Origin of the sequence: Paenarthrobacter sp. PAE-2, from assembly GCF_026013155.1 — a bacterium.
Lineage (GTDB): Bacteria > Actinomycetota > Actinomycetes > Actinomycetales > Micrococcaceae > Arthrobacter > Arthrobacter ureafaciens.
In genome coordinates, this window is the sequence record NZ_JAPDNV010000002.1 from 199,303 (window position 1) to 245,433 (window position 46,131).

A 46,131-nucleotide genomic window follows, 5' to 3' on the forward strand; every position below is an offset into this window, starting at 1 on the left:
TCACAGCAGCTTCCCCCGAACGCGGCGCGAAAGCCGGGACCATGGTGGCTGTCGCTTTCCAGGGTTTGGGCCGTTTGGCCGAGGCTGCTGCCATGGCCTCGGACTCCGCCAAAGTGGCCGCGGGCCACCCCGATCTGCTGGATGTCCAGATCCTCGCCCAGCGCGCACTCATCGCGGCGTTGGCCGAAAGCCGCCTGCTTGAGGACGCCTGGCGCGAATGCCTGCAGCTGGAAACCCTGCTGGCGGATGTTGACGAGGACACTGCGGGCAAGGGCTACTGGGTCATCGGTAACGTCGCATTCCTCGCGGACAGGGTTGCCGACGGCGGGCTGTACCACGACCTCGCGGCCGAACGACTGTCCCCCTCCAAGGATGTGGACCTGTGGGCGCGGTTCAACCGGGCCTCGGCGGAGATGAGGCTTCAGGCCAAGCTCCTGGACTCCGCAACGCTGCGCTGCATCGAACGGGCGGAGATGGCAACGGACATTGTGGGCGGCTCCGAGCGGGACCACTTGGAGATGTCCCTGGTCCGCGCCCGTTGGAACTACCTCAACCAGGACATGCCCGAAGCTTTGTCCATCCTCGAGCCGCTCTGTGCACAATCCTCCATCCTTGCCACCCAGACAGCCGCCGAAGCACACTTCCTCCTCGGCAGGACCCTGCTGGCACTGGGCAGGCTGGATGATGCCGAGGCCGTGTTCGACAAGTCCGCAAGCCTCTTCGACCAATCAGCCCTGCCCGAGCGCAGTTCGGCCGTGCATGACTACCTCCGCGATAATGTTGGCAGTGCTGCGAAAGAACGGGGCGGCGAACACAGGGGGTGAGCAGGTGCCGCAGGAGGACTCAATAGCCGGGAAGGACCCACGGCTGGGCAAGCTCCTGGACGGAATCGTCCGGCTCGCTGCCGGTGACCTTGACGCCCGGATGGAAGTCTCGGACGCCCGGGACGAGATCGACGCCGTCATCATGGGCACCAATCTCCTGGCCGAAGACCTGCAAATCGCCTACGCGGAAATGGAACAGCGCGTAGTCGCCCGAACGCGGCAGCTGCACGAGGCACACCGCGAAATGCAGCACATGGCCATGACGGATTCCCTCACCGGTCTCAGCAACCGTTCGGCGTTCACCACGGCCCTCACCGACGCCCAGGAGAAAGCCACCGTACAGGGGCAGCGCCCGGCCATCCTTCTGCTCGACATGAACGGCTTCAAAGGCATCAACGACTCCCTGGGCCACACCATCGGCGACAAAGTCCTCGAAACGGTGGCAGGGCGCATCACCGGCGCAGTGCGGGAAGAAGACATCGTCGCCCGCATGGGAGGGGACGAATTCGCCATCCTCCTGCACGACGTGACCCCGGCGGTTGCCGCATCGATCGGCAACCGGGTGCTCGCCGCCGTCGACGGCATCATGGAAATCGAGGGCCACTACGTGCGCTGCGGAGCGAGCATGGGCCTCCGCATGGCCGCGCCTGGACAGAGTGCCCAGGAACTGATGATGGAAGCGGACATCGCCATGTACGAGTCCAAAGCCGAGGGCCGCGGCCGGCTCAAGTCATTCCAACCAGCCATGCTGCATGCCCGGCAGCTCCGAAACCAGATGGTCAACGAGCTCAAGGAAGCCATCTCCGGCAATGAGCTGGTGCTGTTCTACCAGCCGATCATCCGGCTGGACACCCGCGAAATCGAGGGCGTGGAAGCCTTGGTCCGGTGGAACCATCCCTCGCGCGGCATGGTGATGCCGGACGAGTTCATTCCCATCGCCGAGGAAACGGGTCTCATCTCCGACCTGGGCGGCTGGGTGCTGCGCACCGCCGTCGAGCAGTTGCAGCGCTGGCGCAACGATCCCCTCACAGCGCACCACAACTTCAACATGCGCATCAATGTCTCCGCCGCGGACCTGCAGCGGCTCGAATTCGTGGAGGACGTCCGGGACGCGCTGTCCACAGCCAAGCTCGACCCCACATTGCTGGTCCTCGAGCTGACCGAAAGCGCCGTGATCCAAGGCAACGACCTCGACCGGTACACCCTCAGCAGTCTGGAACGGCTCGGCGTCGGCATGGAGATCGACGATTTCGGCACCGGCTACTCCTCCATCGACTATCTCCGCCGGCTGCCCGTCCACGCCGTCAAAGTGGACCGCTCGCTACTCTCGGCCCTCGGCAGCGATCCCGCCCAACCCGCGCTGCTGGCCGCCGTGCTGCAGCTCATCCGCGCTTGCGGGCTCGGCGCCGTGTGGGAGGGCATCGAGACCGAGGACCAGGCCCGGTACCTGCTCAGCATCGGCTGCACCAGCGGGCAGGGGTACTACTTCAGCAGGCCGCTCTCGGAGGAAGTACTCACCGAGCAGCTCAAGCACCACAAGACCTGGCCGGTGGCGGACTAGGAGTACGACGGCGGCCTGCCGGCTTGGTTGCCGGCCGCCGGCGTGGGGCTACTCGCCGTTGCGCCGGGCACGCCACTCGGAGTCGAGGATGGCGTAGATGTTCTCGGTGGCCCACTGCCCCTTGTAGTGCCAGATGTCCACGAGGGACGCCTCCAGCCGCATGCCGATACGCTTGCAGATCGCCGCCGAACCGTGGTTGAGGGCGTCCAGCTTGGCATCGACGCGATGGAAGGCGAGGAGTCCGAAGGCCAGGTCCAGCACGGCTTCCGCGGCCTCCGTGGCGATTCCCTGGCCCCTCGCATCAGGATGCAGGATCCAGCCAACCTCGGCCTGCCCCGGCCCTTCCAACCACTTCAGCACCACCTCGCCGAGCAGTCCCGGCTCATCCTGCCGCTCGATCGCCAGGCAGACCCAGTCGCCCTCCTGCTTGAATTCGAAGTTCGCGTAGCGCCCCAGCACCTCCATGGCTTTGGTCTTGCTCAGGGGCGGGCGCAAAAGGAACCGCGCGGTCTCGGGGAGGGACTGGTAGGCGTGGAAGCGTTCCAGGTCCTCGGCCTCGAAGCGCCGCAGGATGAGGCGTTTGGTGATGATCGGGAGCGCGATATCGGGCATGTCTTCGAGGCTACAGTGCTGGTCCGAAAGGATGTCCAGTTCAGGCCTTGGAGCTTTGTCCAGTCTTGACACGTGGCGCGATCTGGGATTACCTAATGAACATTCGGTAAATAAAGCTGGAGGCAATGACGCATGGTTGAAACAACCCTCTCCGGTGCTTCGCACCACATCCTGACGAACGACTATGCGTCCGAATGGATGGGCATCGAGGTCCTCAAGGTCGACGACGGACACGCCACCATCAGGATGAAGCTCCGCCAGGAAATGCTCAACGGCTTCGGCATGGCACACGGCGGAATGATCTTCGCCTTCGGTGACACCGCCTTCGCGCTGGCCTGCAACCCGGCCAGCCCGACGCCCGAGGAGGCCGCCACCATCACGGTTGCATCCGGCGTCGACATCAACTTCATCAAGCCGGCCTTCGAAGGCCAGGTGATCACCGCCGTCGCCAACCGCCGTGCCACAACGGGCCGCAGCGGCCTGTACGACATCCAGCTCTACGCGGCTGACGAGTCCTCCTCCCCCACCATCACCGAACCCGGCGAACTCATTGCAGAGTTCCGTGGCCGCAGCCGCACCATCTCCAAGAAGTAGGAAGCCATGACACAGAACACCGTCGCCGCAACAGCCACCCCGGAGGCAGCCGCTGTTCCCGGACTGGACCGCGAGGAAACCATCTCCCGCGACGAGCTCGAGGCCCTGCAGCTCAGCCGCCTCCAGCACACTGTCGCCTACGCCTACGACCGCGTGCCGCTGTACAAGCGCAAGTTCGACGAAGCCGGCGTCCACCCCAGCGATCTGCGCGAACTGGGCGACCTGGGCAAGTTCCCCTTCACCACCAAGGAAGACCTCCGCCTGGAGTACCCGTTCGGCATGTTCGCCGTCCCGCAGGACCAGGTTGCCCGCATCCACGCGAGCTCCGGCACCACCGGCCGCCCCACCGTGGTGGGCTACACCAAGAACGACCTCGCCAACTGGGCCACGCTGGTTGCCCGCTCGCTGCGCGCCTCGGGCGTGCGCCCCGGAATGAAGGTCCACAACGCCTACGGCTACGGCCTGTTCACGGGCGGCCTCGGCGCACACGCCGGCGCCGAAGCCCTCGGCTGCACCGTCATTCCCATGTCCGGCGGCCAGACCGAGCGCCAGATCCAGCTCATCCAGGACTTCGAGCCGGATGCCATCCTGGCCACGCCCACGTACTTGCTGACCATTGCCGACGCCATGGCCCAGCAGGGCATCGACCCCAAGTCGACGTCGCTCAGGTACGCCGTCCTCGGCGCCGAACCGTGGACCGAGGAGATGCGCCGCGAACTCGAAGTCACCATGGACATCAAAGCCTGCGACATCTACGGGCTCTCCGAGGTCATGGGCCCCGGCGTCGCCGGCGAAGCCGTGGAAACCCAGGACGGCTGCCACATCTGGGAAGACCACTTCCGCCCCGAAATCATCGACCCCTTCGACCACACACGAGTCCTGGGTGACGGCGAACCGGGCGAGCTCGTCTTCACGTCCCTGACCAAGGAAGCGCTGCCGATCATCCGGTACCGCACCAAGGACCTCACGCGCCTGCTCCCCGGCACGGCCCGTCCGGCCCACCGCCGCATGGGACGCATCACCGGCCGCAGCGACGACATGATCATCCTCCGCGGCGTGAACCTGTTCCCGTCCCAGATCGAGGAAATCGCTTTGAGGATCCCGGAGCTCAGCCCGCACTTCCAGCTGGAGCTCACGCGGCCCGAAGGCAAGCGCATGGACTCCCTGACGGTGCGGATCGAGCGCCGCGAGAACGTTCCGGTTGAAGCAGGCACGACGGCGGCACACGCCTTGCGCGAGCAGATCAAGATTCACGTCGGGTCATCGTGCGTAGTGGACGTCGTTGAGCCCGGCTCGCTTGAACGCTCCAACGGCAAGCTCCGCCGCATCTACGACCTTCGCCCCAAGGCCTAGTCTTCCCGGTGACGCCCCGTGTACTTCACGGGGCGTCTTCGGTTTGACAGGTCCGCCCACTGATCGTGAGAAAATGCCACCATGCCAACTGAGACAACCTCCAAGCGCGGACGGCCCGGTTACGACCAGCAGTCGGTGCTCCGCATCGCCGTCGACGTCTTCAACCGCCACGGGTACGACGCAACGTCCATGGGCATCCTGGCCGAAAACCTCGGAATCTCGAAGTCGGCCATCTACCACCACGTCCCGTCCAAGGGCGACCTCCTGAAGCTTGCCTTGGACCACGCCCTGGGCGGCTTGGAGGCCATCCTGGAGCAACCCGAGGCCATGACCGGCCCCGCCGACGCCCGCTTGGAATTCGTGCTGCGACAAACCATTGCAGTGCTCGTGGAACGGCTCCCCTTCGTCACGTTGCTCCTGCGCCTGCGCGGGAACACCGACATTGAGCGCGACGCCTTGGAACGCCGTCGTGCATTTGACCATAAGGTGGCTGCGCTCATCTCCGCTGCGCGCGAGGACGGCTCGCTGCGGCAGGACATCGATCCCCGCACGGTCACAAGGCTCCTGTTCGGCACCATCAACTCGATCGTGGAGTGGTACAAGCCCGGCGGCTCGCTGTCCCCGGAGAAGCTCGCGGACGACGTGATCACCATGGCATTCGACGGCCTCCACGCCGCCGCCTGACCCTCTCTCACCTCCCGCCGCGTTTAGGGCGTCCCTCTCTCACCTCCCGCCCCCTTCCCGGCGTCCCTCTATCACCTCCCGCCCCCTTCCCGGCCGGACGCGACAGAAATTCGTAAGGTCTCCGGAGCCGCTGCGAGCGTAGGATTTTCAGCGTAGGAGGTGGCCATCATGCAACTAGCCCTCAACACAGCCACAACTGTCCTGCCCGTCGATGACATGAGCCGCGCGCACGCTTTCTATGCGGAAAAGCTCGGCCTGCCACACCGTGGGAAAACCTGGGACGGAAACGATTTGTTCGGCAACGACGGCGGCGCGATGCTGCAGTTGCTGCCCATCACGGATGGCATGCACTCAAGCCATACCGCACTGAGTTTTGAGGTCCACGACATCGAGCGATTGGTCGCTGAAATGGAAGCCAGGGGCGTTTCATTCCAAGACTATGACGAGCCCGGCCTCAAGACGGAAAACCATATTTGCACTACTGAAGCCGAGAAATGCGCTTGGTTTATGGACACGGAGAACAACATCCTCTGCATCCACGAAACGCTCGGGCAGCAGGCCGAATACCAGCTATAAAGACTAACGACGAAACGCTCTCCTTTTTGGGAGAGCGTTTCGTCGTTCGCGGCGGGAAGTGATAGAGCAACCCCCCAAAACCCGCGGGAAGTGATAGAGCAACCCCCCAAAACCCGCGAGAAGTGATAGAGGGTTACTTCTCCACGAGGGTGAGGACGTCGTAGGTGGCTACGATGTCGTCGTTCTGGTTGGTCAGGACTGCGTCCCAGGCAACCTCGCCGTACTCGTCCGTTTCACGCGGCGTGATCTTCTTGGCGGTCAGGGTCACCCGGATGGAGTCGCCCGCGGCAACCGGCGTGATGAAGCGCAGGTTCTCCAGGCCGTAGTTGGCCAGGACGGGACCCGGAGCCGGCTCTACGAACAGACCCGCAGCCCAGCTAAGCAGCAGGTAGCCGTGAGCCACGATGCCCGGGAAGAACGGGTTGGCCTCGGCGGCTTCCTGGTTGGTGTGCGCGTAGAAAGTATCGCCGGTGGAGTTTGCGAAGGCCGTGATGTCCTCCAGCGTGACCTCGCGGAGGTCGGATCGAACAGCATCACCGATCCGCAGGGTGGACAAGTGCTTGCGGAAGGGGTGCTCACCTTCGGTTTCGATGGTGAAGTTCCGGTCGGCACCGGTGTGCCACTGGCCGGTGACGGCGGTGAGCATGTTCGGCGAACCCTGGATGGCCGTGCGCTGCATGTGGTGCAGCACGGAGCGGATGCCGCCCAGTTCTTCGCCGCCGCCTGCGCGGCCGGGGCCGCCGTGGACAAGGTGCGGAACGGGGGAACCGTGGCCGGTGGAAGAGCGTGCGTCTTCGCGGTTGAGCATGTGGACACGGCCGTGGTGGGCTGCGATTCCGGTAACCAATTCACGGGCCACAGCGGGATCGTTGGTGCACACGGAGGCCACCAGCGAGCCGGAACCGCGGGCAGCGAGGCGCACGGCGTCGGCGAGGTCGGTGTAGCCAAGTACGGAAGAAACGGGCCCGAAGGCTTCGAGGGAGTGAACTTCTTCGGCTTCCGCGTCAGCCCAGCTGAGGAGCACCGGAGCCATGAAGGCGCCGTCCTCCACTACGCCGACGGTGCCGCCGACGGAGGTGACCGACGGCGAATCGAGGCTTCCGTACGCAAGCTCACCGCCGGCGTCGAGCATGGACTGGACGGCCGCGCGAACATCGGCGAGCTGCTCCAGCGAAGCGAGGGCACCCATGGTGACGCCTTCGGCGCGCGGGTCACCGACCACAACACGTTCGTTGATGCGGGCGCCGATGGCTGCGGCGACCTCGGAGGTCAGCTCCTTGGGGACGAGCACGCGGCGGATGGCGGTGCACTTCTGGCCTGCCTTGACGGTCATCTCGGTGACGACGGCTTTGACGAAAGCGTCGAACTCGGGGGTGCCGGGGACGGCGTCGGGGCCGAGGATGGCCGCGTTCAGCGAGTCCGTCTCCGAGGTGAAGCGGACGCCGCCCTGCACCACGTTGGGGTGGGACTTCAGGGACTTGGCCGTTGCGGCGGAACCGGTGAAAGACACGAGGTCGCGGTAGTCGAGTTCGTCCAGGAGCGTGCGAGCCGAACCGGAGATCAGCTGGAGCGAACCTGCGGGAAGGATGCCGGATTCCACGATGGCCTTAACGGCAGCCGCGGCGACATAGCCCGTGGGCGTTGCCGGCTTGACGATGGTTGGCACGCCGGCAAGGAAGGACGGCGCAAACTTCTCCAGCATCCCCCAGACCGGGAAGTTGAAGGCATTGATCTGGACGGCAACGCCGGGAATGCGGGTGTAGATGTGCTCGCCGGCGAACGAACCGTCCTTGGACAGGACCTCCATGGGGCCGTCCACGATCACCTGCGAGTTAGGCAGTTCACGCCGACCCTTGGAGCCGAACGTGAAGAGCACGCCGATGCCGCCGTCGATGTCGATCATGTTGTCGATCTTGGTGGCGCCGGACTGCGAGGACTGGGCGTAGAGCTCTTCGCGGCGGCCGTTCAGGTACTGTGCGAGTTCCTTGAGCTTGAGGGCGCGCTGGTGGAACGTCAGCTTGCCGAGTTCCGCCTGGCCCGTGGTGCGTCCGTAATTCACGACGGCGGCAAGGTCCAGGCCGTCGGTGCTCACGTTGGCCAGGACTTCGCCGGTGCTGGCATCACGCACAGGCACGGTCTTGGCTTCGGGCGCCGGGGTCCACCACGCGTCCTGAACGTAGCTGGGGACGGTGGCAACGTCTGTGGTTTCCGGGGCGACTGCTGTAGTGGTCATCGTCGACGGGTCCTTCCGAGGCACATGAAAGCGGCACGGTCGAATGTCAGGGGACCAACATTACTGACCGGCCGTTCGGTAATATATACAGACTACATGAATGCCTCGGAGAGTACAGCGGGAATTTACGCCCATTGTGATAGAGGGTTGCCCGAAACCCGGCGGGATGTGAGAGAAGGATCAGGACCGGCTGCCCAGCTTCCGTGCCAACAGCAGCGGTTTCTTCAGGAACTCGCCCACGCTGGTCCGGGTAATGATCGTCTGATTCAGGGCATCCAGCCGCCCCAGGACCTGGTCCAGCTTGGCAGTGGTCTCATCGAGCCGCCTCTCCTGTGCCCGGATGAGTTCCTCTTGTTCGGCCAGCACGCGGGACAAATAGAGCACCGTCCCCATCCCGCCTTGGGCAACCTCGGTCCGCAGATGGTCGTCGCGGACCAGGGCATCGTAACGGGCATGCTCTGCGGCCTTGGCAAAAATGCTGTTGCCGTCATGCCCATCCGATTCCGGCCGCTGCGACCAAAAAGCCAACGGTTCCCCGTCGATGAATCCGACGCGCGAATGGCTCAGCACGCGCAGGTGGAATTCCCAGTCCCCCACCACGGGAAGATCCTCGTTGTAATACCCGACGGCGTCATGGAGACTCCTGCGGTACAGGAAGGAAATGGGTACCGCGCGGTTGATCCGGAGCATGTCCGCAAGGGTGATCTGCCGCAGGTCCGCCCAGAAAATCTCACGCCGGACAGGCTCGATCCTGCCGTCTGCAATCTCCTCGATGACAATTTCCGTCCGCACCATGACCCCCGCGTCCGATGCATGCGCCGGGTCATCCAGATACGCCACGGTGCGCTCCAGGAAGGTGGGCGCCCAGAAATCATCGTCATCGTGGATCACCACGAACTCGCCGGTGCCGGCCTTGATTCCCGCATTCGACGCCGCTTCCATCCCCACAGACTCAGCATGGTGAAGCGTGGTGATACGCGCCTGCTCAGCTTGCGACCGCTGGGAGGTGAGCTGTTCGACGGCGGCCGGGTCGCCGCCGTCGTTGACGATGACCAACTCGAAATCCTGGAAAGTCTGGGCAAAGATGTCGTCCAACGCGCGGGCCAGGAAGACCGGCCTGTTCTTGGTACGGGTCACGATGGTGATGCGGGCGGTCATGGCTCGTCCATTCAGTTGGGGATGGTGATCAATCCTGCATGCTAGCAGCGCGCCGGGGCCAGGGATGGAGCTTCGCAACAAGATCGGAAATTTCCTGCTCCGTTACGCCGTGCCCCGCCAGGTAGGCGCGCGCGTCCAGCTCGTCCAGGAACCGGCGCAGGGCATCCCTCCGCCGCTCCAACAGCTCTTCCAAATCCTGGTCCGGAAGGTAGGTATCATGGGCATGCGGCGCACCGTGGGTCCGGTGGCGTTCGTTGATGCCGCGGGCCGCCAGCTCGTAGCCGCGCAGGATCTCTGCGTCCTCAATGCCGGCCAGCCGTTGCAGTATCAGTGCGATCATGCCGCTCCGGTCCCGCCCCGCCGAGCAATGCACCACCACCTTGCCCGGAGACGCAGCGATCGCTTTGAACACGCGGGCAATCTTGTCCCCGAACATCGCCAGGTACTCCGCGTACTGCCCGGGCTCCTTGAGGTAGGGGCCAAAGGTGGTGCCGAAGTCGCTGTGGTCCGGGTCTTCCGTGGGGCAATGCACGACGGCGATCTGCGCCTTCGCGTCGTCCGGAACGTGGGGATCGGTGTCGCGTTGCCGCCGCTCGCGGGAGGCGCGGAGGTCGATCACGGTGCGGACACCGTCGTCGTACATTTGACGCCAGCCAGCCTCCGTTACCCACTCGTGGCGCCCCATCCGGTACACGTCCCCGGCAATGCGCCAAGCATTGACCGCACCGTCCCAATCGACGGCCTGCAAGCGGCCTGCCGCGGCGTTCCCATCCATGGAAGCCATGCTAGCCGTGCCGAAGGGTGAGATCTCGCGGCTTTGGCGTGTGTTTAGCCCCGAGAGCTAACCCCTCGGGGTCAGGTGCTTGGAGAGCCGGTACTCCAGCCCTTTCCTGACCGCCGGCCATTCGTGTTCGAGGATGGAAAATACCACTGTGTCGCGAAGGGCGCCGTCCTTGCTGCGGGAGTGGTTCCGCAAAACGCCGTCCTGCTTGGCCCCAAGGCGCGCGATCGCCTCACGGGACTGGTGGTTCAGCCAGTGCGTGCGGAACTCGACCGCGGGGCATCCCAACATTTCAAAAGCGTGCCGGAGCAGCAGGAGCTTGGAATCCGGGTTGGTGCCCGTTCCGTGGGCTGAGGCCGCGTTCCAGGTGGACCCGATCTCGACGCGCGGAGTGTCGGCGTCGATGTTCATGTACGTCGTCATGCCGATGAGCTTGCCGGTACTGTTCAGCCGCGTCGCGAACGGCAGCATGGAACCCGCTGATTGGAGGGCAAGACGCCGATCAATGTCGGCGGCCATGCCCTCCGGGGTTGGCACGGACGTGTACCAGAGCTTCCAGAGTTCGCCGTCAAGGGCGGCTTCCACCAGACCGTCGTGGTGCGCGGCGTCGAGGGGCTCGAGGGTTACAAAGTGGCCTTTAAGGGTAATCGGTTCAATCGCAGTCACCCGGTCAGCCTAACGGACCCAAACCAGGTCGCAGATGCGCGCGTTGAGAACGCTCTAAACGCGCCCAACTGCTACTCAGTTGGGTGGGCCCGGGCTAGTCCGTCCAGTCGAAGAAGCCCTTGCCGCTCTTCCGCCCCAACTCCCCGCGCGCCACCTTGTCCCGAAGGATCTGCGGCGGGGCAAAACGGTCACCGAGGGTGGAGTGCAGGTACTCGGCGATCCCCAACCTGACGTCCAGGCCAACAATGTCCGTGGTCTTCAGCGGGCCGGTGGGGTGCTTGTAGCCAAGCACCATGGCGGCGTCGATGTCCTCAGCGGACGCCACGCCTTCTTCGACCATCCGCATCGCTTCGAGTGCGATTGCCACGCCCAGCCGCGAGGACGCGAACCCGGGGGCGTCATTGACGACGACGGCGGTCTTGCCAAGTGCCTCGGTCCAGCTTTTCGCCGCGGCAGCAAGCTCGGGCGAGGTTTCCTTGCCAAGGACCACTTCGATGAGGGTGGAGGCCGGGACGGGGTTGAAGAAGTGCAGGCCCACGAAGTTGGCTGGACGGCGAAGTTCCTGGCCCAGTCCGGTCACGGAGAGGGAGGACGTGTTGGAGGCCAGGAAGGCATCCGCGGACAAGTGCTCCTCAACGGACCGCAGCGCCGTGACCTTGAGGTCGTAGTCCTCGGGAACAGCCTCCACCACCAAACCACAGTGAATGAAGGACTCGTAGTCCGTGGAGGTGCTGAACCGGGCGAGGACCTCTTCCGGCGATTCCGTGAGGGTGCCCCGGGCAGCGGACTTCGCTACTGCCTCGGCCACGCGGTTGTGCGCACCGGCAGCGGCCTCATGGTCACGTTCCACCACGACGACGGTGGCACCCTTGATGAGGAAGGCATGGGCAATACCTGCGCCCATGCGGCCACCGCCCAGGACTCCGATGACGTTCGGGATGGCGGGTGCTGTTGTCATTTCTGAATCCTGTCCTGAGAGGTGGCGTCGTTGGCCTTGGCGGACTTCTTATCCAGGAAGGCCTGCATCCGATCGAACTTGGCCTGGGATTCGAACAGGATCCCTTGGGCCAGGGTGTCGATCAGGGGGTGTGCTTCGGCCGGTGCGTGGAAAACCGACTTTGTGATCCGCACAGCCAAGGGGTCTTGCCGGCCGATGCGGTCCGCCAGTTTGTGGGCTGCGTCCATGAGCTCCGGGGCCTCGTGGATCTCGGTGATGAGGTTGATTCGCAGTGACTCTTCGGCACGGAGCACCGTACCGGCCAGGAGGATCTCCTTCGCCTTCGGTTCGCCCACCAGTTCCTTCAACCGCCACGTGGCACCTGCCGCGGCGAGGATGCCAAGACCCGTCTCCGGGTTGCCGATGCGCACGCTCGGAGTGCCAATGCGGAAGTCGGCGGCATAGGCCAGCTCGGCTCCCCCACCCAGGCAATAGCCGTCAAGCGCGGCGATGACGGGCATGGGCAGCTTGGCGATCCGGGCGAAGATGGTGGAGTTGATGCCTTGGAGGGCATCGTCCCGGCGCCGCTCGCGCAGTTGGCCAATGTCCGCGCCGGAGGCAAAGACTCCGTCAGTTCCGGCGATGATCAGGATCTTGGGATTCTTTTCCAGCTCGGCGCAGACCGCGTGAAGCTCATCCACCATCTTCTGGTCGATCGCGTTGCGGACTTCCGGGCGGTTCAGCAGGACGGTGAGCCGGTCCTCGCGCTCCTCGAGCAGGAGGGTGCTGAAGTCTTCCTGGTTCAGTGCCATTACACGCCTTCCAACAACATTGCCGTGCCCTGGCCGACGCCGATGCACATCGTGGCCAGGCCAAGCTTCGGTCCGGCCTGGGAGGCAAGCTCGCGCTCCATGCGGCCCAACAAAGTAATGGCAATACGTGAGCCGCTGGAACCGAGCGGGTGGCCCAAACTGATGGCACCGCCGTCGTTATTGACGATGTCCGGGTCCAGGCCCAGGCGGCGCATGGTCGCCAGCGACTGCGTGGCGAACGCTTCGTTGAGCTCCACTGCGCCGAGCTGCTCCACGGAAAGGCCGGTGCGGGCGAGGACTTTCTGCGTGGCGGGTACGGGACCGATACCCATGATCTCCGGTTCGCAGCCGGCTGAGGCACCGTCAATAATGCGCGCACGCGGCGTCAGGCCGAACTTCTTGATGGCGGCCTCGGAGGCAACGATGATAGCCGAGGCGCCGTCGTTGAGAGTGGAGGAGTTGCCTGCAGTCACGATCGAACCGCCCGGGACCACGGGACGCAGCCCGGCCAGGACGTCCATGGTGGTGCCTTCGCGGGGGCCTTCGTCGGTGTCGACGACGGTCTCGGACTTGCGCGTCTTGACCGTCACCGGGACGATCTCCTCCTTGAAACGGCCGCCGGCAATAGCAGCCAGCGCACGCTCGTGGGAGCGGACGGCGAAAGCGTCGGCGTCCTCACGCGAGATGTTGTCCACGCGCCCGACTTCTTCCGCGGTCTCCGGCATGGAATATGTCATCTTGCCGTCGCGGGAGAGATCACCCTTGGTGAAGCGCGGGTTTGCAAAGCGCCAGCCGATGGAGGTATCGAAAATCTGGCCCGGCTTGGCGAAGGCCGTTGCCGGCTTTTCCTGGACCCAGGGGGCGCGGCTCATGGATTCGACGCCACCGGCAACCACGATGTCCGCAGCCCCCGACTTGATCATCTGGCTGGCCATGATGATCGCGCTGAGGCCTGAAGCACAGAGCCGGTTGACCGTGATGCCCGGGATGTGGAGGGGAAGTCCGGCAAGGATGGTGGCCATGCGGGCCACGTTGCGGTTTTCCTCGCCTGCACCGTTGGCGTTGCCGAGGATTACCTCGTCAATGGAGTCGGGGTCGACGCCGGCCCGTTCCACTGCTTCCCGGACCACCAGGGCGGCGAGGTCGTCGGGCCGGACAGAGGAAAGTGCCCCACCATAGCGTCCGACCGGCGTCCGTGCGCCACCAACAAGAAAAGCCTCGACCATGAGAACATCCTTCGCGAAGTGAAAGGGGCCGGCACGGAATAATATACCGACCGTTCGTTCTATAAAGATTACACGGCCCGCGCGGCCGGTCAACAGATGACGGTCCTCACACCTCCCTAAATCACACGGATTCCAAGGTGGTTGGCGAGCAAGGGAGCCATCAAACTCAACTGGTAGTCATCAATGACCGCCCCGGTCAGGCCAGCCAAGCCGTTTATCCCGCGGAACTCCGAAGTGCGAAGGTCAACATCCTTGAACTTGGCGCCGGTGACGTCCAATGTTCCGATGGTGCAGTTCTTCAAGGCGACCCTGGTTCCCGTCACTCCGCCGAGATCCAACTCATTGATGATGCAGTCGGAGATCTGGACATCCACCAACTTGGAGCCGCGCAGGTTCACGAAGTCCAGCTTGCCGCCGTCGATTCGGACGGAGCGCCAACTTCCCTCATAAAGTTCGGCCGAGCCCCACCTGGGATTGGTGATCTCCACGTCCTGCCATGATGTCCTCGCAGCCGGGAACACCGGGGCGAACGGCTCGGCGAAGATGCAGTCGCGGAAGGTTGCTCCCCGCAGCTGGGCTTCATTGAAGGAGACGCCGTTGAATTCACATTCGATGAAGTCCGCCCCGCTCAGCTCTTCCCCGTCCGCGGAGGCCCGGGTGAAGCGGATACCGTCATACCGTTCCCCGCGCTGGAAGTCCGGGGCGTCGTCGTCGCGCAGTTCATCCAGCCGCACCGGCGGGACCTTGGGTGCGGCAACTTTGCCGGCCGCCATCAGAGCGACTCCGCCTTGGCAGCGATCTCGGCAAGGTCCTTGCCCAACGCCTTGCGCGTGAAGCTCATGCCGAGCTTGCCGAACAGGGCCATGCCCACCTTGCTCAAGAAAGTCGGCTTCAGAACCTCTGCCCCGAAGGTAACAGTCAGGTCCGTTCCGGCGTCGCGCCCGGCAAGGCTGAAGCGGGTGGTGTAGGCGGCACCGCCTTGGAGTGCCTTGACCGTTGTACTCCGGGGCGGATCGGCCTCCGCGACCCACATTTCCACGGTTTCCTGCCTGCCCATCATGGTGCGGGTCTCTTTCCAGCGGGTTCCTTCGCCGTACGGGCCCTCGCTGAGCATCTGGACGGAATCGATGCCGGACAGCGTGGCAGCAGAACCGGGGATGTCAGAGATGACCGCCCAAACCTTCTCCGGGCTCGCATTGATGTGCTGGGTCAGCGTGGTGGTGTGTTCCATACATCGAGCCTAGACCCGGGCACTGACACTCCCAACTGACTGGCAGCAGGGGTTGTTCTGAGGCTCCAGAGCAACCCCTATTGCCAGTCAGTTGGGCTTCCGTGCGCGAAGGCTGTGGATAACGTCCCGCGCTGACGGAAGGTTTGCCAGCATGAGGAGATGCGACTCCCACAATCACTGCCGGAAGCCCTCCCGTCAGTTCCGTTCACATGGCAGGAAGCGCTCGACGCCAGCGTCTCGCGTCAGCGCTGGAGGCACCGCGCGCTTGGGGCACCAAGCAGGGGCATCCGGGCCCCTCCGAACGGTGAAGCCGGGCTGCCGAAGATCGTTCGGCCCTTCACGGTGATCACTCCCTTTTCGGCAGCTTCGCACGCCACGGCATTTGTCTTGTGGGGGTTTCCGGGCTTCCTGCCTGGCAGCCATGAAACCATCATCCACATCTCACGCCCGGACACCATGGCCATCCCGCGGCGCAAGGGAGTCAAAGGGCATGTGGGCGCCTGGCTTTGGAACAGGCCAGGGTTGGCGCCGATTCAGCGCCCGAGACGCGACTCCGGCTGGCACTTGAGCGGGCCGGGCTGCCCGAACCGGAACTCAACCATCCCACGGAACTGGGTTTCGGCGTCGTACGTGAACCCGACCTTGGCTACCGCGAACAGCGCGTCGCCGTGGAGTACGTAGGCGAGGGTCATTCAGAGCCCGCGCAGATTGTCCGGGACATAGAACGCGAGGAAGACTACAGCCGTGCGGGCTGGCACTTGGTGCGGATATCCAAACGGCACATGGGCAACGACGCAAGGTTTGCTGTGTCCAAGGTGCTGGCCGCGATGCAGGAGCGCGGGTGGACGCCCAAGTAGCTGGCAATAGGGGTTGTTCTGAGGCTCCAGAGCAACCCCTATTGCCAGTCAGCTGCTTAGGAGAACAGCTCGCTCTTGGGCTGGTTGTTCTTGACCTTCTGCCAACCGAGCCACAGCACCACTGCGAAGAACGGAATAGTGGCCAAGGTCCAGAGGCCCAGCAGGAAGACGTCGCCGGTGGTCTTGTCCGTGACGGTGTCGAAGCCGATCAGGACCGTAATGGCCAGCAGCGCCACGAGGCCGATCCAGCTGGTCCAGGGCGAGCCCGGCATGGGCAGGGAGGACACGTTACCGCGTTTCTTGCGCAGCGCGATCTGGCTCGCGAAGATCGAACCCCATGTGAAGATCACGCCAATGGAAGCGGTGTTCAGCGCGAGGTCGAACGCGTGCGAACCACCCAGCCAGATGTTCAGGAGGATGCCCACAAGGTACACGCCGCCGATCGCCAGGATGGCCGCAAACGGCACATGACGGGAGGACATCCGGGTCAGCCACTGCGGGGCGTGCCCGTTGTTGGCCATGGTGCGGAAGATGCGGCCGATCGAGTACAGGCCGGAGTTGCAGGAAGAAAGCGCTGCGGTGATGACGATCATGTTCATCACATCGCCCATCCAGCCAAGGCCCATCTGGCCAAACACGGTGACGAACGGCGACGTGCCGGCTACGTACTGGTCGGACGGGAGGAGCATGGCCAACAGGGTCACGGAACCGACGTAGAACACCACAATGCGGAAGACGACGGCGCGGATCGCCTTGGGAACTTCACGCTCCGGATTCTCCATCTCACCTGCGGTGATGCCCACGAGCTCGATTGCGTTGTAGGCGAAGATCACGGCGTTCAGGACGAGGATCATCACCAGGCCGCCCTTGGGGAACATCCCGCCGTCAGAGTGGAAGAGGTTGGCCACGGAAGCGTTGCCGTCGCCCACTTGTGCGTTGGTGACCACCATGAAGGTGCCCACAGCCAGGAAGATCACGATCGCGGCAACCTTGAGGCAGGAAGCCCAGAATTCGAATTCACCGAAGGCCTTGACGCTGAACAGGTTCACGGCCACCAGCAGCACCAGCGCTGCGATGGCAGAGAGTTCAACCGGAACATTCGGGAAGAAGAACTGGAAGTAGAGGCCGATCGCGATCAGTTCCGCGATGCCGGTCATGGCCCAGTTGATGAAGTACATCCAACCGGACAGGTACGCGCCTTTCTTGCCGAACATTTCACCGGCGTAGCTCACGAACGAGCCCGAGGTCTGGCGGTACATGATGAGTTCGCCCAAGGCGCGCATCAGGAGGTAGGCGATGACGCCGGCAATGGCGTAGGAGAAGATCAGGGCCGGGCCGGTGGAAGCCAAACGGCCACCTGCGCCCATGAACAGGCCAACGCCGATCGCGCCGCCCATGGCAATCATGGTCACGTGACGGCGGCTGAGCGTCTTCTGGTAACCCTCTGCGCTGAGGGTAGAGCCTGCGGCCGTGGATGGGGCCGTGGGCTTGAGGTCTGTGGGGGTACTTTGCGGCACAGCTGTTTCCTTGTGGGTTGGGGTCTTGCTGTAGGGGGCTGCGCCCGGTGCCGGAGCACGGGCGGTTTTGGCACAGGAAATTCGGAGATTTCCCCTTTGGGAATCCCGTTCTGTGACGTGGACCGCAGAACGTCGAACGTTCGCGCAACCCGTCTATCTTACGGCATGTGACGCTGCACCCGTGACGAAGGCAACAAATGGGCTCCTGAGCAGGGCAGGAACCGCTACAGCAACCCGCCGTCCCGCATGCCGTACCGCACCCACGCTCCGGCCGCACCGGCCCCGCCCGAACCCGCCGCGCACCGGTCGAACCACTCACCCAACGCACGGTCGTGGCTCACGATCACCACGGTTCCCGAAAAGTTTGCGAGCGCCGCCTCCAACTGCTCCACCAACACGGGAGCCAGATGGTTGGTGGGTTCGTCCACGATCATGGTGTCGTAGCCGCCCAGCAGGATCCGGGCGAGGGCAAGCCGGCGTTGCTGCCCGGCCGAGAGCCCTCCAACCGGCACATGGAACTCTGCGGGACGGAACAGCCCCAGCCGCAACAGGTCCTCGGCATGGTCATCGATGGTGCCGCCCAGCCCGGCGGCAAAGGCCGGGAGCAGGCGCAGCTCCGGGCGGGAAGGCACGTCGAGTTCCTGCTGCAGGTAGCCGACCCTGCCGGGTGCAGCCACGGAACCGGCGGCTGGTTCCAGGACACCGGCCAGGACTGATAACAAGGTGGATTTGCCGGCACCGTTGGGGCCGGTGATGAGGACCTTCTGCCCGGCTTCCACCCGCAGGTCGGTGGGCTGGAGACGGCCCGGAACGCTGACGCCGCGGGCTTCCAGGGCCGGCTCGGAGACGTCCACGGCCACCGCGTCCAAGGGAGCGGCAAGCTTCAGAGGTACGGGCGGCCGGTCCACCGGGTTTTCCTCGAGCCTCCGGAGCCGCTCCCGGGCGTTGCGGACTTTGCTCGCAGCCGCCCGTTGCCAGGTGCCGCTCTTGAAGCTGAAGGCCATCTTGTCCTTGTCCCGCCTGCGCCCGTAGCCCATGCGGTCCGCCACGGTGGCCGCTTGAAGCCGTTCGGCGGAGATGGCGTCCACCCAGCCTTCGTACTGTTGGGCCCAGCGGGCGCGTTCGGCAGCTTTCTCGCGAAGGTAGCCGTCGTAGCCGTTTCCGTAGCGGTTCACGGAGCGACGGTCAGCATCCACCTCAATGATGGTGCTGGCAACTTTCTTCAGCAGGACACGGTCGTGGGAGACAACCACCACGGTTCCCCGGTGCGCAGCCAGCCGGGACTCCAACCAGGCGGTGCCGGTGGCGTCGAGGTGGTTGGTGGGCTCGTCCAGGAGCAGCGCTTCTGCGGGGTCGGCGAGCAGGCAGGCGAGCGCCACCCGCTCTTGCTCGCCGCCGGACAGGGAGCCAAGCGTTCGACGGCGGTCCACGCCTCCGAGCCCCAGTTTGTCCAGCGCTGCTTCCACCCGGGATTCGGCGGCGTACCCTTCGCGGAGCTGGTATTCGGTTTGCAGGCTGCCGTAGAGCTCAAGCGTCTCCGTGCCGGCCTCGGACAGGCCGCGTTCCAGCTCGGCAATCCGCGCTTCGAGGGCACGGAGCGCACCAAGGGAGGCGTCGATGGCGTCCCCCACGGTCAGCGACTCCGCCATCCCGTGTGTCTGCGCGAGGTAACCCACGCGGTAGGCGGGGTTGCCGGAGAAGCCGGCTTCGCCGTCGTCGGGCGTTTCGATCCCGGCCAGAAGGCGGAGCAGCGTGGATTTACCGGCACCGTTCTCGCCCACGACCGCAACATGCTCGCCATAGGGGATCACCAGGTGGACAGCATCAAAAAGTTGGCGGTCCCCGTAGCCGTGGGAAACGCCGGAAAGGTGAAGGTGGTCAGTCATGAGGTGTCCTCGCAGGTCCGTAGCAGGCAGATGGCCAGGGGTGTACGGGGGATACAGCCGGATAGTGGCTGCTCTCAAGACTTCATCGGTCCAGACTGCCCGCTGGGAAGCGGGCGCGTCAAGGGCCTAGACCGCCAGCGCCCGCTTCCGCCGGGCTTTCGCGAGCCGGGTTCCGATGAGCCCCTGCCGCGGGCTGAACAGATACACGACGGCGAACACCGCACCCTGGGTGACCACCACCATGGCGCCCGAGGCGGTGTCCAGGTAGTAGCTCAGGTAGATGCCAGCCACGGAGCACACCACGGAGATCACCGGAGCAATGACCAGCATTCGGTTGAAACGGTCCGTCAGCAGGTAGGCCGTGGAGCCGGGAATGATGAGCATCGCCACCACCAGGACGACGCCGACGGTCTGCAACGCAACCACAGAGGTCAGGGCGAGCAACCCCAGCAGGAGGGCGCCCAGCAGCCGTGGCGACAGGCCGATTGCGTGCGCGTGCGTGGGGTCGAAGGCGTAGAGCGTCAGGTCCCGCCTCTTGAGGATCAAAATAGCGAAGGCGACGGCCCCGAGAATGACCACTTGGACCAGGTCCGCGACGCTTACGCCCAGCAGGTTGCCGAAGATGATGTGGTTCAGGTCGGTTTGGCTGGGCGTCACGGAAATCAGCACCAGGCCAAAGGCAAAGAGTGAGGTGAAGACGATCCCGATCGCCGCATCCTCCTTGACCCGGCTGGTGTTCCGCACAACGCCGATGAGGGTCACCGCCAAGAGCGCGAACACCAAAGCGCCCAGCGCGAAAGGCGCACCCACGATGTAGGCCAGCACGACGCCGGGAAGCACCGCATGCGAGACGGCGTCGCCCATGAGCGACCAGCCGATGAGGACCAGCCAGCAGCTGAGCACGGCACACACCACTGCGGCGATGGCCGTGGTGGCGAGGGCACGGACCATGAAGTCGTAGCTGAGGGGTTCGAGCAGGAATTCCATCTCAGCCCCTGTTCATGACGTCGAGGCCGAAAGCCATGGCCAGGTTTTCCGGTTGCAGCACCACGTCCGGGCTTCCGTGCATCAGCACTTTGCGCATGAGGAGGACTGCTTCGTCGCAGAGCTGCGGGAGCGCATGGAGATCGTGGGTGGAGACCAGGATGGTGGCGCCATCGGCGGCCAGTTCCTTGAGCAGCCGGGTGATGGTGGCCTCGGAGCGTTTGTCCACCCCGGCGAACGGCTCATCAAGCAGCATCATGGTGGCGTCCTGGGCAATGCCCCGGGCCACGAAGGCGCGTTTCTTCTGCCCGCCGGACAGTTGCCCGATTTGACGGTCGGCAAAGTCAGCCAGTTCCACGCGTTCCAAGGCGTGCTCGACGGCGTCGCGGTCGGCTTTGCGGGGCCGGCGCGTGAAACCCAGATGCCCGTAGCGGCCCATCATCACTACGTCGCGGACGGACAACGGGAAGGCCCAGTCCACTTCTTCGCTTTGTGGAACGTAACCGATGCCCGCCTCTTTGCGGATCTTTGCCGGCGGATGGCCGTTGACCAGGACCCGCCCGGTGTCCGGCTTGACCATGCCCATGATGGTCTTGAACAGCGTGGACTTTCCCGAGCCGTTCATGCCCACGAGGCCGCAAATGCGCGAGCGTTCCAGGGTCAGCGATGCCGAGTCCAGGGCGAGCACCTCGCCATAGTGGACGGTGACGTTTTCAACAGCAATGGCCGGGGTGCTCATGCCGTTCCTCCTGTGAGGGCCTCGGTGATGATTTTGGCGTCGTGCCGGATCAGGTCCAGGTACGTGGGTACGGGGCCGCCCGCTTCAGACAGTGAATCTACGTACAGCACTCCGCCGAACTTCGCTCCGGTGGCTCCCACCACTTGCTGCATGGGTGCATCGGACACGGTTGATTCGCAGAAGACTGCGGGCACCTGGTTGTCCTTGACGAACCCGATTGCCCGGGCGATTTGCTGCGGCGTGGCTTGCTGTTCGGCGTTCACGGCCCAGATGTAGACCTCCTTGAGGCCGGCGTCCCGGGCCAGGTAGGAGAACGCCCCTTCGCAGGTGACCAGGGCCCGGTGATTTTCCGGCAGGACGGACAGCTTGGACACCATCTCGTCCTTCACTTCCTGCAGCCGGGAGTTGTAGGCCTTGGCGTTGGCTTCGAATTCGGAAGCGTGCTCCGGCGCCAGGCCGGCAAAGGCCTTGGCCATGTTGTTTGCGTAGATCTGGACGTTGTCCGGCGACATCCAGGCATGCGGGTTGGGCTTGCCGCGGTAGCTGTCTTCGCCAATGTCCATGACTTTCACGCCCTCGCTGACCACGGCGTGGGGAACGTCCAGGCCTTCGACGAACTGCGCGAACCAGGCTTCCAGGTTCAACCCGTTATCCAGGATGAGGTCCGCTTGCGCCGCCTTGCGGATGTCTCCGGGCGTGGGCTCGTAGCCGTGGATTTCCGCGCCTGCCTTGGTGATGGATTCCACCTGCAGTTTGTCTCCGGCGACGTTCTTTGCAATGTCTGCGAGGACCGTGAAGGTGGTGAGCACAACGGGCTTGTCTGAGTTGCTCGCAGTGGAGTTGCCACCGCAGGCCGAGAGCCCCAGCACCACGGCAATGGAGGCCAGGAAAGCAACGAAACGGCGGACAACTTTGGCGAGCCGAAACGGAAAGTTAGGCATACCGAAAATTGTAGCGGCCCCCGGTTGCGGGCGGCAAAGCTAGGCTGTTCATATGGGCACAATTTCCACGCAGACAAGGCTCTACAGGTTCAATGCCCTGGATGCTGCCGCCGTTGCCGCATACGTGGGCTTTACCCTGTACTTCACCTTCTTCGGCGCGTCCGTCGAGCGGCTGATGCTTCAGCTGTTTCCCGAGCCGGCCACAGCGTCCTACGCGGTCAACGCGGTCTTCTATGCCGCCGTCGGGCTTTTCGCCGTAGCCTCCGCCTGGCGGGTGGCCGGCCGCGACCTCAAAATCCTGGGCACGCGGCCGTGGTTCACGCTGGGCATGGTGCCGTTGGCCGTGGTGGCGATGCTGATCCTCACTGCGCTCCTGGTGGCCGCCCTGGGGACCGCGCAGAGTTCCGAGAACCAACTGGGGATCCAAGGCCTGCTGCAGCAGGTGCCCGCCTGGCTGATGGTTCCGTTGCTGGTGTTGGTGGGGCCGTTCGTAGAGGAATACCTCTTCAGGCATTTGTTGATCGGGAAATTGTCCAAATACGTCAACATCTGGGTGTGCTGCGCCATCTCCACCGTGGTGTTCGCGTCGATCCACACGATCGGACGCGAGGGTCTGGAGTTGTCTGCGCTGGCGCCGTACCTTGGCATGGCCGTGGTCCTGGTGGGCGTCTACGTCTGGACGGGCAAGAACCTGATGTTCGCCTACTTCGTCCACGCGACCAAGAACCTCCTCGCCGTGGTGCTGATCTACGCCATCCCCGCGGAACTCCTCACCAACTGACCCCACCCCCAAAAACACCCAACTGGGTCGCATTTGTGCGCGTTTTGAGCCCTGAAAACGCGCACAAATGCGACCCAGTTGGGGGAACCCGGACGGAAGGTGACCGCAAAGCCCTACCCGGCCACCCGCAGCGGGAATAGCTTGGAGCACATGACACTCAACATCCAGGTGGTAGTGGACTGCAAGAACCCGCACGAGCTCGCCGATTGGTGGGCCGAAACCCTCGAATGGACGGTGGAGCCGCAGGACGAGGACTTCATCCGGTCCATGATCCAGAAGGGCTACGCAACCGAGGACCAGACCATCACGCACAACGGCAAGCTGGTATGGGCCGAAGGCTGCGCGATTGTTCCAGCCGAGGACAAGGACCCAAAGACCGGCCGGCGGATCCTCTTCCAGACAGACCCGAACCCGAAGAGCGTCAAGAACCGGGTGCACTGGGACGTGCGCCTGGACGGCCGGGACAAGGACGTGGTCCGCAAGGAACTGGAAGCGCGCGGTGCCACCCATCTATGGACCGCCAGCCAGGGGCCGCACGAGTGGCACACCATGGCCGACCCCGAGGGCAACGAGTTCTGCATCAGCTAAGGAGCGTTACTAGACTCGGACTGTGAACAACGATCTCCCTGCCAAGGTTTCCGACGTCTTTGACCCTTCACGCTGGCGCACCGTTTCCGGCTTCGACGACTTCAAGGACATGACGTACCACCGGCAGGTTGAGCGCACGGCTGAAGGAATCAGGGACCTCCCCACCGTCCGGATCGCCTTCAACAGGCCCGAAGTCCGCAACGCATTCCGCCCCGGCACCGTGGATGAGCTGTACCGGGCCATGGACCACGCCCGCATGACCCCCTACGTGGCAACGGTGCTGCTCACCGGCAACGGCCCCTCCCCCAAGGACGGCGGACACTCGTTCTGTTCCGGCGGGGACCAGCGGATCCGCGGCCGGGACGGCTACCGCTACCCCGTAGAAGACGCTGCAGGCGACTCCGCTGAATACATAGACCCCGCCCGCGCCGGCCGGCTCCACATCCTTGAAGTCCAGCGGCTCATGCGCACCATGCCCAAGGTGGTCATCGCCGTCGTCAACGGTTGGGCTGCCGGCGGCGGCCACTCGCTCCACGTGGTCAGCGACCTCACCATCGCCTCCCGCCAGCACGGCAAGTTCAAGCAGACGGACGCCACGGTAGGAAGTTTCGACGCCGGATACGGCTCAGCGCTGCTGGCCCGCCAGATCGGCCAGAAAGCCGCGCGCGAGATCTTCTTCCTGGCCCGCGAATACTCCGCCGAGGACATGGTGCGCATGGGCGCGGTCAACGAGGCGGTGGACCACGAACGGCTGGAAGAAGTAGCCCTGGAGTACGCCGCGGACATCGCCCGCCAGTCCCCGCAGGCCATCCGCATGCTCAAGTTCGCGTTCAACCTGGCCGACGACGGACTGGCAGGCCAGCAGGTCTTCGCCGGTGAAGCCACCCGCCTGGCCTACATGACGGACGAAGCCGTGGAGGGCAAGGAAGCCTTCCTGCAGAAACGCGACCCCGACTGGTCCAACTTCCCCTACTACTTCTAGGACCGGCATGGACATCGATCCCATCCTGAAGGCCCTGTCCGCTGCCCTCCATGGCGAGGGCCCCGCCGTCGAAATCGTCACCGACGCGGACGGCCGGCCCAGCGCCGTACCCGTGGAAACCGGCGTCGAGGACGCTGCCGTGGTGGTCCGCACCTCGGGCTCCACCGGGACACCCAAGGCGACCGTCCTCACGGTCGATGCGCTCGCGGCGTCGTCCGTGGGCACGGCCATGACGCTGCGCGCCGAGGGCCAGTGGTTGCTGGCACTTCCGCTCCAGTATGTGGCCGGGGTGCAGGTGCTGGTGCGTTCGCTGTATGCGGGCACCAGGCCGTGGGTGATGGACCTGTCCAGCGGCTTCACCCCGGAGGCGTTCACGGCCGCCGCGCAGGAGCTGACGGACAAGGTCCGCTTCACGTCGTTGGTGCCCACGCAGCTGCAGCGCCTGCTCGACTCCCCCGCCCCTGAAACCCTGGCCGCGCTGCGCCGTTTCAACGCCATCCTGCTGGGCGGTGCCCCCGCTTCCGCCGAACTGCTCGCAACCGCCCACGCTGAGGGCTTGAAGGTGGTCACCACCTACGGCTCGGCCGAGACGTGCGGCGGGTGCGTGTACGACGGCGAGCCCCTGGACGGCGTCGAGGTCCGGATCGGCACGGGCGAACTGGAAGGGCGCATCCTGCTGGGCGGCGAAACGGTGGCGGCCGGTTACCTTGACGGCGGCTCTCCCGCAAAGGGCGCGTTCTTCGAGGAGGACGGCGTCCGCTGGTACGTCACCGGCGATCTCGGCGAACTCTCCGACGACGGCAAGCTCACCGTGCTGGGCCGCGCGGACGACGTCATCATCACCGGAGGCGTCAAGGCCTCCGCCGCGTACATCCAAAGCAAGCTCGAAGAGCTCGACGGCGTCACGGCCGCTTTCGTGGCCGGCGTCCCCTCGCGTGAGTGGGGCCAGGCCGTGGCAGCGTACGTGGTCATGGCGGATCCGACGCCGGCCGGCATCCAAGGCTTCACCGGCCGCCGCGAGGCAGCCCTGGGAGTCCTCAGCCCCAAAACAGTGCTGGTGGAGAAGGAACTGCTCATGCTGCCGAACGGGAAACCGGACCGGCTGGCCATGACCGAACAGCTCAACCGGCTGCATCAGGGACAATAGGACAGATTCGTCCCAACCGAAGATCAAAGCGAAACACACGAGGTACTGCACGTGGCGACAGCTGCACAATGGATTCAAGGAGCCAGGCTCCGAACACTGCCCGCGGCGATCGCGCCGGTCCTGATCGGCTCCGCGGCGGCGTTTGAACTCCAGGCATTCAAGCTGCCGAACGCCATCCTCGCCGCACTTGTGGCGCTGCTGCTCCAAGTCGGCGTGAACTACGCCAACGACTACTCCGACGGCATTCGCGGCACCGACGAGGAACGCGTGGGGCCGCTGCGCCTGGTAGGTTCCGGCGTTGCCAAGCCTGAGCAGGTGAAGTGGGCCGCGTTCGGGCTGTTCGGGCTGGCCATGCTGTGCGGTTTGATCCTGGTGATCATCACCCAGGCGTGGTGGCTGATCCTGGTGGGCATCGGCTGCGTCCTGGCCGCCTGGGGCTACACCGGGGGCAAGAACCCCTATGGCTACATGGGCCTGGGCGATGTGTTCGTCTTCGTGTTCTTCGGGCTCGTGGCTACGCTCGGAACCACGTACACCCAGGCAGGGCAGGTGAGCCTCGCCGCCGTCGTAGGTGCGATCGGAACCGGCCTTATTGCGTGTGCCCTGCTGATGGCCAATAACGTCCGGGACATTCCTACGGACACCGCCGCCGGCAAGCGCACCCTGGCCGTCCGGCTGGGTGACCGCCACGCCCGGGAAAGCTACGTGCTGATGCTCGGTGTGGCTATCCTGCTGGTCATCGTGCTGGCGCCCACCAAGCCGTGGATGCTGATAGTGCTGCTGCTGATCCCCGCCTGCCTCATGCCGGCGTGGCTCATGATCAACGGCAAGAAGCGCAAGAGCCTCATCCCGGTGCTCAAGCAGACCGGCCTGATCAACCTCGGCTACAGCCTGCTGTTCTCGCTCGGACTGATCCTCACCCGGATTTAGGCGTTGGGCCGCTTGTCCGTGTTGATGGATACGTCCGGGTTCTGCTCCACCAGGCCGTCCTCGGCAGCGGCATCGTCCACTTCGCCCGCAGTGCGCATGGGTTTGGCACGCCCGGAGAAACGTTCACGCATGGCCGCCGTGGCCTCGTCACGCTGCTTCTGGAAGAACAGGTAGCTGATGGCAAAGGCGATCAGCCCGGCAAAGATCACTGCCAGGAACACTCCGGTCCCCAAAAACAGGAAAAGGACGAACAGAGGCACGAAAAGCGCCAAACGGATCAGGGAATACTTCAGGAAAGCCACCCTTCAAGTTTAGCCGCCCGATTCATTGCACTCTGATCACAGCCTCTGGAGGGGATCCAGCGAACCGCTCCGGGCGACTAGACTTGGTGCATGCTCCGGGTTGTTGGCGTCGTCGTCGTCCTTGTTGTCTTCGTGTACGCCCTTGTGGATGTCATCCGCACAGACCGCCACGCCACCCGCGGGATTTCCAAACCGGCCTGGATCGTGGTCATGATCGTCCTGCCAGTGCTTGGCGCCATACTCTGGTTTATCTTCGGGCGCCCCTACGGCAAGCCTTCGGCACAACCCGTCCGCCGCTACCCCACGGCCCCCGACGACGATCCCGAGTTCCTCCGCAACCTCGAACTCCGCAGGCGCAACCAGGCAGAAGAAGAACGGCTGAAGAAGCTCAAGGCCGAGCTCGACGCCAAGGAGCGCAAACTCAAGGATTCCAAGGGCCCGGAGGGAACGGGCGGACCCAAGGGCAAAGGTTTTGCTGCCGGTGAGGCCAAGCATGGCGAGCCGGACCCCCATGATACCGATGAGCTGAAGTAGGTAATATGGCCACACCAGCGCCTCCGCCACGTCCCGGTGTAACGCTTTCCGCACCACCGCCCATAGCCGTAGCTACGGAGGCACCTGGTCCGGCCAAGGTGTCGCGTTCCTTGTGGGTGGCAAGTTTCGTTGCCGGAGCGGCGTTGATCGTGACGGATTTCCTCGGCAGGAACTCCCATTTTGAACGGCTCAAGGGCGTCATCGAAGGCATGGTCCCGGCCGGTGACGCCGAGTCACTGGAGGGCGCCACCGCCGTCGTTTTCCTGGGCAGCCTGGGCCTGCTGGCACTGGTGATCGCCATGGAGGCCGTCCTCCTGGCGATTATTTTCAAGCGCAGGAGCTGGGCGCGATGGGCGCTGGCACCCTTGGTCCTGCTTCACGCCGTGGTCACCGTGATCATCTCGGACTTCGTCGTTGCGCCGGGTTCCGACGGTGTCCTGGCCACCGTGCTGCTGGCCGCCCAATACATTTTGGCCGCGGCCGGACTGATCCTGCTCTTCCTCCCCGCCACAACAGCGTGGCTCAGGAGCGGGCGGGAGCAGCAGCCGGAATAGCCGCGAGCATCCCTTCGCAGCTGCGGATCACCACGCGGCAAGCATCCAGGGCTGACGGCTCGGTGAGCGGGTTCTCGGCGATCAGCCGCCAACGGTTCAGGCTCGCCCGCGCAGCCTCGCTGATGGCGTCGTCGTCCGCGTCCTGCGCGACTCCCAGCCGGTGAGCCGGCAGGGTCCCGCGGCCACCCACCAGCCGTTCGGCTTCGGTGGCGAGCTCCGGAGTGAGGCCCGCGCCTTCGGTCCTCAGCTTTGCCAGCAGCTTCAGTTCCCGGAATTCGTGCGCGCCCGCCTGCAACCGTTCCATGGCCGTGAGCAGCCGGGCGGCATCCTCGCTCGCTGCTGCGCCGGCCGTCCCGGCAGTGCGGAGCAAAGCTTCCAAACCCACGACGGCGGCCCTGGCCTTGAGTGCCTCGGCCCGCGTCTGGAAGAGCGCGGCGACCGTTTGAAGCAGTTGGCCCAAGCCGCTGCGCCGGGCAAGCTCGTGGGCCAGATTGGTGGGGTCGCTGATGCCGCCATTGATCAGCGCCACCCCGAGCCGGATCCCGAACAACCCAAACCGCGCAACCAGGGAAGCCTTGGCGCCTTGTTCCACGCCGGCGGGCTCCGGTGAACGGACAAAACGGTCCGCGGACAGGAGGGTCTTGTCGCGTTGGGCCTTGTCCATTCCGGCCAAGGCAACCATCACCTCAAAGTCGGTTTGGCGCATGGTCCTGGAGCTTTGGGCCAGGAGGCCTGCCACCGGAACGACGCCCAGGGCCAAGGGCTTGAGGTTCTGGTCCCGGCTGTAGCGGTCGGCGATCACAGCGGCCGAGATCAGGGAGTCGATCCGGCCCGCTCCGATCTCGTCCGCTCGCGAGAGCACGGCCAAGGCGTTGACGGTCCCGGACTTCCCGGCAGCGTTGTCCTTGAACGACTCGAGGAAACGCACGTCAGAGGCGTGCAGGTGCCTCATCAAATAGATGACGGCATCTGCAGACGACGGCGCGTTCTCCGGCAGAAGGAAGGCCGTTGACCGTCCGGAGACGTCCTGGGAGAGGGAGGCAATACCGGGAGTATCTATCAGGGTGAGGTCCCTGAGGCTGGCGGCCGGCCAGTCAACCACCAGGCGGTCAACATCTTCCGCCTGGATGTCCCCCAATTGAAAGACCAGCCGGCCGTCTTCCCTGGTGACCGGCAAGGTGCGGGGTTCGCCCGCGAGGGGGTGGAGCGTCACACGGGGTGTTGCTCCGTACCGGTACCAAGTAACTATGCGTGTGCATTCACCGGCGTCGGTGGGTGCGATCTCCTCGCCGATGACTGCGTTGAGCAACGTGGACTTCCCGGCCTTCACCATGCCGGCCACCGCAATGCGCAGCGGCCCGTCCAGGCGTTCAGCCAAGTCGTCGATGACCGCGAGCGCCGGGGCGTCGCCGTCGTACATCTCCCGGGCCTGCTGCAGCAGCACGGCGGCTTCGGCTACCACCTGACCATTCATCCGGCCCGCACCGCGGTGGCTTGGGAAGCCTGCTGTTGTTCAGGTGCGGCAGGCCGCTGCTCCGGTGCAGGGGTCCTGGCGTCAACGGCGGTGCCTTGCAGATGCGTTGCTGCCTGGTGCAGGGCGTCCACGGTCTTGAGCCGGGTCCGGATCTCCTTCATGCGCAGGTCGCGTTCCACCGCGTAGGTGGCGGCGGCCTTTTGCGCGGCGGCCACGGAATCGGTGAGGGAACGGTGGTGTTCGTCGGCGATCTCGGTGAAGTGGTCCCGGGTTTCCCGCTGGACCATCCTTAGGCGGTCTTTCAGCTGCTTTCCCACTTGGAAGACGATGTCGTCGATTTGTTTCCGGACCAGCGTTTTCGCTTCAGCCTGGCGCCGTTTGAGCCGTGCTTCCTTCTCTTCGCGGTAGGCCTTCCTGCCGAGCATCAGCCCAGCCCCGACGGACAGCGGGTTGATCAGGGCCATGCCGAAGATGCCCGTCAGCAGGCCGAACATCAGCACCCCTCCGTACGAGCCGCGCATGCCGATGAGGAGTTTCTGGAGCGGTCCCAGGCGCCCGTCTTCCATGGTGGGCATTTCGCCGACCGGGTCCAGTACCCCGCCCGTGTCTGCGACGTTGGTCAGGGGCAGCGCGACCACTTCCTCGGAGAAGTGTTCGGCGACTTGGAGGGCAAGCCACTGGGAGCGCTCGCTGGTCCAGATGAAAGTGTCGGAGATGGCAGCAGCCGTGCTTTGCTCCAGCCAGACGGTGAATTGATCCCATGCCGGACCCGGGTCGCCTTGGTCGATGGCGGTCTCGGCTTCGCGTTGGATGCGCCGGAGCCTGTCCCTGAGGTCGTACTCCATGTCCGCGATGAGATCGCCAATTCCGTCGTTGAGGGTGGTCTGCCAGCGGGAGGAGCGTTTCCTGAGCGCGTCGGCTTCCTGTTTGGCGGCCTGCAAATCGGCAATCATCTGTGGGGTGCCTTCAGGGTTCTCCAGTGCTGACAGTTCGGATTGGAGGGAGAGCCTGAGGTGTTCGGTGACCGTCAGCAGGTCCTGCGCCACAGAACGACGCCGGAGCGTGGCGGCCTTGCCGACCACGTCGTTGCGGAGCGACGTGATGAGCGCCGGGAAGCCAGACTCGTCGTTGAGCTCCTTGTCCTTCAAGCGCGCAGCCTGCAGCCTGAGCTCCGAGGACACGGGGAACAGGGGAATTCCGGGCCCTACGTCGGACAAATGCTGCCGGTCGAGCGCCTCGATCTGCCGCCAGCTGGGATACAGGTCGGTCTTGGTGAGCGCTGCGAGGACGTTCGGGCTGACGCGCATGGCCTGGCGGAGGAACCGGATTTCGGGTTCGGTGTATTCCTGGGAGGCGTCGGAGACGAACAGCACTGCGTGTGCCGACGGCAAGGCGGTGAGGGTGGTGAGCGTGTGGCTGGAACCAAGGCCGCCCACACCGGGGGAATCCACCAAGGTCAGTCCGCCTGCGAGGAGTTGGCGGGGCAGCGCGACTTCGGCTGCCGCAAGGTTCTTGGCGTTTCCGGGGTTGCCGGCTTCCGACACGTAGGCCGCAAGTTCGTTGATGTTGACCGGCCGGCGTTCCAGCTGGTCACTTCCGGCAGGGGCAGCCTGGGTGGCAGGGTCCTGTTCCGGTGCTTGGGGGCCCTTGGCCACCAACACCGAGGCCGATGGCGCGTCCCCATGCTTCACCACGGTGGGCACGGAGGTGGCGACGTCGTCGTCCACCGGACACACCGGAGCGTTGACCAAGGCGTTGATGAGCTGGCTCTTGCCTTGCTTGAACTCGCCCACCACGATCACGCGGACGCTGGGGTCAAGCAAACGACGACGGGTCTGCTCCAGCCGGCGTCGAAGGTCGTTCCTCTCCCCTGCCCCCACCAATTCCAGGCCCTGTTCCACCAACGTGGCCATGCGTTCGGTTTCCGTCACAGCTGATCCTTTGTTTACGACTGTTTGCGACCTCAGGTATTTGAATGTCCGGCGAAAATGCCCGGCAGGTGGTTTCCCGCCTGCCGGGCACTGCCGGGGCCTTTCCTTGCTGGCCTCTAAACCGGTTGGCTCCCGGTATTAGTCGATTTCCACATCGTTCTTGGCTACGACCAGCGAGTCGTCGATGTCGTTGTATTCGACCTCGACGTCGAGTTCGTTGTCGGCAATGACCGTGTTGTCTTCAACGTTGGTGTACTCGAGTTCGACCTCGTTGTCCTGGATCACCGTGGAATCGTAGTTGAGCTGGACGTCTTCCACGTCGTACTCCGTGGAGTTGTCCACTTCCAGCTCGTTGTCCTGGACCACGATGGAGTCGTTGATGACCTCCACGTCCACGTCTCCCACTTCGAGTTCGGTGGAGTTGTCCGTCTCGTTGAACGAGTCGGTGACGTTCACCGAGTTGTCCGAATTGTCCGTGTGCGTGGAGTTGTCCGTGTTGAACGAGTCTTCGATCTCCACATCCACGTCCAGGTCGGTGTTGTACGAATCGTCCGTGTTGTACGAATCGTCCGTGTGCGTGGAGTTGTCCGTGTTGTAGGAGTCCTTCGTCACTGAATGATCCGAGTTGTCGTTGAACGAATCCTCGATCTCCACATCCAGCTCGGTGTTGCCGACGTTCACTTCGCCGGAACCGTTGGTGATGTTCAGCGAGTGGTCGTCGGTGTTGTTGGTGGTTGTGGTGGTGGTCGTTGTGGTTGTGGTGTTGCCCGAGTTCTCGACGTCGTCGCCGGCGGCAATGGCTCCGTCGCCCGATGCGATGACGGCGTCCTGGTTGAACAGCTGGGTAACGTCGCCGTCGGCCCAGATGTTCTGGTTCACGGACTGGTCCGTGATGGTGTCGCGGTCGTCGATGTTGGTGGTGTAGGAGTAGTTGTTCACCACGTGGACCAGCTGCTGGACGGCATGGGCGTGATCGTCCCAGTCGCCGCCGTTGTGTCCGCCGCCACCGCCGTGTCCGCCGTCGTGGTCGTCATCATCATGGCCACCCCAGCCGCCGCCACCACCGCCGTGGCCGTGTCCGCCGTCGTGATCATCATCATCATGGCCACCCCAGCCGCCACCATGGCCGCCGCCGTGTCCGCCGTCGTGATCATCGTCGCGGCCGCCCCAGCCGCCGGTGTTGCCGCCGCCGCCGGGAGCGTGGTGCTCGCCGCCGCCACCGGTTGAGGCGTGGTTGCCGCCGGTGTTGTACTCACGGTCGAAGGAGGCACGGGCGTTGATGGGTGCGTAGTCCAGGACTACGGGGCGGGCGGCATCCACATCAGCGCAGGAAACGTCCCGCAGCCCTGCGGCTGACAATGCAGCTTCGGGGTTGCGGACGAACTCATCGGCTGCGTCGGGGTTGTTGAACAGGCTCATCAGGAACTGTACGAGCTGTTGTGCGAGTGTTGGCATTGGAACGCTCCCTCAAATTCTGTGGTGATGGAAAACGCCCGGCGCCTTTGCCGGGCTTGCATTCAACGTATGGCCGGGGGGATGCCCGGGGCATCGGGTCCGGTCCCCCTATCCGGCACCCCACCATTAGGGGATTTCGGCCGGGCTCCGTTAGGGGCACAGGGGTTCACTCCCCGGGCGGGTGCCCCTCACCCAGCGCGATCCGCAAGCGAACCAGCAGCTCAGAGCGGTTTTCGGCCCCTAGCCGGCGCCGCATCCTGGCCACGTGATGTTCGGCGGTGCGGGGCGAAATATAGATGGCCTCACCGATTTCGCGGTAGGTCTTTCCCTCCAACATGAGCCTTGCCACCTCGATTTCGCGGGCACTCAAACCGTTCGGCTCCGGCGCCGGCGCGGCGGAGGCGGGAGATTCCTCATGCGTCTCCGCGGGAGCCTGGCCACCCTGCGGGTGGATGTCCCGGGCACAGGCCAGAAGCTTGACCATGTCCCGGCGTTCATCGGCACGCGCGGCCGCATGCCCGGCAAGGCGCGCCCCTTCCCAGGGCATTCCGACGGCGGCCAACCCACGGGCGGCTGTTTCGACGTCGGCGGCGGCGAACCTGCCGGCCAGGACCGATACCCAGGCCTTGCCTCCGTCGGCAAGCACACCCGCGTAGTGGCTATGCTCCGAAGCCCTGACCAAGGCCGCTGCATGTGGTGCAAGGTCCGCCGGACTCTCGCTCAGCAACGCGGCCTGGACGGCTGCCCAGTGCAGAGGGACCGACCACAGCGGCGGATTCCCGAGCCGCTCCAGCAAGTCCCAGGCCCCGTGCAGGTAGTGCGAAACCCGATGTGATTCCCGTAAACGTGCAGCGGTAACAAGCACTTCGCCCCATGGCAGGAGGCTGTACAGGTCAACGGAGACGTGCATCATGGCTTCCCGCGCCCTGTCCCATGCCAAGACCAGCTCGTGGACTTCTCCGCCGCGGCGCGCCAAACCCAGTTCAAGGGCCGCCAGGAGGAATTCCTCCCGGGGCGCCAAGGCCCAGTGATTGGCCTTGTTGGCCTCGTTGATGGCCAGGCGGGCATCGTCCGTGTTGTCCTGCTGCATGGCACACCAGGCCTGCAACAGGTACAGGCGGGGCCGCATCGAGTCTCCGCCCTGACCGGCGGCCACTGCTGCCTTGAGCACGGAAGCGGCCACCGCGGTCTCTCCGCTGTGCAGGGCGCACAAGGCCGCCAGCACTGCCGGTGCCTCCGGGAGGGGAAGGGCTGTGCCCGCGGCGTTCATCATGTCCGAAGCCCTGATCAAGGACGGTAACCCCAAGTGCGGCGTTTGGCCCAAGGTCTGGCGCAGGCCCTCGCTTGCCAGGGACAACGCCACCGCCAAGTGGGTCGGGGACCGGCGCGAACCGCAGTCGGCCACCATGGCCTCCGCTCCGGCAGCGTCTCCGGAGCCGATCATGGCAATTGCTGCCAGGGGCGCCGAGGCAGCCGTCTTCCCAGGCCCCAGCCACGAGTAGGTATCGGCACTTCGGGACATCATGCCCCGCTGGGCCCACACCGAGGCGGCAACGTCCACTCCCCGCCGAACGTCCGGCGGTTCCGGGAGCGCGAGCAGCCGGTCGATCAAACGGCCGGCGGAGTCCAGGTCGCCGATGCCCGCTGCGGCCTGGGCACGGCAGGCCGCTTTTGGCATTTCCTTCGCGCCGGCCAGCACCGACTCCGCGTAAAGAGCTGCGGCCACGGCGGGCTCGGTCTCCAGCGCGTTGTCAGCGGCTTCCTCCAGTTCGGCTGCCACGCGATGGTCCTGCAGCCCGCCCCTGGCCAGGTCACGGGCCAACTCCCCCAAGGGCCGGCCCTCTGCAGCCAACTTATCCACCAATTCCCGTTGCAGGGCATGGATGGTTGGGACTGGCGTGCTGGTGAGCAGGGCATGTTGCACCGTGCCCACCACAGATCCGTCAGGCATCAGCAGCTGCGCATCGGTCGCCGCAGCGATGATCCCTGGAAGATCGCCGCGTCCGGCAAGGTTGTCCGGAAGCGGCGAACGCAGGCTGAATCCCGCGGACAGCGCCAAGAGCAACTCCCGTACCGCCGCGGTCCCGCCCGGCAAGGCGGTCGACGCCGATGAGGTCGCCGCCGATAAGGTCGCCGCAGCCGGCAGCGAGGTCCCGGCCGACGGCAGCGTGGCATCCGCCGGGCGGGACTTGTCTTCAGAGGGTGCTTCCGCGTTTCCCTGACCCGTCATGCCTACACCTCCGGGGCCGGTGCGGGTTCTTGGCTCGGGCTCGTTTCAGGTGGAACGGGCGCCACGGACGGCTCCGTCGCCGGTTCCGTTGGCACTGGGTCCTGCGTTACCGGAGGAGGTTCCGGCGCTTGGATTGTAGGTTCGGGCGAAGGCACCACGGGGTCCGGCCCGGGCGGCTGCGTCGGATCCGTCACCGGCGGCTGCGTCGGGTCCGTCGGAGTCGTCGGGTCCGTCACGGGAGGCTGAGTCGGATCCGTAACGGGCGGCTGGGTCGGGTCCGTCACGGGAGGTTGGGTCGGTGGCGTGGTCGGGGTTGGTCCACTGGCTGCACCACCCGGTTCCGAGGCAGGGGGCGACGACGGCGTTGACGTCCCCGGAGTGGCAGTTCCCGTACCGCTGCCCGGGGTGGTGGTCACCGGCGTCGTGGTTCCGCCTGCGTTGCCGGTGGTCGTGCCGGCCGCAGTGCCGCTGCCCGTTCCGGCGCTGCCGGTACCTTGGCCGGTGGTGGACTTCTTTGCGCCCTGACCGGTGCCCGCGGACGTTCTGGCAGCGGCGCCCTTGGCGCTTGCGTCCAGTCCTGTTCCGGCCTTGGCGGCAGGAGGAACGGCCCCGCCGCCGTTGGCCTGACCCTTCGCTTGGGCGCCGCCTTGAGCACCGCCGGGCTGCGCGCCGCTTGCCTGGGCACCGCCGTCGCGCATCACGTCCGCGGCCTGCGAACCGAAAAGCGCCTGCACGTCCGGGCTTTGCGCCGCCGTCGCGGTCACCACGGTCAGGACGGTGGCGGCCGCCGCTGCAGCCGCGGCCATGCGGACGCGCGAACGCGGAGCATGCCGGCCTGCCTTGGTCCCGTCCGCTGCCGCTGCTTTCAGCGCAGCCAGCGCCGGGCGTCCACGCACGACGTCGGGGCGCGGCACGGTTTCCAGCGGCACCTCGCGTTGTTCCTGGGCGGGGGCCACAGACCCAGCTGCAAGCGCAGCGGCTTCGGCGTCGGGGGCGCCCTTCAGCGAAAGCGCGGCACCGAGGCAAATGGAGGCTTTGGGATCGGCATCCACGGCGATGGGCCGCTCCAGTTCAACCGAGATCAGCTCGGCAACCAGCGGCACCCGGGACGAACCGCCAATGAGCAGCACCACGCTCAAGTCCTCCGGCTGCAACTGGACCTCAGCCAAGCTGCGTTCCAAGGCATCCAGGGTGTCGCGGATGTGCGGTTCGATCATCGCCTCAAACTCGGAACGGACCAGGCGGACGGACTGCTGGGTTCCCGGGAGGGAGACAGAGATGCTTGCTTCGCTGTCCAGGGACAGCGCTTCCTTGGCTTCCCGGCACTCACGGCGTAAGCGCGAGAGTGCGGCGAGCGTTGCAGGGTCCTCGGACGCCAGGCCCGTGACGGCTTCGCCCAAGTGGGCCACCACGTGACGCAAAACAGCGGCGTCGAAATCGGCGCCGCCAAGGGTTTCAATGCCATCGGGGTGGCCCAGTAGTTCAAAGCGTCCTGCTCCTGCCTTGCGGAGCACAGCGGTGTCGAATGTGCCACCGCCGAGGTCGTAGACGGCAATGGTGCTGCCATCCTCCACACGGGTCTGGGACGCATAATGGAGTGCTGCGGCTTCCGGTTCGCTGATCAGCGTGACTTCCGGAAGTCCGGCCATATTCAGGGCTGCAAGGACCGTGGATGTCCGGTGCTGGCCCCATGCAGCCGGGTGCGTCATGACTACTGAATCCGCCGGACCGCCTTCGCGTTCCCGGGCCTTGTCCACCACCCAGCGGGCCATCGTGGCATAGACGTCTTCGGGCGCCATCCAGGCTTCCCCGACGGCGATCGGGACGGAGTCCCCAATGCGTCTCTTGAATTCCCGGACCATCCGCTGGGGGTCGTCCAGGCCCCGGCGCTCGGCGGCTTCGCCCACCAGTACCCTGCCGTCGTCGGCGTAGTAGAGCACCGAGGGCACTGCACTGCCGTGCAAACCCAACGGGAGTATCTCGGGGGCAAGGTTGGTACCTTGCCCCTCCTTGTAAATGGCTGCCGCGGTAAAACTCGTCCCGACGTCAATGGCGAGAACATAGCTCATAGTTACCTCGAAAAGAACATGGGCATGGCGCATGCGGTCTTCTTCACAGGCGGGGTTCACACAAGGTAGCACTTGCCCGGCGACGGGCAAAAGCACTTTTCACAGCTTCCTTGGAGCTTTCTTCAACTGATAGTCGACTCGATGGAGAAAGCCCAGATCAGGCCACGATCGCGGTTTTACCGGCCGACATTCGGCCGGCAGGGCGGTACGGCTTTAGAGGCCTGAGTACGAGTGCAGGCCGTTGAAAACCGTGTTCACCAGCGTGAAGTTGATGATCACGCAGGCGTAGCCCACGATCGACAACCATGCAGCACGCGTTCCGGTCCAGCCGCGGGTTGCCCTGGCGTGCAGGTAGCCGGCGTAGACCACCCAGATGACGAACGTCCATACTTCCTTGGGGTCCCAGCCCCAGAAACGGCCCCACGCCTTTTCGGCCCAGATGGCACCGAACATCAGGGTGAAGGTCCAGCCGACAAAGGCCACGGTGTTGATCCGGTAGGAAAGGTTCTCCAGGCTCAAGGCGTTGGGAACCACGCGCAGGAACGCCAGGTTGTCCGCGCGGCCTGCGGCCAGGTTCTTCTGGCGGTAGGACTGGAGCAGCTGCAGCGCGGACATCGCGAACGTCAGGGTGAACAGCGCAGAGGACAGCACCGCAATGGACACATGGATGATCAGCCAGTAGCTCTGCAACGCGGGAACGAGGTGGCCCACGGGAGTCCAGAAAGCCACGGACGCGGCAACGAGCATGATGATGGCCAGGCCAACCACGAACGTACCCAGGAAGCGGAGGTCCCTGCGGATCAACGCGATGAGGAAGACCGCCACCGCCACGAAAGCACCCGTGGTGAGGAACTCGTACATGTTGCCCCACGGCACGCGGCCGGCACCCAGCGCACGCGTCACGACGCCGGCACCGTGGATGAGGACACCCAGGACGGTCAGTGCTACGCCCACCCGGGCGGCAGCCCGGCGTTCGCCTGCGTACTTCATGTCGCCCGCCGCCGTCGACTCACCAATGGTAGGGCCCGACGTCGGACGCTCGCCACGGTCCGCCGGCCCTGCGGCGTCGGAGGCACCCAAGCCGATTCGGCCGGCCGCCACGGCAACCTTTTCCGTCGTCGAGCCCGCTGCCGCCTTCAGGTCAACGGCACGCAGGGTCTTGCTGCTCTTGGCCAGGTCCCAGAGGAAAGCAAGGAACGCAATGGTGTACGTGCCGGCGGCCAACAGCATGAAGAGCTCACTGTACTGGCCCAGAGTTTCGTTGATAGCGGGCATTACTGGTCCTTCTGGGTTGTGGAAGAGACGGTGTCGGGAGTGTCACTGGGGTGCGGCGAAATCTGCCATTCGTTGGCGAGGAGTTCCCTGATGGCCGCTGCTTCGCCGGCCAGGCGGTGGTCTTCGCCGCGGGCCAGGAGGCCGTACTCGATCATGGTGCGGCCGTCCTGGTGGGTTCCGGTCCGGACCCACACGCGGCGGCGGCTGATGTAGAGCGAGGTCACCAGTCCGGCAACGGCCAGAAGGCCGAAGATCAACGCGTACAGCTGGCCCGGGTTGTGGTGGATGTCCACACCGACGTACTTCTTGACGCTGTCAAAAGTGATGCTTCCCTTGCCCTCCGGGAGCGTCGCAGTCTGGCCCAGGGCGAGCGTGATGCCGCCGGCCTCGAGCTTGCGTCCGTTCAACTGCGTGAGGTCGCTGACGTCGAGCTCGAAGACGTTCTGGGGAACACCCTTGTCCAGGCCCAGGTCGCCGTAGTAAGAATCGAGGTTGAGCTGGGGGTTGGCCAGGACGGGATCGGCGCTGAAGGAGATCCCTTCTTCAGTTTCAAAAGCGGTGGGCAGGAAGAAGCCGTTGAAGCCCAACTGGTCCGGCTTGCCGTCCGGAACCTTGATGACCACCGATGAGTAGTAGTTGTCGCCCTGGACCTTGGCAGTAACCGGGCCCTGGAACGCTACATTGCCCTCGCCGTCGCGGACCGTGACCACAGGAGCGTAACCGTTACCCGTGAGGTACATGCTGGTGCCGCCCAGGGAGATGGGGTCGTTGACTTTGAGGATCTCCTTCTTCTCGGGAGCATCCGTGTTTTCCTTGGTGGTCACTTCGGCCGTGTAGTCGATCGGCTGGCCGGTCTTCTTGGGCGATTCCCTGTCAAAGGTGGCTTGGAACTTGTCCAGGCGGACCGAGTACGGCTGCAGCCAGCCGCTCTGGAAGTTGGTGCCCGGGGAGAACTGGTCGTAGCCCACCAGGGTGTTGACGAAGGTATCGCCCTCCACAAGGATGCGCTGACCGCTGTAGCCGAACAGCCCGCCGATGGCCACTGACACCAGCACGCCGATCAGCGAGGTGTGGAAAACCAGGTTTCCCACTTCCTTCATGAAGCCGCGCTCGGCGCCCAGGCTCGGCAGATCGCCGTCGGCGTCCCTGACCTCAACGCGGTAGCCGCGCTTCTTCAGTACCCCGGCGGCGTCGGTGATGGCCTTCGACGCCGGGATCCCGGCGTCGGCGGCCAGGACCAGGGTGCCGTACTCCGGAAGCCGCGACAGGCGCTTTGGCGTACGCGGCGGCTGGGACTTCATGGCCTTGTAGTGCGCAATGGCCCGCGGCGTGACGCAACCGATCAGCGAAATGAACAACAGCAGGTAGATGGCCGAGAACCACGCCGAGGAGTAGACGTCGAACATCTGCACAGCGTCCAGGAACGGGCCCGACGTCGGGTTGTTCTTGATCCAGTCGGTCACCACTGCGGGGTTCGCAGGCCGTTGCGGGAACAGCGATCCAGGCACCGCGGCTACCGCAAGCAGGAGCAGCAGGAACAGTGCCGTGCGCATGCTGGTGAGCTGCGTCCAGGCCCAACGGAGCATGCCGCCCACACCCAACGTGGGCAGTGCGGCGTCCGACTTTGCTTGCTGGAGCTTGCCCGCGTCAGGTCCTTCGGCGGGAGACTTCTTGGTGGATTTCACGGACTCGCTCATCAGATCGGCAACTTCACGTCGGTTTGGAACCAGTACTGCAACTCAGTCACCCAATGACCCCACACTCCTGTGGCCATGAGGATGCCAAGCAAAATCAGGATGCCGCCGCCGATCCGCTGGATGGCCAGCCGGTGCTTGCGGAAAAAGGACATCACGCCCATGCCACGTCGGACGGCCAGCGCGATCAACAGGAACGGCACACCCAGTCCCAGGCTGTAAACGAAGGCGAGCAGCGCCCCCTTCGCCGCGGACGATCCCCCGGAAAGGCTCAGCAGCTGCACGGCCGAATAGGTCGGCCCGATGCACGGAGCCCACCCCAGGCCGAACGTCAGCCCAAGCAACGGAGCACCCCACAGGCCGGCGGGAGGTTTGGCGTGGATCTTCGCGTCGCGCTGCAACCAGGAGAAGCCGCCCATGAACACGACGCCCATGATGATCACAAGGACCCCCAGGAGCTGGGTAATCCATGCGTTTTGGCTGCCGGTGAGCACTGTGCCCAGCTGGCCGAACGCCCCGCCCAGGAGCACGAAGATTACCGAGAAGCCCAGCACGAACAGGCCGATCCCGGCCAGCATGCGGCCCCGCCGCTGCCGTTGGAGGTCGACGCCGGTCAGCCCGGTGACGTAGCCAAGGTAACCCGGGACGAGCGGCAGCACGCACGGGGAAAGAAAGGAAACAAGGCCCGCCAGGAGAGCCACCGGCACGGCCAGCAGCAACGATCCGTTCAGGATGGTTTCGGCGAAGGGACTGTTCATGGGGACTACTCGGCCACGGCTGAAGCGATCAGGGCCTTGAGCGTGCTCTTTTCGATCTCGCCCAGCACACGCGAGGCAACTTTGCCGTCCTTGTCCAGCACCAGGGTGGTGGGTACGGCGCCGGGGGGAACAATGCCGGAGACGGAGAGCAGGACCGCCCCGTCCTTGTCATTGAAGCTCGGGTAGGTGATGTTGAAGGTCTTGTCGAATGCTTCGGCCGTGGCTTTTTCGTCACGCAGATTGACCCCGAAGAACTGGACGCCCTGGTCCTTGTACTCCTGGTGCAGCGCTTCGAGCTGCGGCGCTTCCACCCGGCAGGGCGCGCAGGCGGCGAACCAGAAGTTCAGCACCGTGACTTTTCCCTTGAGGACGTCCGGGCTTACGGCCGTTCCGTCAAAGAGGGTTCCCTTGAGCGCCACAGGTGCACTGCGGTCAGCCTTGGCAAACTCGGTCACGGAGCCGTCGCCTGCAACGTAGTTCTTGTTGTCGCCTTTGCGCGCCTGTTCGGCAAGGGAATCCTCCTGGGCGCAGGCAGAGAGGCCCATGGTGAGCCCTGCCAGGAGGACTCCGCCGGCAGCGAGCGCACTGCGGCGCGTAAGGTTCTTCTTATCCATGATTCGCTTTCATGCCCCCGGGGTGCTCGCAGCACCAGGCAGCAGGACTGCCGCGGGCTCGCTGTACTCGACGCGGAGGATCTTGCCGTCTTCGTCAAACACCAACGACGTCAGTGACGTCAGGGTGCATTCACGCTTCCGGGGGTCATGGGCCAACGGCCGGCCCTCCGCGGACAGGCGGGTAGCCCAGATGGGCAGCTGGTGGCTGACGAGGATTGCTTCTGCTCCCTCACCACCCAGTTCGAGGGCCTTCAGGCGGGCATCCTGGACCGCGGCGATCACGCGGGCCGCCTGTTCCTTGTACGGTTCGCCCCAGGAAGGCCGCAGGGGGTTGCGGAAGTAGTACCAGTGCTTGGGCTTGAGGAACTCACTCTTGGTCGGGTGGAGTCCCTCGAAGTGGTTCTCCGCCTCGATGATGCGGGGGTCGGTAGTGATCTCCAGGCCAAGTGCTTCCGCCGTGGGCGCGGCAGTTTCCTGCGCGCGCGTCAATGGCGAGGCCACCAGATGGACGATCTTCGCGCCGTTTCCTGCACGCGCCATGAAGTGCTCGGCAAGCATGCGGGCCATATCCCTGCCCCGTTCAGAGAGGTGGAATTCGGGCAGCCGACCATACAGGACGCCATCGGGATTATGGACTTCGCCATGGCGGAGCAGATGGACAGTTGCGTGGGGCATGTTTACCAGTTTCTCAAAGATACGGAGCGATCTGAAATCTTCTACCGGTAGTAGAACTCAAAGTTTTCCAAAAATGTTCCGGTCAGGTGGAATAAAAGATGCATATGCATGTTTATACTTGATACGAAGCTCGGTTGACGCTTCAAGTAATCAGGTTCAGCCGGGTAAGCACCATCCCTTCCACCACACAGGAGCAGCACCATGATGACCCTCCCCGCCAACGTCACCACCGGCACTTGGACCCTCGACAACTCCCACAGCGAGATCGCTTTCACCGTGCGTCACGCCGGTATCAGCAAGGTTCGCGGCCAGTTCAAGGACGCATCCGCCACCCTGGAGGTCGGCGAAACGCTCACGGACTCCAAGGTGACCGCCACCATCCAGACCGCCAGCTTCGACTCCGGTGACGCCAACCGCGACGCCCACGTCAAGGGCGAGGACTTCTTCGACGTCGAGAAGTTCCCGGAGATGACCTTCGTCTCCCGCCACGTCAAGGCCAACGGAGACGGCTTCGACCTTGTGGGCGATCTCACCATCAAGGGTGTCACCAAGGAAGTTGCCATCGAGACCGAGTTCAACGGCGTGGCCGTCGATCCGTTCGGCAACACCCGCGCCGGCGTCTCCGGCGAAACCACCATCAGCCGCAAGGACTTCGGCCTCACCTGGAACGCGGTGCTCGAAGCCGGCGGCGTCCTGGTCAGCGACAAGGTTGCCATCAACCTCGAACTCGCCTTCATCGCACCGGCCGCTGCCTGATTTCCCCGCTTTTCCACGGAACGGCGTCTCCCCCTCACCACATCAGGTGAGCCCCGACGGGGCTGGGCGGAGGCGCCGTTCCCGCATGCTTGGAACTCACCGGGCTAATAGCAGGCTGACCTGCGCGTACTTACCAAAATCGTTGGTCCGGAATTTCCTATGTTTCGCACACCCTGCGGTCTAGAGTGATGCCATGAGTAACCCAGACGAAGCACCACAGCCACAGCAGCCCGGCGCCCAGCCTCCGCAGCCCGGCAATGTTCCTCCTGCGGGTTACCAGCCTCCGCAGGGCTACCAACCTCCCCAGGGCTACCAGCCGCCCCCGGGTTATCAGTCTCCGGGTCAACAGCCCCAGCCCGGCCAATATTCGCAGCCGGGCCAATATTCGCAGCCTGCTGCGGGGCAGCCCGGCGGGTTCCACTTCGAAATGCCCACCGACGGTCCCCGGAGCTTCAACGATGTCCTCCCCCAGGGTGGCTTCTCCGGCATGTTCAAGACCCAAGGCCTGCCCACCGAGCTGAAAGTGTCCTATTTCATCTGGGTGATCTCGGGCCTGGTGGGGTTGCTGTTCGGGCTGATCGGACTTTTCGCCATCATCGCGGCCTTTGCCTTCATTCCGGCCCTGGCAGCCGTAGCAGCACTGGTACTGCTCCTCGTGAGCCTTGCCGTGGCCGCAGCCCAAGTTGTGCTGGCCATGAAGATGAAGGAAGGCAAGGAATGGGCGCGCCTGGCGCTCACCGCCATTGCCGCCGTGTCACTGGTGCTCGCCATCTTCGGCTCCATCAACATGGGCGGTCCAAGCACCGGGCTGGGCAGCAACTGGTTCGGCTTCCTTGTCAGCGCCGTAGCCGTTGTCCTCATGTGGCTTCCCAACTCGCAACTTTGGTTCAAGGCAGTCAAAGGCACTGCCTGACCAAACCGATGCTCCGCCGTCGGGCCTTATGACCGGCGCCGGACTCCAGTTCCGCCGTCGGGCGTTGCTCAAGCGCGGAAGGCCGCGGCCCTTATGGGGGCCGCGGCCTTCATCACGAAGGCGTATCTCCCGCGGTTTTTGTACGCCCACATGATGATTTATCCACACGCGGGAAATTCCAGCGTGTGCTCGTCCCCACCGCCAAACGGTCGGGGTACGGTGGATTCAGAACCATGCTGGGGGCAGGGTATTTTGTGGACCCCGGTAGCCGTACCAGTAGTCGAACAAGCAAAGGAATGCCATGAGCAACCCTCCCTACCCGCCCTCGAACCCGGGCGACTCCGGCCCCGAGCAGCAGGGGTCCCAGCCCTCAACACCGCAGTACGGCCAGCAGTCCCAGCCGCAGGCGCCGCAGTACGGGCAGCCGGCTGCTCCGCAGTACGGGCAGCAAACGCCGCAGTACGGCCAGCAAGCCCCACAGTACGGCCAGCAGGCACCGCAGTACGGCCAGCAGGCTCCCCAGTACGGGCAGCAGGCTCCGCAGTACGGGCAGGACACCAACTGGCCCAGCCAGCAGCCAGGTCCCAGCGGCGTCCCCCAACTGGTCAACGTCTCCTTCTGGATGATCCTTGCCGCCGGCATCCTGACCCTGATCTCCATCCCCGTAACCATCGCCCTGCTGAACTCCAGCGAAGGCCAGTCCATGATTCAGGACGCCCTTGATGCGCAGGGCACCAGCGGAAGCGAAATCTCGGTGAGCAGCATCGTTGGCGTTGCCATCACGTTCGTGGTGATCATTTCGCTGATCATGGCCGGGCTGTATGCCTTGGTCGCCTTCAAGATCCGCAAGGGCAAGAACTGGGCCCGCATCCTGGGCACGGTCTTCGCCGCGATTTCGCTACTCGGCCTGACCCAGATCGGCGTGGGCACCATCACCATCCTCCTCGGCGTTGCCGCGATGGTGTTGCTTTACCTGCCGGCTACTGCTCCCTACTTCCGTAAGCAGCAGGCCTTCGGCAACCCGTACCAAAACCCTTACGGCCGCTAGGCCATCACTTCACGGTCATAAGCCGTGAACTTTCAACAACGGGCACGGACCCGGCTGGCTAAACGGCCTGGCCCGGAGTCTGTGCCCGTTGTGCGTGGTACGCCAGGATCTGCAGCTCGGTGGCCATGTCGACTTTCCGCAGGTTGACGTGCGGCGGGACCTGAAGGAGCACGGGCGCGAAGCTCAGGATGCTGCGGATCCCCGCGGCGATAACCCGGTCGCAGACTTGTTGGGCAACTGTCGCAGGGAGCGCCAACACCACCATGTTGGCGTGGGTCCGATCCAAAACGCGTTCCAGCTCGGCGGCGTCGCTGACCCGCAGCCAGCCCACCTCGTTGCCGATCACCATGGGGTCGGCGTCGAAAATGGCAACAACATCGAAGCCGCGGGACTCGAAGCCTCCATACCGGGCCAGTGCCTTGCCGAGGTTACCGGCACCAACAATCGCGACCTTCCAGTCGTGCGTCAGCCCCATGGCAGCGGCGATGTGGCGGCTGAGGTTCTGCACCTCGTAGCCCACTCCCCGGGTGCCGTAAGACCCCACGTAGGAGAGGTCCTTGCGGAGGGTGGAAGAGCTGACTCCGGAAGCCTCAGCCAAGGCCTCCGAAGAGACCCGCTCCACGCCTTCAGCCAGGAGCGAGTTCAGCGCGCGCAAGTAGAGGGTCATCCGGGCCACAGCCGCGGGCGGGATCTGCTTCGCGGCAGATTCGTGGTCCCCCGTTGTTGCTTCAGGGGACGGTTCCAGCGCAGTCACGGTTTTCTCCATTGCGTCACTTTGTTGTTCAACTCTATGGCCCCCGGTCACGCTCAACAAAAGCCGTTACCTCCCGGTAGCTGCCGCTCAGGCCGCCAGGGCCTTCTTGAGAATCCGCGTCAACCGCTGTTCGTCGATCGTCCAAAAATCCCGCTGCACGCCGTCCACCAGGACCACCGGGATCTCCTCTGCGTACTTCTGCTGCAGCTCAGGATCATCCTCGATCCGCTGCTCCGTCCACGCCACTCCGAGCCCGGAGGTCACGCGTTCGACGGCGGCGCGGGCCGCCGTACAGAGGTGGCAGTCAGCTTTGGTGAGGAGGACGACGTCGGGAGTAGCCATGCCTCCACGTTAACCCCACCCGACCCATCCCTCTCCCACATCCCAGCCCCACCCGACCATCCCTCTCCCACATCCCACCCACTTCCCACCATCCCTCTCTGGGGTTGCCCGCAAGTTGTGGACAGTCGGTCAGGCGGCTTGTGCCGGCTGAGG

The 46,131-nt window shown here is 64.6% G+C and carries 45 protein-coding genes (1 of these 45 only partly in view); 17 read left to right on the top strand and 28 right to left on the bottom strand.

Features of this window, described 5'->3' with window-relative positions; translation table 11 throughout:
* Both OCL88_RS01895 and OCL88_RS01900 read left to right on the top strand, forming a co-directional pair.
* Positions 1-824, top strand: the 3' portion of a protein-coding gene (locus OCL88_RS01895) for a hypothetical protein (protein WP_264961412.1). Its footprint begins 238 nt before the window's first position; 824 of the gene's 1,062 nt are visible here — the last part of the coding sequence; its start codon lies beyond the left edge, outside the window; its stop codon occupies positions 822-824.
* Positions 825-828: 4 nt separating this feature from the next.
* Positions 829-2,385: a putative bifunctional diguanylate cyclase/phosphodiesterase gene (locus tag OCL88_RS01900; RefSeq protein WP_264961442.1), complete on the top strand. Its 1,557-nt coding sequence runs from the start codon at positions 829-831 to the stop codon at positions 2,383-2,385.
* Positions 2,386-2,433: 48 nt separating this feature from the next.
* Here OCL88_RS01900 and OCL88_RS01905 read toward each other — a convergent pair whose 3' ends face one another.
* Complete coding sequence (locus OCL88_RS01905) at positions 2,434-2,997, bottom strand: GNAT family N-acetyltransferase (protein WP_166186644.1); 564 nt, start codon at positions 2,995-2,997, stop codon at positions 2,434-2,436.
* A 132-nt stretch (positions 2,998-3,129) separates the two neighbouring features.
* On the opposite strand from OCL88_RS01905, the gene OCL88_RS01910 reads away from it, so the two are divergent.
* The 4 genes from OCL88_RS01910 to OCL88_RS01925 all read left to right on the top strand — a co-directional run bounded on the left by OCL88_RS01910 (position 3,130) and on the right by OCL88_RS01925 (position 6,204).
* The gene (locus OCL88_RS01910; RefSeq protein ID WP_021473869.1) at positions 3,130-3,591 is read left to right on the top strand and encodes a hotdog fold thioesterase; all 462 of its coding nucleotides are present in this window, start codon (positions 3,130-3,132) and stop codon (positions 3,589-3,591) included.
* A 6-nt stretch (positions 3,592-3,597) separates the two neighbouring features.
* Complete coding sequence (gene paaK / locus OCL88_RS01915; protein WP_264961413.1) at positions 3,598-4,944, top strand: phenylacetate--CoA ligase PaaK; 1,347 nt, start codon at positions 3,598-3,600, stop codon at positions 4,942-4,944.
* 81 nt (positions 4,945-5,025) lie between these two features.
* Positions 5,026-5,628 (top strand): TetR/AcrR family transcriptional regulator, encoded by a 603-nt coding sequence (locus OCL88_RS01920; protein WP_021473867.1) that lies wholly within the window; start codon positions 5,026-5,028, stop codon positions 5,626-5,628.
* 168 nt (positions 5,629-5,796) lie between these two features.
* Positions 5,797-6,204: a VOC family protein gene (locus OCL88_RS01925; protein ID WP_062097766.1), complete on the top strand. Its 408-nt coding sequence runs from the start codon at positions 5,797-5,799 to the stop codon at positions 6,202-6,204.
* A gap of 133 nt (positions 6,205-6,337) precedes the next feature.
* Here OCL88_RS01925 and paaZ read toward each other — a convergent pair whose 3' ends face one another.
* The 9 genes from paaZ to OCL88_RS01970 form a co-directional block, all read right to left on the bottom strand.
* The gene (paaZ, locus tag OCL88_RS01930) at positions 6,338-8,437 is read right to left on the bottom strand and encodes a phenylacetic acid degradation bifunctional protein PaaZ (protein ID WP_264961414.1); all 2,100 of its coding nucleotides are present in this window, start codon (positions 8,435-8,437) and stop codon (positions 6,338-6,340) included.
* A 180-nt stretch (positions 8,438-8,617) separates the two neighbouring features.
* Complete coding sequence (locus tag OCL88_RS01935) at positions 8,618-9,595, bottom strand: glycosyltransferase family 2 protein (protein ID WP_264961415.1); 978 nt, start codon at positions 9,593-9,595, stop codon at positions 8,618-8,620.
* 28 nt (positions 9,596-9,623) lie between these two features.
* Positions 9,624-10,370, bottom strand: a complete 747-nt coding sequence (locus OCL88_RS01940; RefSeq protein WP_264961416.1) for a tyrosine-protein phosphatase — start codon at positions 10,368-10,370, stop codon at positions 9,624-9,626.
* A gap of 66 nt (positions 10,371-10,436) precedes the next feature.
* A complete protein-coding gene (locus tag OCL88_RS01945; protein ID WP_264961417.1) occupies positions 10,437-11,042 on the bottom strand; it encodes a GNAT family N-acetyltransferase in 606 nt (201 codons plus the stop codon).
* Positions 11,043-11,136: 94 nt separating this feature from the next.
* The gene (locus OCL88_RS01950; protein WP_264961418.1) at positions 11,137-12,000 is read right to left on the bottom strand and encodes a 3-hydroxyacyl-CoA dehydrogenase family protein; all 864 of its coding nucleotides are present in this window, start codon (positions 11,998-12,000) and stop codon (positions 11,137-11,139) included.
* Positions 11,997-12,791 (bottom strand): enoyl-CoA hydratase/isomerase family protein, encoded by a 795-nt coding sequence (locus tag OCL88_RS01955; RefSeq protein ID WP_264961419.1) that lies wholly within the window; start codon positions 12,789-12,791, stop codon positions 11,997-11,999. Before OCL88_RS01955 ends, OCL88_RS01950 begins: the two co-directional genes overlap by 4 nt.
* Positions 12,791-14,017 carry a thiolase family protein gene (locus tag OCL88_RS01960; RefSeq protein ID WP_264961420.1) on the bottom strand — a complete coding sequence of 409 codons (1,227 nt, stop codon included), beginning with the start codon at positions 14,015-14,017 and terminating at the stop codon, positions 12,791-12,793. The genes OCL88_RS01955 and OCL88_RS01960 overlap by 1 nt, the downstream gene beginning before the upstream one ends.
* A 116-nt stretch (positions 14,018-14,133) precedes the next feature.
* Positions 14,134-14,790 carry a pentapeptide repeat-containing protein gene (locus tag OCL88_RS01965; RefSeq protein WP_264961421.1) on the bottom strand — a complete coding sequence of 219 codons (657 nt, stop codon included), beginning with the start codon at positions 14,788-14,790 and terminating at the stop codon, positions 14,134-14,136.
* Positions 14,790-15,248, bottom strand: coding sequence for an SRPBCC family protein (locus OCL88_RS01970; RefSeq protein WP_264961422.1), 459 nt, complete (start codon positions 15,246-15,248; stop codon positions 14,790-14,792). Before OCL88_RS01970 ends, OCL88_RS01965 begins: the two co-directional genes overlap by 1 nt.
* Before the next feature lie 506 nt (positions 15,249-15,754).
* Here OCL88_RS01970 and OCL88_RS01975 point away from each other — a divergent pair.
* On the top strand, positions 15,755-16,105 hold the full coding sequence (locus tag OCL88_RS01975) for a hypothetical protein (protein WP_264961423.1): 351 nt from the start codon (positions 15,755-15,757) through the stop codon (positions 16,103-16,105).
* Between the two features lie 56 nt (positions 16,106-16,161).
* On the opposite strand, the gene OCL88_RS01980 is transcribed toward OCL88_RS01975, so the two are convergent.
* The 5 genes from OCL88_RS01980 to OCL88_RS02000 all read right to left on the bottom strand — a co-directional run bounded on the left by OCL88_RS01980 (position 16,162) and on the right by OCL88_RS02000 (position 22,172).
* Positions 16,162-17,622 carry an amino acid permease gene (locus OCL88_RS01980; protein ID WP_021473855.1) on the bottom strand — a complete coding sequence of 487 codons (1,461 nt, stop codon included), beginning with the start codon at positions 17,620-17,622 and terminating at the stop codon, positions 16,162-16,164.
* 224 nt (positions 17,623-17,846) lie between these two features.
* Positions 17,847-19,508, bottom strand: a complete 1,662-nt coding sequence (locus OCL88_RS01985) for an ABC-F family ATP-binding cassette domain-containing protein (RefSeq protein ID WP_264961424.1) — start codon at positions 19,506-19,508, stop codon at positions 17,847-17,849.
* Positions 19,509-19,634: 126 nt separating this feature from the next.
* The gene (locus tag OCL88_RS01990; RefSeq protein WP_201433600.1) at positions 19,635-20,495 is read right to left on the bottom strand and encodes a metal ABC transporter permease; all 861 of its coding nucleotides are present in this window, start codon (positions 20,493-20,495) and stop codon (positions 19,635-19,637) included.
* 1 nt (position 20,496) lies between these two features.
* The gene (locus OCL88_RS01995) at positions 20,497-21,231 is read right to left on the bottom strand and encodes a metal ABC transporter ATP-binding protein (protein WP_166186657.1); all 735 of its coding nucleotides are present in this window, start codon (positions 21,229-21,231) and stop codon (positions 20,497-20,499) included.
* Positions 21,228-22,172: a metal ABC transporter substrate-binding protein gene (locus tag OCL88_RS02000; RefSeq protein ID WP_264961425.1), complete on the bottom strand. Its 945-nt coding sequence runs from the start codon at positions 22,170-22,172 to the stop codon at positions 21,228-21,230. Before OCL88_RS02000 ends, OCL88_RS01995 begins: the two co-directional genes overlap by 4 nt.
* A 52-nt stretch (positions 22,173-22,224) precedes the next feature.
* Here OCL88_RS02000 and OCL88_RS02005 point away from each other — a divergent pair, with 52 nt between their 5' ends.
* The 5 genes from OCL88_RS02005 (at position 22,225) to OCL88_RS02025 (ending at position 26,600) form a co-directional block, all read left to right on the top strand.
* Positions 22,225-22,953: a CPBP family intramembrane glutamic endopeptidase gene (locus tag OCL88_RS02005; protein ID WP_021473850.1), complete on the top strand. Its 729-nt coding sequence runs from the start codon at positions 22,225-22,227 to the stop codon at positions 22,951-22,953.
* A gap of 150 nt (positions 22,954-23,103) precedes the next feature.
* The gene (locus OCL88_RS02010) at positions 23,104-23,541 is read left to right on the top strand and encodes a VOC family protein (RefSeq protein ID WP_264961426.1); all 438 of its coding nucleotides are present in this window, start codon (positions 23,104-23,106) and stop codon (positions 23,539-23,541) included.
* 22 nt (positions 23,542-23,563) lie between these two features.
* Positions 23,564-24,523: a 1,4-dihydroxy-2-naphthoyl-CoA synthase gene (locus tag OCL88_RS02015; protein WP_264961427.1), complete on the top strand. Its 960-nt coding sequence runs from the start codon at positions 23,564-23,566 to the stop codon at positions 24,521-24,523.
* Positions 24,524-24,530: 7 nt separating this feature from the next.
* Positions 24,531-25,670 (top strand): AMP-binding protein, encoded by a 1,140-nt coding sequence (locus OCL88_RS02020; protein ID WP_264961428.1) that lies wholly within the window; start codon positions 24,531-24,533, stop codon positions 25,668-25,670.
* A 51-nt stretch (positions 25,671-25,721) separates the two neighbouring features.
* Positions 25,722-26,600, top strand: a complete 879-nt coding sequence (locus OCL88_RS02025; RefSeq protein WP_166186661.1) for a 1,4-dihydroxy-2-naphthoate polyprenyltransferase — start codon at positions 25,722-25,724, stop codon at positions 26,598-26,600.
* Here OCL88_RS02025 and OCL88_RS02030 read toward each other — a convergent pair.
* On the bottom strand, positions 26,597-26,902 hold the full coding sequence (locus OCL88_RS02030) for a DUF4229 domain-containing protein (RefSeq protein ID WP_021473845.1): 306 nt from the start codon (positions 26,900-26,902) through the stop codon (positions 26,597-26,599). The genes OCL88_RS02025 and OCL88_RS02030 overlap by 4 nt on opposite strands.
* 90 nt (positions 26,903-26,992) lie before the next feature.
* Between OCL88_RS02030 and OCL88_RS02035 the strand changes: the two genes are divergently transcribed.
* Positions 26,993-27,436 (top strand): PLD nuclease N-terminal domain-containing protein, encoded by a 444-nt coding sequence (locus OCL88_RS02035; RefSeq protein WP_179012177.1) that lies wholly within the window; start codon positions 26,993-26,995, stop codon positions 27,434-27,436.
* Positions 27,437-27,441: 5 nt separating this feature from the next.
* Entirely contained in the window at positions 27,442-27,990 is a 549-nt protein-coding gene (locus OCL88_RS02040; protein WP_264961429.1) for a hypothetical protein, read from the top strand.
* On the opposite strand, the gene OCL88_RS02045 is transcribed toward OCL88_RS02040, so the two are convergent.
* From OCL88_RS02045 to OCL88_RS02090, 10 genes are all read right to left on the bottom strand, one after another.
* Positions 27,959-29,464, bottom strand: a complete 1,506-nt coding sequence (locus OCL88_RS02045; protein ID WP_264961430.1) for a dynamin family protein — start codon at positions 29,462-29,464, stop codon at positions 27,959-27,961. The two genes, OCL88_RS02040 and OCL88_RS02045, sit on opposite strands and share 32 nt — an antisense overlap.
* Complete coding sequence (locus OCL88_RS02050; RefSeq protein ID WP_413775446.1) at positions 29,461-31,395, bottom strand: dynamin family protein; 1,935 nt, start codon at positions 31,393-31,395, stop codon at positions 29,461-29,463. Before OCL88_RS02050 ends, OCL88_RS02045 begins: the two co-directional genes overlap by 4 nt.
* 138 nt (positions 31,396-31,533) lie before the next feature.
* A complete protein-coding gene (locus OCL88_RS02055) occupies positions 31,534-32,850 on the bottom strand; it encodes an IniB N-terminal domain-containing protein (protein WP_264961431.1) in 1,317 nt (438 codons plus the stop codon).
* Between the two features lie 166 nt (positions 32,851-33,016).
* On the bottom strand, positions 33,017-35,080 hold the full coding sequence (locus OCL88_RS02060; protein WP_264961432.1) for a helix-turn-helix transcriptional regulator: 2,064 nt from the start codon (positions 35,078-35,080) through the stop codon (positions 33,017-33,019).
* Positions 35,081-35,082: 2 nt separating this feature from the next.
* Entirely contained in the window at positions 35,083-37,149 is a 2,067-nt protein-coding gene (locus OCL88_RS02065; RefSeq protein WP_264961444.1) for an Hsp70 family protein, read from the bottom strand.
* A 213-nt stretch (positions 37,150-37,362) separates the two neighbouring features.
* Positions 37,363-38,424: a c-type cytochrome biogenesis protein CcsB gene (ccsB, locus tag OCL88_RS02070; protein WP_264961433.1), complete on the bottom strand. Its 1,062-nt coding sequence runs from the start codon at positions 38,422-38,424 to the stop codon at positions 37,363-37,365.
* Positions 38,424-40,121 carry a cytochrome c biogenesis protein ResB gene (locus OCL88_RS02075; RefSeq protein WP_264961434.1) on the bottom strand — a complete coding sequence of 566 codons (1,698 nt, stop codon included), beginning with the start codon at positions 40,119-40,121 and terminating at the stop codon, positions 38,424-38,426. The genes ccsB and OCL88_RS02075 overlap by 1 nt, the downstream gene beginning before the upstream one ends.
* A complete protein-coding gene (locus OCL88_RS02080) occupies positions 40,121-40,876 on the bottom strand; it encodes a cytochrome c biogenesis CcdA family protein (RefSeq protein WP_021474360.1) in 756 nt (251 codons plus the stop codon). The genes OCL88_RS02075 and OCL88_RS02080 overlap by 1 nt, the downstream gene beginning before the upstream one ends.
* Positions 40,877-40,881: 5 nt before the next feature.
* Complete coding sequence (locus tag OCL88_RS02085) at positions 40,882-41,490, bottom strand: TlpA family protein disulfide reductase (protein WP_264961435.1); 609 nt, start codon at positions 41,488-41,490, stop codon at positions 40,882-40,884.
* A gap of 9 nt (positions 41,491-41,499) precedes the next feature.
* Positions 41,500-42,165 carry a histidine phosphatase family protein gene (locus OCL88_RS02090; protein WP_264961436.1) on the bottom strand — a complete coding sequence of 222 codons (666 nt, stop codon included), beginning with the start codon at positions 42,163-42,165 and terminating at the stop codon, positions 41,500-41,502.
* A gap of 204 nt (positions 42,166-42,369) precedes the next feature.
* On the opposite strand from OCL88_RS02090, the gene OCL88_RS02095 reads away from it, so the two are divergent.
* The 3 genes from OCL88_RS02095 (at position 42,370) to OCL88_RS02105 (ending at position 44,882) form a co-directional block, all read left to right on the top strand.
* Entirely contained in the window at positions 42,370-42,921 is a 552-nt protein-coding gene (locus OCL88_RS02095; protein WP_201434906.1) for a YceI family protein, read from the top strand.
* Between the two features lie 193 nt (positions 42,922-43,114).
* A complete protein-coding gene (locus tag OCL88_RS02100) occupies positions 43,115-43,834 on the top strand; it encodes a hypothetical protein (RefSeq protein WP_264961437.1) in 720 nt (239 codons plus the stop codon).
* A gap of 301 nt (positions 43,835-44,135) precedes the next feature.
* Positions 44,136-44,882: a hypothetical protein gene (locus OCL88_RS02105; protein WP_264961438.1), complete on the top strand. Its 747-nt coding sequence runs from the start codon at positions 44,136-44,138 to the stop codon at positions 44,880-44,882.
* A 58-nt stretch (positions 44,883-44,940) separates the two neighbouring features.
* On the opposite strand, the gene OCL88_RS02110 is transcribed toward OCL88_RS02105, so the two are convergent.
* Together OCL88_RS02110 and OCL88_RS02115 are read right to left on the bottom strand one after the other, a co-directional pair.
* Entirely contained in the window at positions 44,941-45,648 is a 708-nt protein-coding gene (locus OCL88_RS02110) for a redox-sensing transcriptional repressor Rex (RefSeq protein ID WP_264961439.1), read from the bottom strand.
* Between the two features lie 75 nt (positions 45,649-45,723).
* Positions 45,724-45,978, bottom strand: coding sequence for a glutaredoxin family protein (locus OCL88_RS02115; protein ID WP_217375849.1), 255 nt, complete (start codon positions 45,976-45,978; stop codon positions 45,724-45,726).
* Between the last annotated feature and the right edge of the window lie 153 nt (positions 45,979-46,131).

Bases quoted from the DNA above. Each gene is read 5' to 3' on its own strand.
- OCL88_RS02105 (WP_264961438.1), top strand. From the start codon at position 44,136: ATGAGCAACCCTCCCTACCCGCCCTCGAACCCGGGCGACTCCGGCCCC.
- OCL88_RS01910 (WP_021473869.1), top strand. From the start codon at position 3,130: ATGGTTGAAACAACCCTCTCCGGTGCTTCGCACCACATCCTGACGAAC.
- OCL88_RS01940 (WP_264961416.1), bottom strand. From the start codon at position 10,370: ATGGATGGGAACGCCGCGGCAGGCCGCTTGCAGGCCGTCGATTGGGAC.
- OCL88_RS02115 (WP_217375849.1), bottom strand. From the start codon at position 45,978: ATGGCTACTCCCGACGTCGTCCTCCTCACCAAAGCTGACTGCCACCTC.
- OCL88_RS02035 (WP_179012177.1), top strand. From the start codon at position 26,993: ATGCTCCGGGTTGTTGGCGTCGTCGTCGTCCTTGTTGTCTTCGTGTAC.
- OCL88_RS01920 (WP_021473867.1), top strand. From the start codon at position 5,026: ATGCCAACTGAGACAACCTCCAAGCGCGGACGGCCCGGTTACGACCAG.
- OCL88_RS02055 (WP_264961431.1), bottom strand. From the start codon at position 32,850: ATGCCAACACTCGCACAACAGCTCGTACAGTTCCTGATGAGCCTGTTC.
- OCL88_RS01995 (WP_166186657.1), bottom strand. From the start codon at position 21,231: ATGAGCACCCCGGCCATTGCTGTTGAAAACGTCACCGTCCACTATGGC.
- OCL88_RS01905 (WP_166186644.1), bottom strand. From the start codon at position 2,997: ATGCCCGATATCGCGCTCCCGATCATCACCAAACGCCTCATCCTGCGG.
- OCL88_RS01970 (WP_264961422.1), bottom strand. From the start codon at position 15,248: ATGGAACACACCACCACGCTGACCCAGCACATCAATGCGAGCCCGGAG.
- OCL88_RS02065 (WP_264961444.1), bottom strand. From the start codon at position 37,149: ATGAGCTATGTTCTCGCCATTGACGTCGGGACGAGTTTTACCGCGGCA.
- ccsB (WP_264961433.1), bottom strand. From the start codon at position 38,424: ATGCCCGCTATCAACGAAACTCTGGGCCAGTACAGTGAGCTCTTCATG.
- OCL88_RS01925 (WP_062097766.1), top strand. From the start codon at position 5,797: ATGCAACTAGCCCTCAACACAGCCACAACTGTCCTGCCCGTCGATGAC.
- OCL88_RS02090 (WP_264961436.1), bottom strand. From the start codon at position 42,165: ATGCCCCACGCAACTGTCCATCTGCTCCGCCATGGCGAAGTCCATAAT.
- OCL88_RS01985 (WP_264961424.1), bottom strand. From the start codon at position 19,508: ATGACTGACCACCTTCACCTTTCCGGCGTTTCCCACGGCTACGGGGAC.
- OCL88_RS02000 (WP_264961425.1), bottom strand. From the start codon at position 22,172: ATGCCTAACTTTCCGTTTCGGCTCGCCAAAGTTGTCCGCCGTTTCGTT.
- OCL88_RS01960 (WP_264961420.1), bottom strand. From the start codon at position 14,017: ATGGTCGAGGCTTTTCTTGTTGGTGGCGCACGGACGCCGGTCGGACGC.
- OCL88_RS02110 (WP_264961439.1), bottom strand. From the start codon at position 45,648: ATGGAGAAAACCGTGACTGCGCTGGAACCGTCCCCTGAAGCAACAACG.
- OCL88_RS02020 (WP_264961428.1), top strand. From the start codon at position 24,531: ATGGACATCGATCCCATCCTGAAGGCCCTGTCCGCTGCCCTCCATGGC.
- OCL88_RS02045 (WP_264961430.1), bottom strand. From the start codon at position 29,464: ATGAATGGTCAGGTGGTAGCCGAAGCCGCCGTGCTGCTGCAGCAGGCC.
- paaZ (WP_264961414.1), bottom strand. From the start codon at position 8,437: ATGACCACTACAGCAGTCGCCCCGGAAACCACAGACGTTGCCACCGTC.
- OCL88_RS02005 (WP_021473850.1), top strand. From the start codon at position 22,225: ATGGGCACAATTTCCACGCAGACAAGGCTCTACAGGTTCAATGCCCTG.
- OCL88_RS02040 (WP_264961429.1), top strand. From the start codon at position 27,442: ATGGCCACACCAGCGCCTCCGCCACGTCCCGGTGTAACGCTTTCCGCA.
- OCL88_RS02080 (WP_021474360.1), bottom strand. From the start codon at position 40,876: ATGAACAGTCCCTTCGCCGAAACCATCCTGAACGGATCGTTGCTGCTG.
- OCL88_RS01935 (WP_264961415.1), bottom strand. From the start codon at position 9,595: ATGACCGCCCGCATCACCATCGTGACCCGTACCAAGAACAGGCCGGTC.
- OCL88_RS02095 (WP_201434906.1), top strand. From the start codon at position 42,370: ATGACCCTCCCCGCCAACGTCACCACCGGCACTTGGACCCTCGACAAC.
- OCL88_RS02075 (WP_264961434.1), bottom strand. From the start codon at position 40,121: ATGAGCGAGTCCGTGAAATCCACCAAGAAGTCTCCCGCCGAAGGACCT.
- paaK (WP_264961413.1), top strand. From the start codon at position 3,598: ATGACACAGAACACCGTCGCCGCAACAGCCACCCCGGAGGCAGCCGCT.
- OCL88_RS01965 (WP_264961421.1), bottom strand. From the start codon at position 14,790: ATGGCGGCCGGCAAAGTTGCCGCACCCAAGGTCCCGCCGGTGCGGCTG.
- OCL88_RS02060 (WP_264961432.1), bottom strand. From the start codon at position 35,080: ATGACGGGTCAGGGAAACGCGGAAGCACCCTCTGAAGACAAGTCCCGC.
- OCL88_RS02085 (WP_264961435.1), bottom strand. From the start codon at position 41,490: ATGGATAAGAAGAACCTTACGCGCCGCAGTGCGCTCGCTGCCGGCGGA.
- OCL88_RS02100 (WP_264961437.1), top strand. From the start codon at position 43,115: ATGAGTAACCCAGACGAAGCACCACAGCCACAGCAGCCCGGCGCCCAG.
- OCL88_RS01950 (WP_264961418.1), bottom strand. From the start codon at position 12,000: ATGACAACAGCACCCGCCATCCCGAACGTCATCGGAGTCCTGGGCGGT.
- OCL88_RS01955 (WP_264961419.1), bottom strand. From the start codon at position 12,791: ATGGCACTGAACCAGGAAGACTTCAGCACCCTCCTGCTCGAGGAGCGC.
- OCL88_RS02010 (WP_264961426.1), top strand. From the start codon at position 23,104: ATGACACTCAACATCCAGGTGGTAGTGGACTGCAAGAACCCGCACGAG.
- OCL88_RS01990 (WP_201433600.1), bottom strand. From the start codon at position 20,495: ATGGAATTCCTGCTCGAACCCCTCAGCTACGACTTCATGGTCCGTGCC.